Raw genomic sequence first — 57,671 nt, 5'->3', positions numbered from 1 at the left:
AGAACACCCTCAACACCATGGTCGATCAGCTCTCCAACTTCGCGGAGCAGGTCACCAGGGTCGCGCGCGAGGTGGGCACCGAGGGCATCCTCGGCGGCCAGGCGGAGGTCCAGGGCGTCTCGGGCACCTGGAAGGACCTCACCCAGTCCGTCAACTTCATGGCGAACAACCTCACGTCCCAGGTGCGCAACATCGCCGAGGTGACCACCGCGGTCGCCAAGGGGGACCTCTCGAAGAAGATCACCGTCGATGCCAAGGGCGAGATCCTCGAACTGGTCACGACCGTGAACACCATGGTGGACCAGCTCTCGGACTTCGCGGACGAGGTGACCCGGGTCGCCCGCGAGGTGGGGACGGAAGGCGTACTGGGCGGTCAGGCGCGGGTGCGCGGTGTCACCGGCATCTGGAAGGACCTCAGCGACAACGTCAATCTGATGGCCAACAACCTGACCAGCCAGGTCCGCAACATCGCCCGGGTCTCGGCGGCGGTCGCGGGCGGCGATCTGACCAAGAAGGTGACCGTCGAGGCGCGCGGCGAGGTCGCGGAGCTGGCGGACACGGTCAACACCATGGTGACGACGCTCTCCTCGTTCGCGGACGAGGTGACCCGGGTGGCCCGCGAGGTCGGCACCGACGGCCGGCTCGGCGGCCAGGCCCATGTGCCGGGTGTCTCCGGTACGTGGAAGGACCTCACCGAGTCCGTGAACTCGATGGCGTCCAATCTGACCGGTCAGGTGCGGCAGATCGCCACGGTCACCACCGCCATCGCCCAGGGCGATCTCACCCGGAAGATCGATATCGACGCCCGGGGCGAGATCCTGGAGCTGAAGACGACCATCAACACGATGGTCGACCAGCTGTCGTCGTTCGCCGGGGAGGTCACCCGGGTCGCCCGTGAAGTGGGCACGGACGGACAGCTCGGCGGTCAGGCGCGGGTGCGCGACGTCGACGGCACCTGGCGCGACCTCACCGAGTCGGTGAATGAGATGGCCGGGAATCTGACCCGCCAGGTGCGCGCGATCGCCGCCGTCGCCACGGCGGTGACCAGGGGCGATCTCAATCTGAAGATCGATGTGGACGCGGCCGGAGAGATCCAGGTCCTCCAGGACAACATCAACACCATGATCGCCAACCTCCGTGACACCACCCTCGCCAATGAGGAGCAGGACTGGCTGAAGGGCAATCTGGCCCGGATCTCCGGTCTGATGCAGGGGCGGCGCGACCTGGACGACGTCGCCTCGCTGATCATGAGCGAGCTGACGCCCGTCGTCTCGGCCCAGCACGGGGCGTTCTTCCTGGCGATGCAGACGGGCGGCCAGGATGTCGTCGGCAGCTCGGGGGACTCCTCGTACGAGCTGGTCATGCGGGCCAGCTACGGCTACTCCGCCGGTCTGATGCCGACCTCGTTCCGGCCCGGTGAGACCCTGATCGGGACGGCGGCCGAGGAGAAGCGGACCATCCAGGTCAATGTGCCGCCGGGGTATCTGAAGATCTCGTCCGGGCTGGGGGAGGCGTCCCCGGCGTATGTGATCGTGCTGCCGGTGCTCTTCGAGGGGAAGGTGCTCGGAGTGATCGAGCTGGCGTCGTTCCAGCCGTTCACCCAGATCCAGCGGGACTTCCTCAACCAGATCGCCGAGATGATCGCGACGAGCGTCAACACCATCAGCGTCAACACCAAGACCGAGGTGCTGCTCAAGCAGTCGCAGGAGCTGACCGAGCAGCTGCGGGAGCGCTCCGCCGAGCTGGAGAACCGGCAGAAGGCACTCCAGTCGTCCAATGCCGAACTGGAGGAGAAGGCGGAGCTGCTGGCTCAGCAGAATCGTGACATCGAGGTCAAGAACACCGAGATCGAGGAGGCCCGGCAGGTTCTGGAGGAGCGGGCCGAGCAGCTGGCCGTGTCGATGCGGTACAAGAGCGAGTTCCTGGCGAACATGTCGCACGAGCTGCGCACCCCGCTGAACTCGCTGCTGATCCTCGCCAAGCTGCTCGCCGACAACGCGGAGGGCAATCTCTCCCCGAAGCAGGTGGAGTTCGCGGAGACCATCCACGGAGCGGGTTCGGATCTGCTCCAGCTCATCAACGACATCCTCGATCTGTCGAAGGTCGAGGCGGGCAAGATGGATGTCAGTCCGACGCGGATCGCGCTGGTCCAGCTCGTCGACTACGTGGAGGCGACGTTCCGGCCGCTGACGGCGGAGAAGGGGCTCGACTTCTCCGTGCGGGTCTCGCCGGAGCTGCCCGCGACGCTGCACACCGATGAGCAGCGGCTGTTGCAGGTGCTGCGCAATCTGCTGTCGAACGCGGTGAAGTTCACCGACTCCGGCGCGGTGGAGCTGGTCATCCGCCCGGCCAACGCGGATGTGCCCCAGTCGATCCGGGAGCAGTTGCTGGAGGTCGGTTCGCTGCGGGACGCGGACGCCGATCTGATCGCCTTCTCGGTGACGGACACCGGGATCGGGATCGCCGCGGGCAAGATGCGGGTGATCTTCGAGGCGTTCAAGCAGGCGGACGGCACCACCAGCCGCAAGTACGGCGGCACCGGGCTCGGGCTCTCCATCAGCCGGGAGATCGCCCGGCTGCTCGGCGGCGAGATCCACGCGGCGAGCGAGCCGGGCCGGGGCTCCACCTTCACGCTCTATCTGCCGCTGCACCCGAGCGAGCTGCCGCCCAACGGGCATGGCACGGGCCCCGATCCGCAGAGCGCGGAGACCGGTGTCGCGCAGCCGGAGCACCAGGTGCTGATGGAGCCGCACTCGGGGTCGGCCACCCTCTTCCGCCGGCGGCGGAAGGCGATCGGCGCCACGGAGGAGCGGACCGCGCTGCCCGCCGCCGGTGCTCCGGCTCCCTCCGCCGGTGGCCAGGGCCGGCCCGGTGCGGCCGCCCACCAGCCCGCGCCGGAGCCACCGGAGCCGCGGCGCACCTTCCACTTCGACAACGAGAAGGTGCTGATCGTCGACGACGACATCCGCAATGTCTTCGCGCTCACCAGTGTGCTGGAGCAGAACGGGCTGACGGTGCTGTACGCGGAGAACGGCCGGGAGGGCATCGAAGTGCTGGAGCAGCACGACGATCTGACGGTGGTTCTGATGGACATCATGATGCCGGAGATGGACGGGTACGCGACCACGACCGCCATCCGGCGGATGCCGCAGTTCGCCGGGCTGCCGATCATCGCACTCACCGCGAAGGCGATGAAGGGCGACCGGGAGAAGGCGATCGAGTCGGGGGCGTCGGACTATGTCACCAAGCCCGTCGACCCCGATCATCTGCTCTCCGTGATGGAGCAGTGGATGCGCCGGCGGTGAGCGGAGGGCCCCCGGACCGCCCCGCCCGGCGGGGTGCCCGGGGGGCCCGTACCGGCTCCGTGCTGACCGACCGTGGCCGACGGCGGCGCGGAACGGTGCCGTACACGGGAACCTTCCGCTCTTTCTTTACGTTTCCGCTACGTGCGCGGTGACATCCTGGTGACAGGGTGTGGCGACGGGCAGGGTGGGGCTACCATGACCGGCACAACATTGGGCGACGCAAGCAAGTCGCCCCCTGGGGCCGCGCAGGGCGCGTTCTCCGGCTCCTGGAGCCGGGGAGACCCCAGGCCGGGGCGAGGAGGACGGGGCATGGTGCAGAAGGCCAAGATCCTCCTGGTCGATGACCGGCCGGAGAATCTGCTGGCGCTGGAGGCCATTCTCTCCGCGCTCGATCAGACACTGGTGCGGGCATCGTCAGGGGAGGAAGCGCTCAAGGCGCTGCTGACGGACGACTTCGCGGTCATCCTGCTGGATGTGCAGATGCCCGGCATGGACGGATTCGAGACCGCGGCGCACATCAAGCGCCGGGAGCGGACCCGCGACATCCCGATTATTTTTCTCACCGCGATCAACCACGGCCCGCACCACACCTTCCGTGGTTACGCGGCGGGCGCGGTGGACTACATCTCCAAGCCGTTCGATCCATGGGTGCTGCGGGCGAAGGTCTCGGTCTTCGTCGAGCTGTACATGAAGAACTGCCAACTGCGTGAGCAGGCGGCGCTGCTGCGGCTCCAGCTCGACAGCGGTGGCGGTGTCCAGCCGAGTGCGGTCGGGGTGGGGAGCGCCGGCCGGGAGTCGGTGGGGCTGCTCGCCGAGCTGTCGGCGCGGCTCGCGGCGGTCGAGGAGCAGGCGGAAGCGCTGTCCAAACAGTTGGACGACGAAGCGTCGGACGGCGCCGCCGTCGCCACCGCGGCCCATCTCGAACGGAAGCTCACCGGTCTCCGCCGGGCGCTGGACGCCCTGGAGCCGGGCACCGGCTCACTCCCCGCCCCGCCCTCGCAGAACTGACCCGCGCGGCGGGGCCGGAGCGCGGAGCCGGGGGCGTCGGGCCCGTGGGTCGTGGGCGCTCTCTCCCGGCTGAGAGGGCGTCACCCCGTCGGCAGCGAGTCGGCGACACGAACGGGTGAAGGTGTGGGCACACGTGTCCACCGCCCCCGGCACCGGTAACCTCACCACCATGGCCTCACGTACGTCCGGCAAGGGTTCTCAGGACACGGCGGGCACCGCCAAACCGCGCGCCGGCCGTACCAGCGGCGCCGCCGCCGCTGCGAGCGCCGCGAAGAAATCCGCGCGGAGCCCCGTCAAGGGTCCCGCCCCCAGGAAGAGCGCGCCCGCGAAGAAGGCCGCGGCCAAGCGGCCGCCCGCGAAGAAGACGGCCGCCCGGAAACCGCCGCCGAAGCCGGCGCCCTCGCCCACCGGGGGCCTCTACCGGCTCGTGCGCGCCTGCTGGCTCGGGGTCGCCCATGCCGTGGGCGCCGTGTTCCGCGGCATAGGGCGGGGCGCGAAAGGGCTCGACCCGGCCCACCGCAAGGACGGTCTGGCGCTGCTTCTCCTCGGTATCGCGCTGATCGTCGCCGCCGGTACCTGGTCCAATCTGCGCGGACCGGTCGGCGATCTGGTCGAGCTGCTGGTGACCACGGCGTTCGGCAGGCTCGATCTGCTGGTGCCGATACTGCTGGGTGTCATCGCCGTCCGGCTGATCCTCCACCCCGAGAAGCCCGACGCCAACGGCCGGATCGTGATCGGTCTCTCCGCGCTGGTCATCGGGGTGCTCGGGCAGGTGCACATCGCCTGCGGCGCGCCCGAGCGCGCGGAGACCGAGGCGATCCAGGACGCGGGCGGGCTGATCGGCTGGGGCGCCGGCACGCCACTGATCTTCCTGGTGGGCACGATCCTCGCCGTTCCGCTGCTGGTGCTGGTCACCGTCTTCGGGCTGCTGGTGGTCACCGCCACGCCCGTCGCCGCCATCCCGCAGCGGCTGCGCCTCCTCGGCTCCCGGCTGGGGCTGGTGGCGCCCGTGGAGCACGGCGTTCCCGGGGACCCGGATGACGACCGGCGGTACGAGGAGCAGTGGCGCGAGGCGGTCCCCGGGCGGAGGCGGCGCGGTCCGGCGCAGCCCGGCGGGGACCCGGAGGACCAGGACCCGGCCGGCTCCGACGAGCCCCCGCGCCGCCGCCGGCCCCGCAAGGGCTCCGGCGACCGCTCGCCGGACGCCGTGGACGTGGCGGCGGCAGCCGCCGCCGCGCTCGACGGGGCGGTGTACAACGGGCTGCCGCCCTCGCCGCTGGTCGCCGATCTGACCCGGGACGTGACGGCGGACCGGGACCGCGCCCCGTCGCCGGTGCCGCCCGCGCGCGGGCCGGCGGCCCGCCGCCCCGGCGAGGGCTCCGGACCGGACCGAACCGCCGGGGGCTCCGTACCCGATCTGACCAAGCCGGCGCCGGAGCGTTCGCCCGAGCTGCCGGCCCGGGCCGAGCAGCTCCAGCTCTCCGGGGACATCACCTACGCGCTGCCCTCGCTGGATCTGCTGGAGCGCGGCGGGCCCGGCAAGACCCGCAGCGCCGCCAATGACGCGATCGTCGCCTCGCTCACCAATGTCTTCATGGAGTTCAAGGTCGACGCCGCCGTCACCGGTTTCACCCGGGGCCCGACCGTCACCCGGTACGAGGTGGAGCTGGGCCCGGCGGTGAAGGTCGAGCGGATCACCGCGCTGACCAAGAACATCGCGTACGCCGTCGCCAGTCCCGACGTACGGATCATCTCGCCGATCCCGGGGAAGTCGGCCGTCGGCATCGAGATCCCCAACACCGACCGCGAGATGGTCAACCTCGGCGATGTGCTCCGGCTCGCGGACGCCGCCGAGGACGACCACCCGATGCTGGTCGCGCTGGGCAAGGACGTCGAGGGCGGCTATGTGATGGCCAACCTCGCCAAGATGCCGCACATCCTGGTCGCCGGAGCCACCGGCTCCGGAAAGTCGTCCTGTATCAACTGTTTGATCACTTCGGTGATGATAAGGGCGACCCCGGAGGATGTCCGGATGGTGCTGGTCGACCCCAAGCGGGTCGAGCTGACCGCGTACGAGGGCATCCCGCACCTGATCACCCCGATCATCACCAACCCCAAGCGGGCCGCCGAGGCGCTCCAGTGGGTCGTCCGCGAGATGGATCTGCGCTACGACGACCTCGCCGCCTACGGCTACCGGCACATCGACGACTTCAACCAGGCCGTCCGCGCCGGCAAGGTCAAACCGCCCGAGGGCAGCGGGCGCGAGCTCCAGCCCTATCCGTATCTGCTGGTCATCGTGGACGAGCTGGCGGATCTGATGATGGTGGCCCCGCGCGACGTCGAGGACGCCATCGTCCGGATCACCCAGCTGGCGCGCGCCGCCGGCATCCATCTGGTACTGGCGACCCAGCGGCCGTCCGTCGATGTCGTCACCGGTCTGATCAAGGCGAATGTGCCGTCCAGGCTCGCGTTCGCCACCTCCTCGCTCGCCGACAGCCGGGTCATCCTCGACCAGCCGGGCGCGGAGAAGCTGATCGGCAAGGGCGATGGGCTCTTCCTGCCGATGGGCGCCAACAAGCCCACCCGGATGCAGGGCGCCTTCGTCACCGAGGACGAGGTCGCGGTGGTCGTCCAGCACTGCAAGGATCAGATGGCGCCCGTCTTCCGGGACGACGTGGTGGTCGGCTCCCGGCAGAAGAAGGAGATCGACGAGGAGATCGGCGACGATCTCGACCTCCTCTGCCAGGCCGCCGAACTCGTCGTGTCGACGCAGTTCGGGTCCACCTCCATGCTCCAGCGGAAGCTGCGGGTGGGCTTCGCCAAGGCCGGACGGCTGATGGACCTCATGGAGTCGCGGAACGTCGTCGGCCCGAGCGAGGGGTCCAAGGCACGTGACGTTCTGGTGAAACCTGAGGAGCTGGAGGGAGTGCTCGCCGTGATCCGGGGGGAGCCTCACCCGTAAGGGTTCGGCTCGGCGGGGGATTGGCGGGCAACCGTTTCCCCCGGTCGTACGTCAAGTTGGAGAGAAGGGGCGGAGAACCGTCCCGGAGCCACCGGGGGCACCGGCCCCTTCCGATGGCGTACAAACACCGGTCGCCCGGTTGCCCCACCCTTTCGTACCAGCCATACACTGAACCTCCAGCAGGTGGTTACACGCTCGAAAGGCGCCCTCGTGTCCATCGGCAACTCCCCCGAAGACGACCGGCCTTCCTTCGAGGACGACCGGCCCTCCATCGGACGTGTCCTTCACGAGGCCCGTATCGCCGCAGGTCTGACCCTTGACGAGGTCAGTGCCGCCACCAGGGTGCGGGTCCCGATCATCCAGGCCATCGAGCAGGACGACTTCGGCCGCAGCGGCGGCGATGTGTACGCGCGCGGGCACATCCGCATGATCGCCCAGGCGGTCCGGCTCGCTCCCGGCCCGCTCGTCGCGCAGTACGACTCCGAGCACGGCGGGCGGCCCGCGCCGACCCCCGCCGCGCCGCTCTTCGAGGCCGAGCGGATCAGGCCCGAGCCGCGGCGCCCCAACTGGACCGCGGCCATGGTCGCCGCCATCGTCGCCGTGGTCGGCTTCGTCGGTTTCACCCTCTTCGGCGGTGGCGGCGACGAGCCGGGCCGCGGCGGCCAGGTCGCCGAGGGACCGGCGCCCGGGAAGTCCTCAGCGGCGCCGAGCACCAAGCCCGCCGACCCCAAGCCCGACCCCTCCGACAGCGCCATCGCCGCCGTGCCCAAGGACAAGGTCACGGTCAAGCTCACCGTCGTCGACGACAAGAGCTGGATCTCCGCCAGGTCCCACAACGGCAAGCTGATCTTCGACGGAACGCTCGCCCGCGGCGACTCCAAGACCTTCCAGGACGACGAGCGGATCGATCTCATTCTCGGCAACGCCGGCGCGATCGAGCTGTATGTCAACGGCAAGAAGATCGAGGACGAGTTCAGGCCGGGCCAGGTCGAGCGCCTGTCGTACACCGAGGGCGACCCCCAGGTCGGCTGAGCACGCGCCCGCGGCGCCCCCTCCCGTACCGGCCGGTACGCTCCGTCCGGCCGCTCGGGGCGCCCTCGCGGCAGGGGCGTGGGCCAGGACAAAGTAGTCTTGAGCCCATGCCCGAACGCCGTACCGTCGCCCTTGTCACTCTTGGCTGCGCCCGTAACGAGGTGGACTCGGAGGAGCTCGCAGGCCGCTTGGCAGCGGACGGCTGGGAGCTTGTCGAGGAAGCCTCCGACGCGGATGTCGCCGTCGTCAACACCTGCGGCTTCGTGGAGGCCGCCAAGAAGGACTCCGTCGACGCCCTTCTCGAAGCCAACGATCTCAAGGACCACGGCAGAACCCAGGCCGTGGTCGCCGTCGGCTGTATGGCCGAGCGGTACGGCAAGGAGCTGGCCGAGGCGCTCCCCGAAGCCGATGGAGTCCTCGGCTTCGACGACTACGCCGATATCTCCGACCGCCTCCAGACCATCCTCAGCGGCGGTGTCCACGCCTCGCACACCCCCCGCGACCGGCGCAAACTGCTGCCGCTGAGCCCCGCCGACCGCCAGGGCGCCAGCGGGGTGGCCCTGCCGGGCCACGGAGCCCCCGCGGCCCCGCCCGAGACCCCCGCCGTGCCCGACCTGCCGGAGGGTGTCGCTCCGGTCTCCGGGCCGCGCGCCCCGCTGCGCCGACGGCTCGGCACCTCCCCGGTGGCCTCGGTCAAGCTCGCCTCCGGCTGCGACCGGCGCTGCTCCTTCTGCGCCATCCCCTCCTTCCGGGGCTCCTTCATCTCGCGGCGGCCCAGCGATGTGCTCGGCGAGACCCGCTGGCTGGCCGAGCAGGGCGTCAAGGAGGTCATGCTCGTCTCCGAGAACAACACCTCCTACGGCAAGGACCTCGGCGACATCCGCCTCCTGGAGACCCTGCTGCCCGAACTGGCGGCGGTCGACGGCATCGAGCGGGTGCGTGTCAGCTACCTCCAGCCCGCCGAGATGCGCCCCGGCCTGATCGACGTCCTGACCTCGACCCCGGGCATCGCGCCCTACTTCGATCTCTCCTTCCAGCACTCCGCGCCCGCCGTGCTGCGCTCCATGCGCCGCTTCGGCGACACGGACCGGTTCCTCGAACTGCTGGAGACCATCCGCTCCAAGGCCCCGCAGGCCGGTGTGCGCTCCAACTTCATCGTCGGCTTCCCCGGCGAGAGCGAGAGCGACTTCGCCGAGCTGGAGCGCTTCCTGACGCACGCCCGGCTCGACGCCATCGGGGTCTTCGGCTACTCCGACGAGGACGGCACGGAAGCCGCCACGTACGAGCACAAGCTCGACGACGAGGTCATCGGCGAGCGGCTCGCGCATCTCTCGCGGCTCGCGGAGGAACTCACCGCGCAGCGCGCCGAGGAGCGGCTCGGCGAGAGCCTGGAGGTTCTCGTCGAATCGGTGGACGGCGAGGACGGCGCCGTGGGGCGCGCCGCGCACCAGGCACCCGAGACGGACGGCCAGATCGTGTTCACCACGGGCGAGGGTCTGGTCCCGGGCCGTATGGTCATGGCGAAGGCGGTCGGCACCGAGGGTGTCGACCTGGTGGCCGAGTACCTCGGGGACCTCCCGGCGTCCGGTCACGGCGCCCCGGACGACGACGCCCGGGACGGGCACCGGACCCCGGGCGACGCGGCCCTGGCCGGAGGGCGGATTCCGGGCGAGGAGGCGGGCAGATGACCGGAGTGCCGGCATCCGCGGGGGGCGGCACCGGCAGGCCCGCGCCCGGCGGCAAGCTGGGCGCTGCGGCCGTCAATCAGGCCAGCCTGTGGAACATCGCCAACATCCTCACCATGCTGCGGCTGGTGCTGGTGCCCGGGTTCGTCCTGCTGATGCTCCAGGACGGCGGATACGACCCGGCGTGGCGGGCCTGGGCCTGGGCGGCGTTCGCCGTCGCCATGATCACCGACATCTTCGACGGACATCTGGCCCGCACCTACAACCTGGTCACCGACTTCGGCAAGATCGCCGACCCGATCGCCGACAAGGCGATCATGGCCGCCGGCCTGATCTGTCTCTCCTCGCTCGGCGATCTGCCCTGGTGGGTGACCGGGCTGATCCTCTTCCGCGAGCTGGGGATCACGCTCATGCGCTTCTGGGTGATCCGTCATGGTGTGATTCCGGCCAGCCGGGGCGGCAAGCTGAAGACCCTCGCGCAGGGCACGGCGGTCGGGATGTACGTCCTGGCGCTGACCGGGCCGCTCGCCACCCTCCGCTTCTGGGTGATGGCCCTCGCCGTCGTGCTGACGGTCCTCACCGGCCTCGACTATGTGCGCCAGGCGATCCTGCTGCGGCGCAGAGGGCTCGCCAAGGAGCGCGGCACGGCCGGGGGCGCGCTGTGACGACGGCGGCCCGCGTTCTCGCGGTGCTCGCGGAGCGTGGCGAGAGCCTCGCCGTGGCGGAGTCGCTCACGGGCGGTCTGGTGGCCGCCGAGCTGACCGGGGTGCCCGGTGCGTCCCGCTCCTTCCGCGGGTCCGTCACCGCCTACGCGACCGACGTCAAGCGCGAGGTGCTGGGCGTCGACGGGACCCTCCTGGCGGAGCGCGGGCCCGTCGATGCGGCGGTCGCGCTCCAGATGGCGGCCGGTGTGCGCACCGTGCTGCGGGCCGGCTGGGGTATCGCCACCACCGGCGTCGCGGGCCCCGGACCCCAGGACGGACAGCCCGCCGGGACCGTTCTGGTGGCCGTCGCGGGACCGGACGGAATACGGAAAGTCGCCCCGCTGCGGTTGAACGGCACCCGGGCGGAAATTCGTAGAGAGAGTGTACGGAGCGTGCTCGGGCTGCTGCTGGACGAACTCCAGGGGACGGCGGGGGCACAGGATACGGAACAGAACGGGGGGAATTGATGTTTGCAGCCCTGAGTGAACACGACATCGCTCCCCGCACGGCCGCTGCACGAGGCGGTACGGTGGGGCGTGAAGGATGCGGCTACGCGGTCCGAGGAGGGAGCCACCGATGATTCTGCTCCGTCGCCTGCTGGGTGACGTGCTGCGTCGGCAGCGCCAGCGCCAGGGCCGTACTCTGCGCGAAGTCTCCTCGTCCGCCCGAGTTTCGCTCGGCTATCTCTCCGAGGTGGAGCGGGGGCAGAAGGAGGCTTCCTCCGAGCTGCTCTCCGCGATCTGCGACGCGCTTGACGTACGGATGTCCGAGCTCATGCGCGAGGTGAGCGACGAACTGTCGCTGGCCGAACTGGCCGCCTCGGCGGCGGCCAGCGAGCCGGTGCCCGCGCCGGTGCGCTCGATGCTGAATTCCGTCTCTGTGACGTCGGTGGCGGGTGTACCGACGGAGCGGGTGACGATCAAGGCGCCGGCGGAGGCCGTCGACGTCGTCGCTGCCTGACGCCCACGGCCCCGCGCCGTGGCACGAGAGGCGCCGGAGCGGTACGGACCACGGTCCCGCGGCCCCGTCGCCCCCATGGTTTGGTGTCGGCCCTGGCCCCGGCTGCCGCCCCCTGGACGGGGTGGTGGACCGGGGCTTCTGCTTGTGGTGGGTGAGGCGGCGGCGGGGTGGCCGCGGGGCGACGGGCGCTCGGGGCGGCGGCTGGGGCGGCTGGGGCGGGTGGGGACAGTCGGGGCGGCCGGGGCGGCGTGGGGCGGCTGGGCGGCGTGGGCGGTTGAGGCGGGATTTTTCGGTATCGGTGGGGACTTTTGCGCACCGCGTGCGCGGGTAGGCGCTGAGCGAAGCCGGTCCGGGCGGGGTGGGACCACACCCCCCCCTCCCGAGTGTCCGGTTCGAGGGCCTATGTCATGGTGGAAAACACCGACTACCGAGTGGAGGACATGCATGTCTGTCGTCAAGAGCCCGTTGTCCGATGCCGACCTCAAGACTGTCGGTGAGGCGCTGCGCGGGGCCCTGGTGGATCTGGTGGACCTCTCGCTCGTCGCCAAGCAGGTCCACTGGAATGTCGTCGGCCCGCGCTTCCGGTCCGTGCACCTCCAGCTCGACGAGGTGGTGGACACCGCCCGGCTGCACTCCGACACCGTCGCCGAGCGCTGTTCCGCGATCGGGGTCTCCCCGGACGGCCGATCCGCGACCGTGGCGTCGCAGAGCGCGATCGGTACGGTCCCGGAGGGCTGGATCAAGGACGGTGACGCGGTCCAGGTGCTCGTGCGCGCGCTGGACGCCGTGATCGTACGGATGCGTGAGCGCGTCTCGGCCACCGGCGATCCGGACCCGGTGAGCCAGGACATCCTGATCGGCCTCACCGCCGACCTGGAGAAGCACGCGTGGATGTTCCAGGCGGAGAGTGCCTAGGGAGTTTCTTTCGGATCGGGCCGGATCGGTGAGCGGGGTCCGGTGCCGTGGATCGCGAGGCGGAGGAGGGAGCCCACGCGGAGCGTCGGCGACCGACGGCAGCGCGGCGAGGCGCGGTGCCGGGGCTCGCGAGCCCGGCAGCATCCGAAAGAGACGACCTGGGTCTCCGGGCGCGGCGCGGGTGCCGGCTCGTCCCGTCGGGGCGGCTCCGGCGGTGGCCCGCGCCACCGCCGGGCCCCGGCCCGCGCCCGGGCGCGCGAGGGCGACGGCGGGCGCGGTGGGTGCGCCGGTGCTGCACCCGGTGCGCCCTCCCCGGAGTGATCGCCCCGGTCTAGCGTGGTCCGGAGGGAGGCATCCATGGCGCGTCGCGAGGTCACCCTCGGGCTCATCGCCCTGGCTCTGGCGGCGGTCGCCGCCGGTGGGCTCTGGTGGTGGGCCGTGCTGCGGCTGGTTCTCGTTCCCGAGCGGTCCGGGCTGGTCGAGGGCGCGGTGGCGGCCGGCGGCTGGGGACTCAGCCTGCTGCCGGTGCATGTGACGGCCCACCGGGCCCGCGGAGGTGTCCGCCGGGCCGTGGCGGAGGCCCGGGGCGCGGTGGAGGCCTCCGTCACCAGGGCATCGTCGCGCCGCCGTTCGGACGGATGATCTGGCCCGTGGTGAAGGCGGACGCGTCCGACACCAGATGCAGTACCGCGTGGGCGACCTCCCCGGCCTCGCCGACCCGGCCCAGCGGGGAGATCCGGGCCATCGCCGCCTCGGTCCGCCGCCGGCGGGCCGCGTCGTGGCGGTCGGTCATGGGGGTGCGAATCCAGCCGGGGGCGACCGCGTTCACCCGGATGGAGTGCGGGCCCAGCTCCGTCGCCAGTGTCCGGGTCAACTGGATCACCGCGGCCTTCGCCGCGCTGTAGCAGACCAGACCGGCCTGTGCGGCGTCCACCGCCCCCGAGGCCATGGTGACGATCGCGCCGGGGGTGCCGGTGGAGACCATCGCGCGGGCCGCTTCCCGGCAGGCGTGGAAGACCCCTTTGAAGTTCACCGCGAGAACGCGGTCCAGATCCTCCTCCCTGGTCTCCAGGACCGTGCTGGTGTGCATGACCCCGGCGACGGCGGCGAGGATGTCGAGCCGCCGCTCCCGGGCCACCACGCGGTCGACCGCGTCCTTCACGGCGGTGCGGTCGGTGACATCGAGCGGATGGGTGTACGCCGCGCCTCCGGCGCGGATGATCAGCGCGCGGGTCTCCCCGAGGCCCTCGCGGTCCAGGTCGGCGCAGTGGACCCGGGCCCCCGCCTCGGCGAGCAGCAGTGCGCAGGCCCGGCCGATCCCGCTCGCCGCACCGGTGACGAACGCGCTCCTGCCGCTGAGGTCGTACGCCGTGAGGGGCATGCCGGGACGGTACGGTTGGATCTAACGGTGCGTCAAGAAGTGGGCCCGGACTGGCAGCCGGGGCACCAGTACGTGACGCGCTCGTCGTCGTTCCCGCCCCGGGCCCGGGCCGGATGGGCGCCCGGGGTCCCGTCGCTCCCCGGGGACCTGCGGACGGGTGTGCCGCAGCGCGGGCAGGGCTGCCCCGCCCGCCCGTAGACATGGAGCCGGGAGCGGGCCGCCGCCCGCGAACCGGGGGCCGTGGTCCGGCGCTCGAAGGTGTGCTTATTGGCCTCCAGCAGCCGGTGGGCCGTGGCCATGAGCCGCTCGGGCACCCCCTCGGGCAGCTCGCCGACCGGGAGCCAGGGCGTCACCCCGGCGAGGAACGCCAGCTCGGACTTGTACACATTGCCGATTCCGGCGAGATTGCGCTGGTCGAGCAGGGCCTCGCCGAGAGGGCGGGACGGATCGGCGAGCAGATGGGCCCGGGCCAGGTCCGCGTCCCAGTCCGGACCCAGCAGATCCGGGCCCAGATGGCCGACCACCCGCTGTTCGTCCTCGGTGCGCAGCAGTTCCAGCACGGGGAGGCGGTAGCCCACGGCCGTCCGCGAGGCGTTTCCGAGGACCGCCCTGATCTGGTGCGCGGGGCCGCCCTGCCAGCGCTCACCCGCCGCGAAGATCCGCCATGACCCGTCCATCCGCAGATGCGAGTGGAGGGTGAAGCCGCCCTCGACCCGGGTCAGCAAGTGCTTTCCGCGCGCCACGGTCTCCACCACGGTCCGCCCGGTGAGATCGGAGGTGGCGAACGCGGGCACCCGCAGATCGAACCGGGTGAGCGGCTCCCCGGCGAGTGCGGTGTGCAGTCGCCGCGCGGTCTGCCAGACGGTGTCTCCTTCGGGCACGGAACCCATGATGCGCGAGACACGGGGCGGGCGCCCGCCCGCGGTGGTGGTGTCCGGGTGGGGAGGGCGCACCGGCGGTGGTGCTCCGGCGGTGCGCCGGCGGGGCGGGGCCGGGCCGGGCCGGCGCCGCTCGGGCCGGGGGCCGGCCGGGGCGGGGCCGCCGGGGCAGCGCTTGCTTGGGCCGGAGGCCGGAGGCCGGACGCCGGGAGCCGGGGAGGGGGCGGGGCTCAGGCTCAGGGGCGTATGCGCAGCCCCCTGGGGGTGGCGTGGAAGCCCGCTGTCTCCAGGGCCCGGGCCAGCGGCGAGGTCAGCGCCGGGGTGCCATTGGCCCGCTCCACGGTGACCGTCCCGACGGTGCCCGCGCGGGCCGCGCCCGCCAGGGCCTCGGCTGCGGCGTGGAGAGCCGGGTCATCGGGGTCCTGTGCCCAGGCGAGGAGGGTCTTGCCGCCGCGCTCCATGTACAGCGTCAGCGCGCCGTCGACCAGCACGACCAGGGAGCCCGCCTTCCGGCCCGGTTTGTGGGACGCGCCGTCCGGGGGCTCGGGCCAGGGGAGGGCCGCGCCATAGGCGTTGGCGGGGTCGGCCGCGGCCAGCACCACCGCGTGCGGAGCCGTGTGCTCCCCGGCGCGCTCGCGCGCGGTGGCGGCGGCGCGCAGCCGGTCCACCGCGCCGTCCATCGCGAACTGGGCCGCGCCGAGCCCCTCCACCACATAGCCCCGGCGGGCCTGCCCGCTGTCCTCGAAGGCCGACAGGATGCGGTAGACCGCGGAGAAACCGCCCTCCACCCCCTCCGCGGCCACCGCTCCCCGGGTCACCACTCCGTGCCGGTCCAGCAGGCTCCGCGCGAGGGCGTGGGCGCGGTGCGTGGGATCGGGCTCGGCGGCCGGCAGCAGGGACCACCGGCCGCTGACCGTCGGCGGGCCGTTGCGGGACGCGGCGCGGGCCACCGCGGCCGGAACGCCGTATCTGCCCCGGGGGACGGTCCGCCGGGCCCGGTGGGCGGTGGACCCGGCGGTCCGGCCCGAACCCAGCAGGGAGCGCAGCGGGGCGAGGGTGTCATTGGTGAGCCGGCCCGACCAGGCCAGCTCCCAGACGGCGTCGGCGAGTTGCGGATCGGTGGCGTCCGGGTGCGTGGTGGCCCGCACCTGGTCCGCGATCTGGCGGAAGAACAGTCCGTACCCGGGGGCCAGCGCGGTGAGCACCGACTCGTGGAGGGCCGTCGGCTCCAGCGGGTGCGGTGGAGCGAGCAGCAGCGGCGCCGAGTCGGCGAGATGGAGCGAGACCCAGCCGTCCTTGCCGGGCAGCGAGCCCGCGCCGGCCCACACCACCTCGCCGGTCGTGGTCAGTTCGTCCAGCAGGGCGGGCGAGTAGCCCTGGACCCGGGAGGGCAGGATCAGCTTCTCCAGCGCGGAGGCGGGGACGGCGGCCCCCTGGAGCTGCTCGACCGCCCGGGCCAGCCCGTCGATTCCGCGCAGGCTGTTGTCGCCGAGATGCTGCCACCGGGGGAGGAAGGCGGCCAGCGCGGCGGGCGGCACGGGCTCCAGCTCATGGCGCAGAGCCGCCAGCGAGCGTCTCCGCAGCCTCCGCAGCACGGTCGCGTCGCACCACTCCTGGCCGATGCCCGAGGGATGGAACTCGCCCTGCACGACCCGCCCGCCGGCGGCCAGCCGCTGGAGGGCGCCGTCCGTGACGGCGGCCCCGAGGCCGAAGCGGGCCGCGGCCGCGGTGGAGGTGAAGGGGCCGTGGGTGCGGGCGAAGCGGGCGAGCAGATCCCCCAGGGGGTCCTTGACCGGCTCGGTGAAAGCCTCCGGGACCCCGACCGGGAGGGCGGTGCCGAGCGCGTCCCGCAGCCGGCCCGCGTCCTCGACGGCCGCCCAGTGGTCCACCGCCGCGATCCGCACCCGGATGGCCCGCCGGGCTTCCGCCAGGTGCTCGGCCCACCGAGGATCGGCGCCGCGCTCCGCCAGCTCGGCGGCGGTCAGCGGGCCGAGGACCCGCAGCAGATCGGCGACGCCCTCCGCGTCCTTCACCTTTCTGTCGTCGGTGAGCCACTGGAGCTCGCGCTCCAGTTCGGTGAGCACCTCCGCGTCCAGCAGTTCGCGCAGCTCGGCCTGGCCGAGCAGCTCCGCCAGGAGCCGGGAGTCCAGTGAGAGGGCGGCGGCCCGGCGCTCGGCGAGCGGCGAGTCCCCCTCGTACAGGAACTGGGCGACATAGCCGAAGAGCAGCGAGCGCGCGAACGGGGAGGGCTCGGCCGTGGTCACCTCCACCATGCGCACCCGGCGGGACTCGATGTCGCCCATGAGTTCGGTGAGGCCGGGGACGTCGAAGACGTCCTGGAGGCACTCGCGCACCGCCTCCAGGACGATCGGGAAGGACCCGAACTCGCTCGCGACCTGGAGCAGCTGCGCCGCCCGCTGGCGCTGCTGCCACAGCGGGGTGCGCCTGCCCGGGGAGCGGCGGGGCAGCAGCAGCGCCCGGGCCGCGCACTCGCGGAACCGGGAGGCGAAGAGCGCCGAGCCGCCCACCTGATCGGTGACGATCCGCTCGATCTCGCCCCGGTCGAAGACGGCGTCCCCGGCGCCCACCGGGGCCTGCTCGCTGTCGAACGCGGTATCCGCGTGGCCGGCCCGGGCGGGGTCCTGGTCCAGCAGGTCCAAGCCCATCAGGTCGGCGTCGGGCAGCCGCAGCACGATTCCGTCGTCGGCGTGCATGACCTGCGCGTCCATGCCGTAGCGCTCGGCGAGCCGGGCACCGAGCGCCAGCGCCCACGGCGCGTGCACCTGGGCGCCGAACGGGGAGTGGATCACCACCCGCCAGTCGCCCAGCTCGTCCCGGAACCGCTCCACCAGAATCGTCCGGTCATCGGGGACATGACCGCAGGACTCGCGCTGCTCGGCGAGGTACGCCAGTACATTGCCGGCGGCCCACGCGTCCAGCCCGGCGGCCAGCAGACGCAGCCGGGCGTCCTCCTCGGACAGCGAGCCGACCTCGCGCAGGAACGCGCCCACCGCCCGCCCCAGCTCCAGTGGCCGCCCCAGCTGGTCGCCCTTCCAGAAGGGCAGCCGGCCCGGCACTCCGGGCGCGGGGGAGACCAGGACCCGGTCGCGGGTGATGTCCTCGATCCGCCAGGAGGTGGTGCCCAGGGTGAAGACATCGCCCACCCGGGACTCGTACACCATCTCCTCGTCCAGCTCCCCGACCCTGCCGCCGCCCTTCTTCGGGTCCGCGCCGGCGAGGAAGACCCCGAAGAGGCCCCGGTCCGGGATGGTGCCGCCGGAGGTGACGGCGAGCCGCTGGGCTCCCGGCCTGCCGGTGACGGTGCCGGCGATCCGGTCCCACACCACGCGCGGGCGCAGTTCGGCGAAGGCGTCGGAGGGATAGCGCCCGGCGAGCATGTCCAGCACGGCGGTGAACGCCGAATCGGGCAGCGCGGCGAACGGGGCCGCCCGGCGGGTCAGCGCCAGCAGGTCGTCGGCCTGCCAGGTGTCCAGGGCGACCATCGCCACCAGTTGCTGCGCCAGTACGTCCAGGGGGTTGGAGGGAATCCGCAGCGCCTCGATGGACCCCGTGCGCATCCGCTCGGTGACCACGGCCGCCTGCACCAGATCGCCCCGGTATTTGGGGAAGACGACACCCGTGGAGACCGCCCCGACCTGGTGCCCTGCCCGGCCCACCCGCTGGAGGCCGGAGGCGACGGAAGGAGGCGACTCGACCTGGACCACCAGATCGACCGCGCCCATGTCGATACCCAGCTCCAGGCTGGAGGTGGCCACCACGGCGGGCAGCCGGCCGGCTTTGAGGTCCTCCTCCACCAGGGCGCGCTGCTCCTTGGAGACCGAGCCGTGGTGCGCGCGGGCGAGCAGCGGCGGCGCGCCCTGCGCCGCCCCGGACTGGGCCATGATCTCGGCCGGGGTCCCCGCGCCGGGCGCGCCCGGGCCGGAACCGGAGGGGTCGAAGGGGGTGCCGGTGGCCCGTTCGTAGGCGATCTCGTTGAGGCGGTTGCACAGCCGCTCCGCCAGCCGGCGGGAGTTGGCGAAGACGATGGTCGAGCGGTGGGACTGGACGAGATCGGCGATCCGCTCCTCCACATGCGGCCAGATCGACGGCCGGTCGCCGTCCCCGGAGGAGCCCGGCGGCCCTCCCGGACCCGGCGGGCCCAGGGCGCCGGGGGAGCCTGACGACGCCGGGGACCCCGACGACGCCGGGGAGCCGCCCAGCTCGCCCAGGTCCTCGACCGGGACGACCACCGACAGATCGAACTCCTTCCCCGACGGCGGCTGGACGATCTCCACCCTCCGCTGCGGGGAGAGATAGCGGGCGACCTCGTCCACCGGGCGCACCGTCGCCGAGAGGCCGATCCGGCGGGCCGGGCGCGGCAGCAGCTCGTCCAGCCGCTCCAGGGAGAGGGCCAGATGCGCGCCCCGCTTGGTCCCGGCGACCGCGTGCACCTCGTCGAGGATCACCGTCTCGATGCCCGCCAGGGCGTCCCGTGCGGAGGAGGTGAGCATCAGGAACAGCGACTCGGGCGTGGTGATCAGAATGTCCGGCGGCCGGGTGGCCAGGGACCGGCGCTCGGCGGGCGGGGTGTCGCCGGAGCGGATGCCGACCCGGACCTCGGGCTCCGGCAGCCCCAGCCGGACCGCTTCCTGCCGGATGCCGGTCAGCGGGGAGCGGAGATTGCGCTCCACATCGACGGCCAGGGCCTTCAGCGGGGAGACGTACAGGACCCGGCAGCGCATCTTGGCGTCCGCCGGCGGGGGAGCGGTCGCGAGGCGGTCCAGCGCGGCGAGAAAGGCGGCCAGGGTCTTCCCGGACCCCGTCGGAGCCACCACCAGGACATCCGACCCCTCCCCGATCGCCCGCCAGGCCCCCTCCTGCGCCGCCGTGGGCGCGTGGAAGGCTCCGGTGAACCAGCCGCGGGTCGCGGCGGAGAAGGAGTCGAGCGCAGTCCGGGTCATGTCCCCCATCGTGCACCGCCCCACTGACATCCGGCCCGACACCGCCCGAGCACACAGCGAAAGAGCAGGTCAGCGCCGGTAAGCGGGTCGGCAGGCGGGGCGAGGCGGCAGAATGGTCCGCATGGCGGCGGAGCGGGAGTGGGCCCGGCACTGGCAGTACGAGGAACTGCCGGGGCTCGATCTGCTCCGCGCCCGCTACGTCAGCCACACCTTCCGTCTCCACAGCCACGAGGGCTTCACGTTCGGCGCGATCAGCGGGGGCGCGGAGGCGCTGGTCCTGCCCGAGGGACCCGTCATGGCCCGCCCCGGCAGCGTCGTCATGATCAACCCCGAGGTTCCGCACTCGGCGCACGCCGGAATCCCCGAAGGCTGGACCTACGCCACCCTCTACCCCTCGGTCGAGCTGGTCGCGGGGATAGCGGAGGAGGTCACCACCGTGCGGGGCACCCCCGGTCTGGACCGGACGATCGTCCACGACCCGCGGACCGCCGAGCTGATACGCGCCGTGCACCTGGCCGCCGAGGCCGGGAACGCGCTCGCCGCCGACAGCATGCTCCGGGTCGCCGTCGCCCGGCTCCTCTCCCGGCACGGCAGCCGGCTGCCCTCCCGTGCCGCGGCGCACTCCGGCGCCCGCACGGCCGCCCGGGCCCGGGCCCTGCTGGAGGAGCGCATGGCCGAGCCGCCCTCCCTGGACCGGCTGGCCAAGGAGCTGGGAACCAGCCCTTTCGCCCTGCTGCGCGCCTTCAAGGCGGCCTACGGCATGCCCCCGCACACCTGGCTCACCAACGCCCGGGTGCGCCGGGCCCGCGCCCTCCTGGACGACGGAAGCACCGTCGCCGACGCGGCCGTCTCCGTGGGCTTCGCCGATCAGCCGCATCTGAACCGGCACTTCACCCGGATCGTGGGAGTACCGCCCGGCGCGTACCGCAAGGAACGCGCCGCCGCGCACGGCACCGCGCCGCGCGCCCCCCGCGCGCAGGACGGCTCACGAGGCGCAAGAACGTACAAGACCGGGGCCGGCGACCCCGCGTACGGTCCGGCGGGTGGCAGAACAGAGAATCCATCCAGAGAGCCGGAACCCGGCACTCCCTGACATACCCGGCGCGTTCCCTCGCGGCGGGCCGGCCGCGCGGACACTGAGCGCACGGGACGGAGCACCGGCGGTGGCCGCGCCGGAGGCCGCCGGACTCCCGGAAGGCGCGCCGCGCGCGCCGGGCCGGTTGCCGGCCCCCGCCGTGCCGGTGAAGCCTGTGCCGGGGGAGTCTGTGCCGGGGGAGTCTGTGCCGGAGAAGCCGGACTCGTCCGTCATCCGTGACGCGCTGGGCGTCGGCGTGGCGGTCGGTCTCTCCGGCTTCGCCTTCGGCGTCACCTCGGCGGGCGCCGGGCTCAGCGTGCTGCAGACCTGTGCCCTGAGCCTGCTGGTCTTCACCGGTGCCTCGCAGTTCGCCCTGGTCGGAGCGGTCGCGGCGGGAGGCAACCCGCTCACCGCGGTCGCCGGAGCCTTCTTCCTCGGCGTCCGCAACGCGTTCTACGGGCTGCGGCTCTCCCAGGTGCTCGCGCTGCCCCGGTTCGTCCGCCCGTTCGCCGCCCACTGGGTGATCGACGAGACCACGGCCGTCGCCCTCGCCCAGCACACCCGGCGCAGTGCCCGTCTCGGCTTCACCGTGACCGGTCTCACGCTGTACGTGCTCTGGAATCTGACCACCCTCGGCGGCGCGCTCGGCGCCGAGGCCATCGGGGACACCGACGCCTGGGGACTCGACGCCGCGGGGCCCGCCGTCTTCCTGGCGCTCCTCGCCCCCATGCTGCGCACGCCGGCCGAGCGGATGGTCGCCGGGCTCGCGGTCGTCATCGGCCTCGGGCTGCTGCCCCTGCTGCCCGCGGGAGTGCCGGTGCTGCTCGCCGCGCTCGCCGCACCCGCCGTGCTGTGGCTCAAGGGCCGCCGGGCGGGTGACGGGAAACGCCGGGCGGGTGACGGGAAACGCCGGGCGGGTGATGGCGAACGCCGGGCGGGCGACGGCGGCCACCACGGGCAGCCCGACGGCCGGGGAGAGCCGGAGCCGGGCGGTCACGGAGAGCCCGTCGCCCCGGGAGGGCCCCAGGGCCACGGAGAGTCCGGGGAACGCTTGAAGGGGGAGAACCGTTGACTCTGTGGATCGTCATCGCGGCCACCGCCCTCGGCTGCTATCTCGTCAAGCTCGCCGGCCTGCTCGTACCGGCCGACGCCCTGGAACGGCCCCTCGTCCAGCGGCTGGCGGCCCTCGTGCCGGTCGCCCTGCTGGCCGCCCTCACCGCCCAGCAGACCTTCAGCGTGCACACGGACCTCGTGGTCGACGCCCGGGCTGCCGGGCTCGGCGCGGCGGCGCTCGCGCTGGTCCTGCGCGCCCCCTTCCTCGTGGTGGTCGGCACGGCGGTCGCGGTCACGGCGGGGGTGCGGGCCCTGAGCGGCTGACCGGGGCCCGGGCGCGGGACCGCGTCCGACTGCCCGCGTCCGACTGACCGGGCCGGGGCCCGAGGCACGAGCGGCGGCCCGGTCGCGCGCGCCCCGCCGGCCCCGGGCCCGGTCGACCAGCCCGTCGGTCCGTCGGCCCGTCGGGTCCGTCAGCCGATCAGCCGCCCGTGCGCCCGCAGGGTCCGCAGCGCCTCGATCGTCACCATCGGCCGCGCCTCCAGCGCCGTCCCCGGCGCCCACTGGCGCCACCGCACCGGCCACCCGCCGTCCTCCCGCTGCTCGCGCTCCAACTGGTCCAGCGAGCGCTCCATCTCCTCGTCCGTGAACCAGCGCCGGGCCAGCGACCCGGGGGTCCGCGCGTAGTCGTACGGATAGTGGTGCTCGCCCGGCGCGTAGCCATCGGCCACCGGACAGTCGGCGACCCGCTCCGGGTCGAGCACCACCAGCCGCTGCTCGCGGACCAGCCGCCCCAGCCGGTCCGCCGCCACCTCGGCGCGCGCCCGGTCGGGCACTCCGTCCAGGAAGGTGATCGCGGCCTCGATCTCGTACGGATGCGACCGGTCGAGTCCGCCGATCGCCGCCCAGCAGAAATCCGTGGCCCGGAAGAGCCAGGCGTGCCAGACCTGATTGCGGTGGAGCAGCCCGACCACGGGGCCGGTGGCCAGCAGCTCGCCCGGCGGATCGTCCACGAGGGGGATGAACGGGGCGGCCGGATAGCCGCGCTGCGAGGGATGGATCGCCGGGAGCGCCCCCTCCCGGGTCGAGATGCCGGTGAAGTAGCGGCACATCCGCTCCACCCGCTGCCCGCCGCAGCGCCCGATGGAGTCCAGCACGCGCAGCGCGTGCCCCGAGTGCAGGGGCTGGCTCACGGGTCCGCGCAGATCGGGTTCGAGGGCGTGGCCGTAGCCGCCGTCCCCGTTGAGATACGCCGACAGGGCGGCCTCGACGGCGTCCGGGTCGCCGCCCAGGAAGTGGTACGCGAAACGCCGCTGCTCCAGCACCCGTGCGGTCAGCCAGATGAACCGCTCGGCGCGGGCCAGCGGTGGGGGCGAGGTCGCGGGGCCTCGTTCTTCTCCGGTTCCAGCCATGGCACCGACCGTAGGGTGGAAAGTGCTCCTGGCATACGGAACGGGCGGTACCGCAACCCTGGGGCGGGATACTGGCGTCATGCGGTTGACGATTTTCTGGGAACGGATGGCGGAGCACTTCGGACCGTCCTACGCCGACTCCTTCGCACGTGATCATGTGATGGCCGAGCTGGGCGGACGGACGGTGCACGAGGCCCTGGACGCGGGGTGGGACGCGAAGGACGTGTGGCGGGCGGTCTGCGCCGCCGTCGGCGTACCGGCGGACCGCAGGTGACCGCGCCCGCGCGCTCCGCCCCGGCGGAGCGGGCGGGCGCATGAGCACCGCGCGCGGTAGGCGAGACTGAACCCCGTGGCCCCGAAGACCGACAGAAGTGACCAGGACAGCAGCGCCGGCGACGGCGGGACCGACAGCACCGGCCGGGACAGATCCGCCCGGCGCGGCCGCGACAGGACCGGCCGCGACAGGACCGGCCGCGACGGCCGGGGCGGCACCGGTACGCGGGCCGACGCGGGCGTCCCCCGGCAGGCCGGCGCGGACGACGGTCCCCGCGAGGAGGGGTGCGGCATCCCCGCGGACGAGACCGTCCCCCCGTCCGGCCCGCCGCCCGAGCACCCCGCGGAGGCCACGGGTCCGTCCCGTATGCCCCGCTGGCTGCCCCGCGCGATGGTGCTCGCGCTGGCCCTCTACGCCTGCTTCCAGCTCGGCAACTGGGCCTTCCACCAGCTCATCGGGCTGCTGATCAACATTCTGATCGCCTTCTTCCTGGCGCTGGCGATCGAGCCCGCCGTCGGCAGGATGGCGGCCCGGGGCATGCGCCGGGGCCTCGCCACCTTCCTGGTCTTCCTCGGGGTGGTCGTCTCGGGCGTCGGCTTCGTCGTGCTCCTCGGCTCGATGCTCGCGGACCAGATCGCCACCATGGTCGAGGACTTTCCCCAGTACCTCGACTCGGTCATCAGCTGGATCAACACCAACTTCGACACCGAGCTGTCCCGGGTGGAGGTCCAGGACAGCCTGCTGCGCTCGGACTGGCTGCGGCAGTACGTCGAGAACAACGCGAGCGGTGTTCTGGATGTCTCGGCCACCGTCCTCGGCGGGCTGTTCAAGCTGCTGACGATCCTCCTGTTCTCGTTCTACTTCGCCGCCGACGGGCCCCGGCTGCGCCGCGCGCTCTGCTCCGTACTGCCTCCGGCCAAGCAGACCGAGGTGCTGCGCGCCTGGGAGATCGCCGTCGACAAGACGGGCGGTTATCTCTACTCGCGCGGGCTCATGGCCCTGATCTCCGGCGCCGCGCACTACGTCCTGCTGGAGTTCCTCGGCGTGCCCTACGCCCCCGCCCTCGCCGTCTGGGTCGGCCTGGTCTCCCAGTTCATCCCCACCATCGGCACCTATCTGGCGGGCGCGCTGCCCATGCTGATCGCCTTCACCGAGAACCCCTGGTACACCCTGTGGGTGCTCGGCTTCGTGGTGGTGTACCAGCAGTTCGAGAACTACGTCCTCCAGCCGAAGCTCACCGCCAGGACCGTGGACATCCACCCGGCCGTCGCCTTCGGCTCCGTCATCGCCGGTACGGCCCTGATGGGGGCGGTCGGCGCGCTGATCGCGATCCCGGCGGTCGCCACGCTCCAGGCCTTCCTGGGGGCCTATGTGAAGCGGTACACCGTCACCGACGACCCCCGGGTGCAGGGCCACCGGCAGCGGAACGGCCGGCAGCTGCTGGGGAGGGCGCGCGCGGTCCTGGCCAGGGGCCGCAACGCCCGGCCCCCGGCCGACCGGGTCTGAGCCCGTCCGCCGTCCGCCCCTCCTCCGGTCCCGGGGGAGGGGCTCCGTGGTTCCGGGCCGGCTCCCGGCGACGCGCCGAGGGGGGCGCTTGACACTGAAATCGAACATCCATTCTCATGGAGTGCGGGACCCCTGGCCGCCGGGAGTTTTCCACAGGCCGGAGAGGACGCCGGGGCCCATTGTCAGTGGCAGGGGTTAGCGTCTTTGACGTGAAGAGATCGACACAAGCAAATCGGGTGGAACCCATGGCAGGAACCGACCGCGAGAAGGCGCTCGACGCCGCGCTCGCACAGATTGAACGGCAATTCGGCAAGGGCGCGGTGATGCGCCTCGGCGAGCGGCCGAACGAGCCCATCGAGGTCATCCCCACCGGGTCGACCGCGCTCGATGTCGCCCTCGGCGTCGGCGGGCTGCCGCGCGGCCGTGTGGTGGAGGTCTACGGGCCGGAGTCCTCCGGCAAGACGACCCTCACCCTGCACGCCGTCGCCAATGCCCAGAAGGCGGGCGGCTCGGTCGCCTTCATCGACGCCGAGCACGCTCTCGACCCCGAGTACGCGAAGAAGCTGGGCGTCGACATCGACTCCCTGATCCTCTCCCAGCCGGACAACGGCGAGCAGGCGCTGGAGATCGTCGACATGCTCGTCCGCTCCGGCGCGCTCGACCTGATCGTGATCGACTCCGTGGCGGCGCTCGTGCCGCGCGCGGAGATCGAGGGCGAGATGGGCGACTCGCACGTGGGCCTCCAGGCCCGGCTGATGAGCCAGGCGCTCCGGAAGATCACCAGTGCGCTCAACCAGTCGAAGACGACCGCGATCTTCATCAACCAGCTCCGCGAGAAGATCGGTGTGATGTTCGGCTCGCCGGAGACCACGACCGGTGGCCGGGCACTGAAGTTCTACGCCTCGGTCCGGCTGGACATCCGGCGCATCGAGACCCTCAAGGACGGCACGGACGCGGTCGGCAACCGCACCCGCGTCAAGGTCGTCAAGAACAAGGTGGCGCCGCCCTTCAAGCAGGCCGAGTTCGACATCCTCTACGGGCAGGGGATCAGCCGCGAGGGCGGTCTGATCGACATGGGCGTGGAGCACGGCTTCGTCCGCAAGGCCGGTGCCTGGTACACGTACGAGGGCGACCAGCTCGGTCAGGGCAAGGAGAACGCCCGCAACTTCCTGAAGGACAACCCCGATCTCGCGGATGAGATCGAGAAGAAGATCAAGGACAAGCTGGGTGTCGGGGTCAGGCCGGAGGCCCCTGGAGCCGAGCCGGGTCCGGACGCGGCGGGTGCCGCGGCCGATGAGACAGCCAAGTCGGTGCCCGCGCCCGCCACCAAGGCCAAGTCGGCCAAGGCGGCGGTGGCCAAGAGCTAGGGCCCGCCGTGCCTTTTTCACCGAAGGGGCGACCCGAAGGACAGGGCGGCGGCTCCGGCCCGTCGAGGGCCGGGACGGAGCCGCCGCCCCAGGACCCCGCCGAGCGGGCGCGGGCGATCTGCCTGCGCCTGCTCACCGGGACCCCGCGCACCCGGAAGCAGCTCGCGGACGCACTGCACAAGCGGGAGATCCCCGTGGAAGTGGCCGAGGAGGTGCTCTCCCGATTCGAGGATGTCGGCCTGATCAATGACGCGGCCTTCGCGGACGCCTGGGTGGAGTCCCGGCACCACGGCCGGGGCCTCGCCCGCCGGGCACTCGCCCGCGAGCTGCGCACCAAAGGCGTCGACCCGACGCTGATCGATGACGCGATGGGGCAGCTCGACTCCGACCAGGAGGAGCGGACCGCGCGCGAACTGGTCGCCCGCCGGCTCCGCTCGACCCGCGGTCTCGACCGCGACCGGCGCGTGCGCCGCCTGGCCGGAATGCTCGCCCGCAAGGGGTACGGAGAGGGAGTGGCGCTCCGGGTGGTCAGACGGGCGCTGGAGGAGGAGGGCGAGGAGATGGAGGACCTGGGGGAGGGGTTCTGAGGAGAGCGGGCAGCGCTGTTCAGGGCCTCCCCCGGCCCGGGGCCTACCGCTCCACCGGCAGGCCCGCCGCCTTCCACGCCTGGAAGCCCCCGATCAGATCGGTCGCGCGGTGGAGCCCCAGCCTGCGCAGCGACTCGGCCGCGAGAGAGGAGGCGTACCCCTCGTTGCAGATCACCACGACCCGAAGATCATGGCTGACCGCCTCCGGCGCGCGGTGGCTGCCCTGGGGATCGAGCCGCCACTCCAGCTCATTGCGCTCCACGACCAGCGCTCCGGGGATCAGACCGTCCCGGTCGCGCAGGGCCGCGTAGCGGATGTCCACCAGCAGGGCGCCCGCGGCAGCCTCCTCGGCTGCCTTCCCGGCCCCGACGCGGTCGAGATCCGCGCGGACCTCCTCCAGCAGTTCGTCTATCCCGGTCGGGCTCTCGTGGCCGGGGTCGTCATGGATGCTCACTGCCAGTCCTCCGGGCGCTCGACATGCTCCAGCCGCAGTACCGCGCCGGTCCGGCTGAACCGGCGGATCAGCGGCAGCGGCGGATAGTACGCGTGGACCGATACGGCGTGCTCGGTGGCGGACTCGTTCAGCACCTCGTGCACATGGTGGGTGCCGAACGCCCGGCCCCGGCCGGCCGCCAGCCGCCGTTCACGGTCCACTCCGTCGTGGAGTTCCAGGGTCTTCCAGCCGCTGGCGGGGAGACGCACGGCGAGCGAGTGCTCCTTCAGCTCGCCGGACGCCGTGGCGAACGCGCCCAGCGACTCGGCGTGGTCGTGCCAGCCGGTGCCCGAGCCGGGCGGCCAGCCGATCAGCCATGCCTCGCTGCCGCGCGGACCGTCCAGGCGCACCCAGGTGCGGCCCTCGGGGTCGAGGGGGAGCGAGGCGATCAGTTCACTGTCGGCGGCGACCCGGCGGGTGAAGTCGAGCAGTTCGGCGGAGGTGGGCCCCACCACTCCGGTCCGCCCGAAGGACGGGGGCGCGGGAGCGGCCGGGGAAGCGGAGGGGGAGGAGACAGGGGGAGGCACGGGCTGGGTCATGGAGTCGTCCTGGAAGTTCGCTGGAGCGCGCGCGGGGCACAGCGGCCCACAGCGCGGTGAAGGGAGGCGAATTCAGCAGGACGTCCGACACACGCAGCCCGCATAGCGAAGCAGGTCCATATGGACCCTCCGCCACAGGCGCACATTGGTGTCGGTCATAGTCGGGAGTACACCACGCTGATCTTCAGTGGTCAATTGACGTCCGCGGTGCGGTCACTGGGTTCAGGGGACCGCTCCCCGCCCCGGGCGGCGTCCGCCGCCGCGTACAGCTCGGCGGGCCGTACGCCGGAGAACGCGGCGACCAGATGGCCGTCCGGCCTGACCAGCAGGACGGCATGGGCCGACGCGCCCGGGTACTCCTCCGTCACCAGCAGCTCCGCCCGTACCGGAAGCGCGGTCACCGCCGCGGCCAGCCGTGGCATCACTCCCGCGCTCTGCCAGTGGCGCCGGTCCCAGACCCCGGTGCCGGGCGCGACCAGCACCACCAGCGAGCGGCCCCGGCCCAGCCGGTCCCGCAGCCGGGTGACCGTCCCGTCCGGCGCGGTCACCCGGACGTCCGCGGCCGGAGCCCCGTCGGCCGTGCCGACCAGGATCTGCGAGGGGGCGGGTTCGGGTGCGAGGGGGGAGTGCGCGTAGCCGGGCGGCGCGCCGAGCGGCCCCTGCCCGAGATGGCCGTCGGTCAGCAGGGTGTCGTGCCCGCGCGCGGCGCCCGGGAGCCGGCCGCGCAGCGCACCGCCGCCGCGCAGGGCCGGCAGCGCCTGGTCGGCGGCGCGCAGCCGCGCCGCGATCGAGGCACGGCGCTCCGACTGATAGCTGTCCAGCAGCGCTTCGGAGGCACCGTGGTGCCAGGCGAGCGCCAGCTTCCACGCCAGGTTCTCGGCGTCCCGCAGCCCTTCGTCGAGCCCCTGGGTGCCGAGCGCGCCGAGCAGATGCGCCGCGTCCCCCGCGAGAAAGGCCCGCTCCACCCGCCAGCGCCGGGCCAGCCGGTGGTGGACCGTGTGGACACCGGTGTCGAGGAGGTCGTACGGGGGTGTCTCGCCGCACCAGCCGGCCAGCGTGTCCCGGACCCGGGCGACCAGGGTGTCCGGGGTGACCAGTTCGCCGCTGGGCGGCAGCAGCCAGTCCAGCCGCCAGACATCGTCGGGCAGCGGACGGGCCGTGATCTCGTCGCCGCCCGACCGCCAGGGCGGCTGCCGGTGCAGCATCGCCTCGTCGGGCCAGGGAAGCCGGGTGCGCAGGGTGGCGACCGCGTGCCGCTCCACCGCCGTACGGCCGGGGAAACGGATGTCGAGGAGCTTGCGGACCGTCGAGCGCGCGCCGTCGCAGCCCACCACATGGCTGCCGCGCCACCAGGTCGCCTCCGCTCCCCGGGTGTGCACGGCCACGCCGTCCGCGTCCTGCTCCAGCGCGTCCACATGGCTGCCGGTGACCAGGGTGGCCAGTGGTTCGGCTCCGACGGCGTCCCGCAGCCCGCGGGCCAGAGCGTGCTGGGGGATGTGCACCGGGGAGGGGATGACATCGGCGTCCGCGGTGCCCCCCGGGGCGGTTGCCAGGACCAGCTGCCGGAGCTGCTGCTTGCGCCGCATCGACCGCCAGCCCGTCCAGCGGCTCCCCTCGTCACGGATCGTCGCGCAGCCCAGCCGTTCGGCCAGGGCGGCGGTGTCGTCCCGCAGGACCACCGTCCGGGCGGGGCGCGGCTCCTCGCCGCCGGTGCTCTCGTCGAGCACCACGGAGGGGACCCCCTGCTGGGCGAGGGCGAGCGCGAGAGCCAGTCCGACCGGACCCCCGCCGACGACGATCACCGGGTCCACGGCGTGACTCCTGAGGCTCGGCGGGGCTCGTGGGGCACCGGAGTCGCTGAGGTCGTGCCAAGAGGGGTGCTGCGGGCCCGGTGCGTGATCACAGAACGTATGCAACCGACTGGGGGTGCCTGCGTCAAGTGACCGAGGAGTGGCATGGCGTGCGCCGATCCGCCGGATGCCGCGCCTCGTCGCCGGGCGTGGACAGGGGCGGTGGCGTCAGTGCGCCACCGCCCCTGTCCGTCCGCCGAGCCGGTACCGGGTCAGACCCCGCCGCCGAGCCCCGCGTCGATCTTCTTGATGTCCACGACGGTGGCGGCGCTCTTCTTCGTCCGCCGGGCCCGGCCCTCCAGCCAGCTCGCGAAGCTGGTGAGCGCGAAGTTGAGCAGGATGTAGATCAGCGAGATCACCGCGAACGCGGCGATGGTGTTGGCCCCGTAGTTGGCGGTGATCGCCCGGTACTGGGAGAGCAGTTCCGGGAGGGCGAGCATCGCCCCGCCCAGGGCGGTGTCCTTCACGATGACCACCAGCTGGCTGACCAGCGCGGGCAGCATCGCCGTCACCGCCTGCGGCAGCAGGACGAAGGCCATGATCTGGCCCTTGCGCATACCGATCGCCTTCGCGGCGTCGCTCTGCCCGTTGGGGAGCGAGAGGATGCCGGCCCGCACGATCTCGGCGATCACCGAGGCGTTGTACAGGACCAGGCCGGTGACCACCGCGTACAGCGGCCGGATGTCCGACGAGATCGCGGTCATCGGCACGTACAGCGCGTGGGCGAAGAGCATCAGCAGCAGGACCGGGATGGCGCGGAAGAACTCGACCACGGTTCCGACGGGTACCCGTATCCACGCGTGGTCGGAGAGCCGGCCGATGCCGAGCGCGGCGCCGAGCGGCAGCGCGATCGCCACGGAGAGGGCCGCCGCCTTGGCGGTCTCCCAGAGCCCCGGCAGCAGGAAGGTGGTCCACACCTTGGAGTCCGTGACGAACGGGCTCCACTTCTTGGCATCCAGCTGGTCCTTGTCGGCCATGGTGCCGAGCACCCACCACGCGACCGCGCCGAGCACCGCGACGAACACGGCCGTGTAGAGCAGATTGCGCTGCTTGGCCCTGGGGCCGGGGGCGTCGTACAGAACGGACGTCATCGCTTCACCGCCATGCGCTTGGCCACCCAGCCGAGCAGCAGACCCATCGGCAGCGTCAGCACGATGAAGCCGAAGGCGAAGACCGAGAAGACGGCGTAGACCGCGTCGGCCTCGTTCTCGATCATTTCCTTCATCAGCAGCGATGCCTCCGCCACCCCGATCGCCGAGGCGACTGTGGTGTTCTTGGTCAGGGCGATCAGCACATTCGCCAGCGGGGCGACGACCGCGCGGAACGCCTGGGGGAGGACTATCAGGGTCAGCACCTGGAAGAAGCTGAGCCCCAGGGCCCGGGCCGCCTCGGCCTGGCCGACGGGCACGGTGTTGATACCGGAGCGGAGCGCCTCACAGACGAAGGTGCCGGTGTAGGCGGTGAGGCCGAGGACGGCCATCCGGAAGCCGATGTCGTCGAAGGTCTCGGCGCCGAACTTGACGCCCAGCGTGTGGGCGAGCCCCAGCGAACACGCGACGATGAACACCGTCAGCGGGGTGTTGCGGACCACATTGACGTAGCCGCCGGCGAAGGCCCGCATCACCGGGACGGGACCGACCCGCATACCGGCCAGCAGGGTTCCCCAGAGCAGGGAACCGATGGCCGAGTAGACGGCCAGCTTGGCCGTCATCCAGAACGCGTCGAGCAGGTCGTACTGCCCGGAATCGAGAAAGTCGAACACGTTGACCCGCGATCTCTCCTGGTTGGATCGTGGCACGTGCCACCGGCCGTGGCCGGTGGCACGTCACCGCTGGCCTCAGCTGGTCTCGCTGATCGGCGGGGCGGGCTCGTACTTGTAGCCCGCGGGGCCGAAGTGGGCCTTGGCGTACTTCTCCCAGGAGCCGTCCTTCTGCATCTTCTCAAGGGCCTTGTTGATCTTGCCCTGGAGTTCCGTGTCGCCCTTCTTGAGGCCGATGCCGTAGGGCTCGTCGGTCAGCTTCAGACCGATCAGCTTGAACTTGCCCTGGTGCTCCTTCTGCGCGGCGTAGCCGGCGAGGACGGAGTCATCGGTGGTCAGGGCGTCGATGGACTTGTTCTCCAGGCCCGTCAGGCACTCCGAGTAGCCGCCGACCTGCTGGAGGTCCGCGTCGGGCGCCAGCTTCTCCTTGACGTTCTGCGCCGGGGTGGAGCCGGTGACCGAACACAGCTTCTTGCTGTTGAGGTCCTTCGCCTCCTTGATCGAGTCGTCGTCGGTGCGCACCATCAGGTCCTGGTGGGCCATGAAGTACGGTCCGGCGAAGGAGACCTCGGCCTTGCGCTTCTCGTTGATCGTGTAGCTGCCGGAGATGAACTTGACATCGCCGTTGCGGATCATGGTCTCGCGCTGGCCGCTGGGGGCCTGCTTCCAGACGATCTTCTCGGGCCCGTACCCCAGCTCCTTGGCGATGTAGCGGGCGACATCGACGTCGAAGCCGGTGTACTTGCCGTCCGTGGTCTTCAGGCCGATGCCGGGCTGGTCGAACTTGATGCCGATGGTGATCTTGTCCCCATCGCCGCCCGAGCCGCTGTCACCGCCGCAGGCGGTGAGCGTCAGGGAGAGGGTCAGACCCGTGGCCACGGCCACCGATGCCTTGCGGAGCTTCATGGTGAACATCCCTTGCGTCGTGGTTCGTCGGTCGGCGTCAGTGGTGCAGGATCTTCGACAGGAAGTCCTTGGCCCGGTCACTGCGCGGATTGCTGAAGAACTCCTCGGGCTCGGCCTCTTCGACGATCCTGCCGTCGGCCATGAAGACCACCCGGTTGGCGGCGGAGCGGGCGAAGCCCATCTCATGCGTGACGACGACCATGGTCATTCCGTCCCGCGCCAGTTGCTGCATGACTTCGAGCACCTCGTTGATCATCTCCGGGTCGAGCGCCGATGTGGGCTCGTCGAAGAGGATCACCTTGGGGTCCATCGCCAACGCCCGTGCGATCGCGACGCGTTGCTGCTGCCCGCCGGAGAGCTGCGCCGGGTACTTGTCGCTCTGGGAGCCGACGCCGACCCGGTCGAGGAGCCGGCGTGCCTTCTCCTCGGCGGCCCGCTTCTCCGTGCGGCGGACCTTGACCTGGCCCAGCATCACGTTCTCCAGCACGGTTTTGTGCGCGAAGAGGTTGAAGGACTGGAAGACCATGCCGACATCGGCGCGGAGCCTGGCGAGCTCCCGGCCCTCCTGGGGCAGTGGCTTCCCGTCGATCGAGATCGCGCCGGAGTCGATTGTCTCCAGCCGGTTGATGGTGCGGCACAGGGTGGATTTCCCGGACCCGGAGGGTCCGATGACAACCACGACCTCGCCCCGGGCGATCGTGAGATCGATGTCCTGGAGCACATGCAGCGCGCCGAAGTGCTTGTTCACGCCGTTCAGCACGACCAGGTCGCCCGATACCGGGACAACGTCCCCTGGGGACTTGGTCTTTGCTACTCCGCTCATCGGCTTATCGCTCCGTCCTCCTCGGTTGGGAGGACATTAGTGACGCGGTGCGATCAGCGTCATTACATCTGAGCGGAAATTGAGCATAACGATATGGCTTCGGGTGGACACTATGGGTGAAGGAGGTGACGCGCGGCGTACCGGGTGGATAACGGAAACCGGCTGTCAGGGGAATGTCCCTTGACTCCCCGGCGGGGAATCGGCCTTGATTCCGTGGTGGGTGGTGACGTCGGCCACACCGCACACCGGCACCCGGAAGGGCGGGACGCACCGCACACTGGACCGTGGGCCGGACGCGTCCGCACCGGCGCCCACCGATGAACCGACCGATCACGCCGACCGATGACACCGACCGATGACACCGACCGATCACGCCACCGAGGGGGGCCATGAGGCTGCTGCTTGTCGAGGACGACAACCATGTCGCCGCCGCGCTCTCCGCGGTGCTCGCCCGGCACGGTTTCGACGTGGTCCACGCCCGCAACGGCGAGGAGGCGCTGCACGCCGTGCTGCCCGCCTCCCACCCGGGCAAGCCGGCCTTCGGCGTGATCCTGCTGGACCTGGGCCTGCCCGATCAGGACGGCTACCAGGTCTGCGGCAAGCTCCGGAAGCTCACCTCCACCCCGGTGATCATGGTGACCGCGCGCTCCGATGTGCGCTCCCGGATTCACGGGCTCAACCTCGGTGCCGACGACTATGTCGTCAAGCCGTACGACACCGGGGAGCTGCTGGCCCGCATCCACGCCGTCAGCCGGCGCACCGTGAGCGGGGACGAACCCGCCGCGCCGGTGGCCGAGGACGGACTGCGGCTCGGCCCGGTCACCATCGAGCTGCCCACCCGCAGGGTCAGCGTCGACGGTACGGAGGTGCAGCTGACCCGCAAGGAGTTCGATCTGCTGGCGCTGCTCGCCCAGCGGCCGGGGGTCGTCTTCCGCCGGGAGCAGATCATCAGCGAGGTCTGGCGCACCAACTGGGAGGGGACCGGACGCACCCTTGAGGTGCATGTGGCCTCCCTGCGCTCCAAGCTCCATCTGCCGGCCCTGATCGAGACCGTCCGAGGCGTCGGCTACCGCCTCGTCGTGCCGGCGGTCTGACCTGTCCCGTGCGCACCCGACTCCTTCCCCTGCTGATCGTCCTCATGGCGGGCGTGCTGCTCGCGCTCGGCTTCCCGCTCGCCGTGAGCACCGCCGCCGCCCAGCAGCAGCGGGTCGTCGTGGACCGCATCGACGACACCGTGCGGTTCGCCGCCCTCGCGCAGTTCGTCACCGAGACGGACCGCAGGGGAGAGCGCCGCTCGACCCTCCAGGGGCAGCTCAACCGCTACAACACCACCTACGGCATCAACGCGGGTGTCTTCGACCGCGACGGCGGCACCATGGCCGGCGCCCCGGAGAACTGGCGCGTCCCGAAGACCGGCGAGGGCTTCAAGGCGTTCAACGAGGCACTGTCGGGACGGCGCAGCCAGGACCCGCCCCAGGTGTGGCCCTGGCAGACCGACGGCCGTCTGGTCGTCGCCTCGCCGGTGGTACGGGACGGGGACGTGGTCGCCGTCGTCTTCACCGATTCCCCCACCGGCCAACTGCGGGCACGCATCCTCCGCGGCTGGCTGCTGATCGCCGCGGGCGAGGCGGCGGCGATGCTGCTCGCCGTGGGCGCCGCCTTCCGCCTCACGGGCTGGGTGCTGCGGCCCGTGCGCATCCTGGACGCCGCCACCCACGACATCGCCACCGGACAGCTCAACTCCCGGGTCGCGGCGGCCGGCGGACCACCGGAGCTGCGCCGGCTGGCCCGCTCCTTCAACGAGATGGCCGACCATGTCGAGGAGGTGCTGGAACAGCAGCGCGCCTTTGTCGCCGACGCCTCCCACCAGCTCCGCAACCCCCTGGCCGCGCTCCTGCTCCGCATCGAACTGCTCGCACTCGAACTGCCCGAGGGCAATGAGGAGATCGCCTCGGTCCGCACCGAGGGCAAACGCCTGGCCCAGGTCCTGGACGATCTCCTCGACCTGGCGCTCGCGGAGCACACCTCGGCGGCCCTCCGGCTCACGGACATCGGCGCACTCGCCGCCGAGCGGGTCGCCTCCTGGCGTCCGGTCGCCGACGACAAGGGCGTCCGCCTCACGGAGCACCGTGCGGCGGTCACGGCCTGGGCCGATCCCATCGCGCTCTCCAGCGCCCTGGACGCGGTGATCGACAACGCCCTGAAGTTCACCCCGCGCGGAGCGGAGGTCGCCCTCTCGGTGGCCTCGCGGGGCACCGAATGCACGATCACCGTCGTGGACGGCGGCCCCGGCCTCACCGATGAGGAGCTCTCCCGTATCGGCGACCGCTTCTGGCGCAGCGGGCGCCACCAGAACATCAAGGGCTCCGGCCTGGGTCTCTCCATCTCCCGCGCCCTCCTCTCGGCCGGTGGCGGCCGGATCTCCTACGCCCATCACGAGCCGCGCGGCCTCCGGGTGACCGTCACCCTGCCCCGTACGGCTCCCTGAGAAAGGCAGACCCGGGGAGGCCGGAGCCCCGGGGAGGGCAGGCCCCGGGGAGCGGCCCCCCGTGAGCGCGGGCCCGCTCCTAGGGCTTCACCGAGGCGTAGTAGCGGCGTGCTCCCTCGTGCAGTGCCAGCGGGTCCGTGTAGACCGCGGTGCGCAGATCCACCAGCTGGGCGGGGTGGACCGTCTTGCCGATGCGGTCCCGGCTCTCGATCACCGTGCGGGTGAAGCCCTCGACCATCGCCGTGTCCATCCGGTCGGTGGTCACCAGCAGGTTCGGCACCGCCATCGTGGTCACCGGCAGCCCGCTCTGCGCCTCGACATAGGCGTCCGGCGGCATCACCGCCAGGCGGTAGTGGCTCGTCGCCGAGCCGCTGGTGGCATGCACCTTGTCGATCAGGTCCGCCTCCAGCGGCACCAGCTGTATCGGCAGCCGCTCGGAGAGCTTCTGTATCGCGCCGGTCGGCAGCCCGCCCGACCAGAAGAAGGCGTCCAGCTCGCCCCCTGCCAGCAGGTCCGGCACCTTGTCTATCCCGGCGGGCACCGCTTCCATGTCCTTGGCGGGGTCGATGCCGGCGGCCGTGAGCAGCCGGTTGGCGACCAGCTGCACCCCCGACCCCTCCGGCCCGATCCCCACCGACGAACCCCTCAGGTCCCCGATCTCCTTCACCGGCGAGCCCTTGCGCACCACCAGCTGCACATAGTCGTCGTACAGCCGGGCGCAGCCGCGGAGCCGGTCCGCGCCCGGGCTGCCGTCCTGCCGGTACTTGGCGACGGCGTCGGCGGTGGCGACGGTGAAGTCCGCCTCGCCGGCCGCGACCCTCGCCAGGTTCTGCTGCGATCCCTCACTCGTCCTGAGGTCTATGTCCACCGCCGGCATGTCCCGGGCGAGGGCCTCCTTGAGCAGCACGCCGTACCGCTGGTAGACGCCGTTCTGGAGGCCGGTGCTGAAGGTGACGGAGCCGCTGGGGCCGGGGTCGCCCATGGGCAGCAGCCACCAGAGCAGCAGCCCGAGCAGCGTCAGCCCGGCCGCCGACACCTGAAGGGCGCGACGGCGGCTGGATCGGGACATGGCCTGGAACATGTTTGCGATCCTGCCAGGTCGTCTCCCGCCGTGGCCAGGATCTGTCCAGGGGACGCCAGAAGCGGGGGAGCGCCGTTCCGGGGCAGAGCTGTCCCCGGCACCGCCTACCCTTGTCACATGACCAGCAGTGACCGGAGCCAGGCAGTGGACGTTCAGCGCAGTTACGAGATCCGCACCTACGGGTGCCAGATGAACGTCCATGATTCCGAACGCCTGTCCGGACTGCTGGAGGGCGCGGGCTATGTCCGCGCCCCCAAGGACGCCGACGGTGACGCCGATGTCGTCGTCTTCAACACCTGCGCCGTCCGGGAGAACGCGGACAACAAGCTCTACGGCAACCTGGGCCGGCTCGCCCCCATGAAGACCAGGCGCCCCGGCATGCAGATCGCCGTCGGCGGCTGTCTCGCCCAGAAGGACCGCGACACCATCGTCACCCGGGCCCCCTGGGTCGATGTCGTCTTCGGCACCCACAACATCGGCAAGCTGCCCGTCCTGCTGGAGCGCGCCCGCGTCCAGGAGGAGGCCCAGGTCGAGATCGCCGAGTCCCTGGAGGCCTTCCCCTCCACGCTGCCGACCCGCCGCGAGTCCGCCTACGCCGCCTGGGTCTCCATCTCGGTCGGCTGCAACAACACCTGCACCTTCTGCATCGTGCCCGCGCTGCGCGGCAAGGAGAAGGACCGCCGTCCCGGCGACATCCTGGCGGAGATCGAGGCCCTGGTCGCCGAGGGTGTCTCCGAGATCACCCTCCTCGGCCAGAACGTCAACGCCTACGGCTCCGACATCGGCGACCGCGAGGCCTTCAGCAAGCTGCTGCGCGCCTGCGGAGCCGTCGAGGGGCTCGAACGCGTCCGCTTCACCTCGCCGCACCCCCGCGACTTCACCGACGACGTGATCGCGGCGATGGCGGAGACCCCCAATGTGATGCCGCAGCTCCACATGCCCCTCCAGTCCGGCTCGGACACCGTGCTCAGGGCGATGCGCCGCTCGTACCGCCAGGAGCGTTTCCTCGGCATCATCGAGAAGGTGCGCGCCGCGATCCCGCACGCCGCCATCTCCACCGACATCATCGTGGGCTTCCCCGGCGAGACCGAGGAGGACTTCGAGCAGACCCTGCACACGGTCCGCGAGGCGCGCTTCGCCAACGCCTTCACCTTCCAGTACTCCAAGCGGCCCGGCACCCCCGCCGCGACCATGGACGGCCAGATCCCCAAGGAGGTCGTCCAGGCCCGCTACGAGCGCCTGGTGGCCCTCCAGGAGGAGATCTCCTGGGACGAGAACAAGAAGCAGGTCGGCCGGACCCTGGAGGTCATGGTCGCCGAGGGGGAGGGCCGCAAGGACGGCGCCACCCACCGCCTCTCGGGCCGCGCCCCCGACAACCGGCTGGTCCACTTCACCAAGCCGGACCAGGAGGTGCGCCCCGGTGACGTGGTGACCGTCGAGATCACCTACGCGGCGCCGCACCATCTGCTCGCCGAGGGACAGGTCTCCGCCGTGCGCCGCACCCGCGCCGGGGACGCCTGGCAGAAGCGCCAGGACGCCCCGGCCGCCCAGCCCGCCGGTGTGATGCTGGGCCTGCCGCGGATCGGCGTCCCCGAGCCGCTGCCGGCGGCCGCCGCCCCGGCCTGCGGCCTGGGCTGACGCGTCCGGCCCGACGGCTGGCGGGCCTCCTCCGCGCCGCTCGGCGGCCACTGGCACCGCTCCCAGGGGCGCGGGCCCGCTCCCGTCCCGTCGGACGCGCCCCCCGGCGCGATACCCCCTCCGCGCCGCGCCCCGAACCCCCGGCCGGCGCGGGGTCCACGGGGCCGGCGGCTCCGGCCGGGCCGGGCCCCCCGATACGGACTAGGCTGCCGATCATGCTTGTCGCCGCCGCCGTCTGCCCCTGTCCTCCGCTGCTCGTGCCCGAGGTCGCCGCGGGCGCCGCGCCCGAACTGGACGCGGCACGGGCCGCGTGCGCCGACGCCGTGGGCGTGCTCGCCGCCGCCCGCCCCGATCTGCTGTTCGTGGTCGGCCCCGCCGCCGACCCGGACCGGGGCACCCATCACGCGGGGGCGACGGGCTCCTTCCGGGGCTTCGGCGTGGACGTCGCGGTACGTCTCGGAACCGGCCGGCCCCAGGAGCGCGAGCTGCCGCCCTCCCTGGCCGTCGCCGCCTGGCTGCTGGGCCGGGCGCACTGGGCGCCCCCCGTCGAGGGGCTGGCGGTCGCCGAGGACATGGAACCGGCGCGGGCACTCGCGGCCGGGCGCCTGGCCGGGGCCCGGGCCGACCGGGTCGCCCTGCTGGCGATGGGGGACGGCAGCGCCTGCCGCACCCTGAAGGCCCCCGGCTACCTCGACGAGCGGGCCGAGGCCTTCGACGCGCTGGCGACCAGGGCGCTGGGGGACGCCGACACCGGGGCCCTGGCGGCGCTGGACGCCCCGCTGGCGTACGAACTCAAGGCGGCGGGCCGCTCCACCTGGCAGGTGCTCGCCGGTGCCGCCGAGGGCGCGGGACTCGCCGGGCGGCTCCTCTACGAGGACGCGCCCTACGGGGTCGGCTACTCCGTCGCCGCCTGGTCCTGAAGGCCCGCGCCGGACCGGCCCGCGCGACCGGCCCGCGCGACGGCGGACGGCCGCGGAGCATGCGCTCCGCGGCCGTCCGCCGTGACCGTGCCGAACCGCCTCAGGAAGCCGGAGGCGGCGGCGGAGTGGTACCGCCGTCGTTCTTGTGCGCGATGCGGTCCAGTGCCTCCTTGGCCTTGCCGGTGCCGGACTCGATCTTGTCGCTGTACTTGCCCTTGGTCCGGGCGTCGACCGCGTGAGCGGCCTTGTCGAGGCCCTGCTCGATCTTGCCCCCGTGCTGCTGCGCCAGGTCGGTGACCTTGTCCTTGGCCGGGGCGAGCTTGGCCTTCAGGTTGTCCAAGAAGCCCATGGGGCACCTTTCCTCGTGGGACTACTGACGGGCGCCCTCGCCGGCCTCGCGGTCCGCCGCCTCCCCGGCCGACTGCTGCCGGGGAATCTCCACGCCCTCGGTCGCCGCGGCTTCCGCCCCCTCGGCCCGCTCGGCCTCGGGTGCCTCGGCCGCCGGGGACTTCGCCCGCGCGTCCTCGGACGCCTCGGTCCTGCTTGCGCTCCCGGCCCCGGGCTCCACCGCCACACTGTCGGCGGTCTTCTCCTGTGCCGGGACGTCCTTGGCACCCGTGGCTTCCTTGGACCTACGAAGGAACCGTGCAAAAACGCCCATATTTACTCCATAGCTTACTCGTGGGAGGGATGTTCCGCGCCGCCCGGAGCGCTTTGCCGCGGTATCGCCGGGGGCACCGGTCGGGAAACCGGCGTTCGGAACCTCGCAACAGGCAACGACCCCCCAGCCGTGCCGTCACTTCGCTCGTTCGGGGAGATCCCCCGGGGTTTGCGAGACTGGGGCGGTGAGAAGTGCAGCTCCCGCCCCGCGGGTCATCGCCGTCGTCGGCCCCACGGCGGCCGGAAAGTCCGATCTCGGCGTCTTCCTCGCCCGGCAACTGGGTGGTGAGGTCGTCAACGCCGACTCCATGCAGCTCTACCGGGGGATGGACATCGGCACCGCCAAGCTGACGCCGGGCGAGCGCGGCGGGATTCCCCACCACCTGCTCGACATCTGGAACGTCACCGAGGCGGCGAGTGTCGCCGAGTACCAGCGGCTCGCCCGGGCGGAGATCGACCGGCTGCTCGCCGAGGGCCGGACACCGGTCCTCGTGGGCGGCTCCGGGCTCTATGTGCGCGGTGCCATCGACGCCCTGGAGTTCCCCGGCACCGACCCCGCGATCCGCGCCCGGCTGGAGGAGGAGCTCACCGAACGGGGCCCCGGAGTCCTGCACGCCCGGCTCGCCGCCGCCGATCCCGAGGCCGGCCGGGCGATCCTCCCGGGCAACGGGCGCCGCATCGTCCGCGCCCTCGAGGTGATCGAGATCACCGGGAAGCCCTTCACGGCCAATCTCCCCGGCCACGACAGCGTCTACGACACCGTCCAGATCGGCGTCGATGTCGGCCGTCCCGAGCTGGACGAGCGCATCGCGCTCCGGGTGGACCGGATGTGGGAGGCCGGTTTCGTCGAGGAGGTCCGCGCTCTGGAGGCGCGGGGGTTGCGCGAGGGGCTCACGGCGTCACGCGCCCTCGGCTACCAGCAGATCCTCAGGGCGCTGGCGGGCGAGTGCACCGACCAGGAGGCTCGCGAGGAGACCGTGCGCGCCACCAAACGCTTCGCGCGCCGCCAGGATTCATGGTTCAGAAAAGACCCGCGGGTGCATTGGCTCAGTGGAGCCGTCGCCGACCGCGGGGAACTTCCCGGACAGGCGCTGGCGTTGATCGAACGAGCGGTTACAGCCTGATCACGTGATGGCATCGGGACGCCCTGCCCGTCATACAGGGGCCCCCGGCCGTGCCATCATCGAGCATCGATCGACTGTGAAGTCCGAGTTGGGAGGGCGCGTGGCGATGGAGGCCGGCCCTCACGACACAGACCAGCAGCATCGCGGCACGGCGCGCGGCGCCCCCGGTCTGAGTCCCGACGGACCCGACGACGAGGGGCTCATCGCCGACGAGGTCGAGGTGGAGCTGCGCCCGCCGCGCAGACTGCGCATCTGGCAGCTCGCCCCCATCGTGATGCTCGGCGCGCTCGGCTCCCTGATGTTCGGCTTCCCCCTCGCCTTCGGCACGGGCGGCGGTGCGGTGGTCGCGATGCTCGGACTGCTGATCAGCTGCTGTGCGGCGGGCTGGGGTGTGATGGCCGCCCGCCGGGTGGGCCACACCTGGCCGGGGCTGCCGGCCCGCGGCTCCGGCGAGCGGCCGGACTGGCGGGTCATGGCGCTGTACGTCGGAGTGGCCGCGCTGCTGGTGGCGCTCGCCGTCTGGCGCGTCGCCCGCCTCCGCTGAGCCGCCCGTCGCCGTCACCCGGGCGGCCTCCTCGCCCCCTGAGCGCGCCGGCCGCACCCGAATCGTCCGGGGCCCCGGCGCATCCGGACCACCAGGGGTCCGGGCAGGCGCACCCGCACCGCCACGACATTCCCCGCGCACCCGGGCCACCCGGCCACCACCCGGGCCCCCGCGCACCCGGGCCACCCGGCCACCACCCGGGCCCCGGGCTGCCCCTGGCCCTGGCCCCCGGGCCATCACCCGGGCCCCCCATTCCCTTTTGAGCCCCCCGGTCACCACCCGGCCCCCGCCCCGAGCCCCCGGCGTACGCGAAACGCCCGCGGTTCCGTGCGTACGGCTCAACCCCGCCCCCATAGAGCTTCGCTCGAATGGGTGATCCGTTTCACGCTCGGCGAGAGGCGGACTGCTCCACGTGGTGGGCTCGGTAGCATCAAGCACCGGCCCGGAGGGCACCCCTGCTCTTCCCACCGCCGGTCGAATGCCGCCCGGAGGTGCCCCCCATGAGTGCAGAGGCCGTCAACCCTGGCGCCCACAGCCGCAGGCGCGGCCGTCCCCGAATCGACCTCCGAAGGCTGGGCCGCGCGGCCCTCCTCGGACCCGCGGGCCGGGACCGTCTGCCCGACGCGATCGGACATGTGGCGGAAGCCCACCGGGCGCACCATCCCGACGCCGATCTCGCCATCCTGCACCAGGCGTACGTCCTCGCGGAGTCGTCCCACCGGGGACAGTTCCGCAAGAGCGGCGAGCCGTACATCACCCATCCTCTCGCCGTCACCCTGATCCTCGCCGAACTGGGCGCCGAGACCACCACCCTGACGGCCTCCCTGCTCCACGACACCGTCGAGGACACCGAGGTGACCCTCGACCAGGTGACGGCCGAGTTCGGCGCCGAGGTCGCCTATCTGGTGGACGGGGTCACCAAACTGGAGAAGGTCGACTACGGGGCCGCCGCCGAACCCGAGACCTTCCGCAAGATGCTCGTCGCCACCGGCAACGACGTCCGGGTGATGTCGATCAAGCTCGCCGACCGGCTGCACAACATGCGCACCCTGGGGGTGATGCGGCCCGAGAAGCAGGTCCGTATCGCCAAGGTCACCCACGAGGTCCTCATCCCGCTCGCCGAGCGGCTCGGCGTCCAGGCGCTCAAGACCGAACTGGAGGACCTCGTCTTCGCGATCCTCCACCCCGAGGAGTACGACCGCACCCGTGAGCTGATCGCGGCGAACGCCTCCGCCGGCGCCGCGCTCGACATCATGGCCGAGGGCTTCCGGGCCGTGCTCCGCGACGCGGGCATCACCGCCGAAGTCCTGATCAGGCCGCGCCACTTCGTCTCCGTCCACCGGGTCCGCGCCAAACGCGGCGAGATGCGCGGCACCGACTTCGGGCGGCTGCTCGTCCTCGTCGCCGAGGACGCCGACTGCTACGCCGTCCTCGGCGAGCTGCACACCTGCTTCACGCCGGTGATCTCCGAGTTCAAGGACTTCATCGCCGCCCCCAAGTTCAACCTCTACCAGTCGCTGCACACCGCCGTCGCGGGCCCCGGGGGAGCCGTCGCCGAAGTCCTCATCCGCACCCAGCAGATGCACAAGGTGGCCGAGGCCGGGGTGATCGCCCTCGGCAACCCGTACGTACCCGTGGAAGGCGCCGAGCCGGCGGACGGCGAGCGCGCCGACCCCACCCGTCCCGGCTGGCTCTCCCGGCTCCTGGAGTGGCAGCAGTCCACACCGGACTCCGATGCCTTCTGGACATCGCTGCGGGCCGATCTCGCACAGGACCGGGAGATCACCGTCTTCCGCGCCGACGGCGGCACCCTGGGCCTGCCGGCGGGCGCGAGCTGCGTCGACGCGGCGTACGCCCAGTACGGCGAACGGGCCCACGCCTGCATCGGAGCCCATGTCAACGGGCGCCTGGCGACGCTGAGCACGGTGCTGAGCGACGGCGACACCGTCCAGCTCCTGCTCGCGCGCGACGCCGACGACGCACCCGACGCGCCCCACGCACCCGCCGCACCCGGAGCGGAGACCGCGCCCGGCGCGCACAGGACGCCGGGGGCGCGGGACGCCCAGCGGCCCCCCGGCCCCCAGGACGCGGTCTCCGGTCCCGCGCCCGGCTGGCTCGACCACGCCCGCACCCCCGCCGCGCGCATCGCCATCACCGCCTGGCTGCAGGCCCACCCCGAGGAGACCCGGCCCGCCGCGACCGCGCCCCGCAGACCCGCGCCCGCGCCGCCCGACGCCGGCCTCCCCACCGCCGCCTGCGCCGTCGCCGGCCTGCCCGACGCGACCGTACGGCTCGCCGGATGCTGTACGCCGGTGCCGCCGGACGCGGTCACCGGCTTCGCCGTACGCGGCGGTGTGGTCACCGTCCACCGCGAGCAGTGCCCGGCCGTCTCCCGGATGAAAGCCCGGGAGCGGGCCCCCGTGGTGGTGCGCTGGGACGACGCGGCGGGCTGCCGGGTCACCCTCGTCGCCGAGTCCTTCGGCCGTCCCCGGCTGCTCGCCGACCTCACCGAGGTCATCGCGATCAAGGGCGCGGCCATTGTCTCGGCGACCGTGGAGCCCCCCAGCGAGCAGCGCGTACGCCACACCTACACCCTGCAACTCCCCGACGCGGCCGGGCTGCCCGCCCTGATGCGCGCCATGCGCGATGTGCCGGGGGTGTACGACGTGAGCCGCACCCAGCATCCGGCCGCCACCGGCTGATCTCGTTCGGGTGGTGCGACGCGCGCCGCCGCCACCGGCGCGGCGGGCACTGGTAGCGGTAGGGCATGCTGCCCGATTCCCCGCCCACCGGCACCCGGCGATCCCCGGCCGGGGCCACCCGGCGCCGGCTGCGCGCCGCGCTGCTGGCCGCCGCGTCCGCCACTCTGATCGCCGCCGCCCTGCCGCCGCCCGCCCCCGAGCCGCTCGGCATCGGGGACCCGCTCTTCCCGTACCTCGGCAACCCCGGATACGACGTGGTCGCCTACGACATCGCGTTCACCTACGGGGGCAGCAACACCACCCCGTTGCAGGCCGTCACCGCGATCGAGGCCCGCGCCACCGAACGGCTGGAGCGCATCAATCTCGACTTCAGCCACGGCACGGTCGGCGCCGTGCGGGTGAACGGCCTCCCCGCCGGGTTCGAGACCGTGGAGGAGGACCTCGTCGTCGAGCCCTTCCTGCCACTGGAGGCCGGCTCCCGGGTCAGGATCACCGTCGAGCACACCAGCGACCCGCGCGGCACCGGAGGCGGCTGGATCACCACCGGCGACGGACTCGCCATGGCGAACCAGGCCGACGCGGCCCACCGCGTCTTCCCCTCCAACGACCACCCGGCGGACAAGGCGTACTTCACCTTCCGGGTCACCGCCCCCAGCGAGCTGACGGCCGTCGCGAACGGCGTACGGATCGGCACCCGGCAGCAGGACTCCACCACCACCTGGACCTACCGCACCCGCCACCCCATGGCCACCGAACTCGCCCAGGTCTCCATCGGCACCTCCGCCGTCCCCACCCGCGAGGGCCCCGGCGGACTGCCCGTGCGCGATGTCGTCCCGGCGAAGGACGCCGCCCGGCTGGAGCCGTGGCTCAGGAAGACCCCGGACCAGCTCCGGTGGATGGAGGGCAAGGTCGGCCCCTATCCCTTCGAGAACTACGGGGTGCTGATCGCCGACGCCGCGACCGGCTACGAACTGGAGACGCAGACCCTCTCCCTCTTCGAGCGCCGCATCTTCACCAACAGCGCGTTCCCCGAGTGGTACGTCGACTCGATCATGGTCCATGAGCTGGCCCATCAGTGGTTCGGCAACAGCGTCTCCCCGCGCACCTGGTCCGATCTGTGGCTGAACGAGGGGCACGCCACCTGGTACGAGGCCCTGTACGCGGAGGAGAAGTCCGGGCACCTCATGGAGACCCGGCTGCGCGAGGCGTACCGCCGCTCCGACCAGTGGCGCGTCGACGGCGGCCCGCCGGCCGCGCCGAAGCCGCCGCGGCCCGGACAGAAGATCAGCCTCTTCCGGCCGGTGGTGTACGACGGCAGCGCACTGGTCCTGTACGCCCTCCGGCAGACGATCGGGACCGAGGCGTTCGAGCGCCTGGAGCGGGCCTGGGTCGCCGATCACCGGGACGGGACGGCGACCACCGCGGACTTCACCGCGCTCGCCGCCAGGATCGCCGAGCGCGACCTCACGGACTTCTTCGACGCGTGGCTGTACGGGACGCGCACACCGCCGATGCCCGGGCACCCGGAGTGGAGGAGCGCGGCACCGGTCGAGCCCGAGCCGCAGAAGACCCCGGCGGCCGGGGAGCCCGCGGAGGAATCCCCGGCGGAGGAATCCCCGGCCGAGGCCGGAGCCGGGAAGGAGCCAGCCGCCGTCGGCGCGTCCCCCGCGGAGGCTGCCGCGGGGGACGCGCCGGCTCCCGGAGCGGACTCCGCCACGGAGACAGCGGCCCGCCGCCCGCCCAGGGTCCCGGCCGGCTGACACCCGGCGCGCCCGGGAAACCGGGGTGACGGCCCCACGGGCTCCGTGGGACCATCGAACGTGTCGGCGACGCCACCGGGGCCGGTTTTTCCCAGCCGTGTCGGCGCGGGAATCATCCGGGCTCGTCACGCGTTGTGACTGACGCGGGCCGCACCGGATTCCTCCGGCACGGCCAGGACTGTCCCATCGACGTAAGGACCCAATGACCTCCTCTTCTTCCCCTTCCCAGGACGAGCAGAGCTTCGACGAGCAGCGCACGCAGAGCTCCGCGGACAGCCGCGCCGAGAGCCTCCGGGCCGATGCCCTGATGGAAGAGGACGTCGCCTGGAGCCACGAGATCGACGGAGACCGGGACGGCCAGCAGCTCGACCGGGCCGAGCGGGCCGCGCTGCGGCGGGTCGCCGGCCTCTCCACCGAGCTCGAGGACGTCACCGAAGTCGAGTACCGGCAGCTGCGCCTGGAGCGTGTGGTGCTGGTCGGCGTATGGACCTCGGGGACCGCGCAGGACGCGGAGAACAGCCTCGCCGAGCTCGCCGCACTGGCCGAGACCGCGGGCGCCATGGTGCTCGACGGCGTGATCCAGCGCCGCGACAAGCCCGACCCGGCCACCTACATCGGTTCCGGCAAGGCCCAGGAGCTGCGGGACATCGTCCTCGAATCCGGCGCGGACACCGTCGTCTGCGACGGTGAGCTGAGCCCCGGCCAGCTGATCCACCTGGAGGATGTCGTCAAGGTCAAGGTGGTCGACCGGACCGCCCTGATCCTCGACATCTTCGCCCAGCACGCCAAGTCCCGGGAGGGCAAGGCGCAGGTCGCCCTGGCCCAGATGCAGTACATGCTGCCCCGGCTGCGCGGCTGGGGCCAGTCGCTCTCCCGTCAGATGGGTGGCGGCGGCGGTGGCGGCATGGCCACCCGCGGTCCCGGTGAGACCAAGATCGAGACGGACCGCCGGCGCATCCGCGAGAAGATGGCGAAGATGCGCCGGGAGATCGCGGAGATGAAGACCGGCCGGGAGATCAAGCGGCAGGAGCGGCGGCGCCACAAGGTGCCCTCGGTCGCCATCGCGGGCTACACCAACGCCGGGAAGTCCTCTCTGCTCAACCGCCTCACCGGCGCCGGAGTCCTGGTGGAGAACGCGCTGTTCGCCACCCTGGACCCCACGGTCCGCAGGGCCGAGACCCCGGGCGGCCGCCTCTACACCCTGGCCGACACCGTCGGATTCGTCCGGCACCTTCCGCACCACCTGGTGGAGGCCTTCCGCTCCACCATGGAGGAGGTCGGGGACGCCGATCTGATCCTGCACGTGGTGGACGGATCGCACCCGGCGCCCGAGGAGCAACTGGCCGCCGTGCGCGAGGTCATCCGTGATGTCGGCGCGGTCGACGTGCCCGAGGTCGTGGTGATCAACAAGGCGGACGCGGCCGATCCGCTGGTCCTCCAGCGGCTGCTGCGCATCGAGCGGCACGCCATCGCCGTGTCGGCGCGGACCGGCGAGGGCGTCGCCGAACTGCTCGCCCTCATCGACGCGGAACTGCCCAGGCCCGAGGTCGAGATCGAAGCCCTCGTGCCGTACACCCAGGGCGGTCTGGTCTCCCGGGTGCACGCCGACGGCGAGGTGCTCTCCGAGGAGCACACCTCCGAGGGCACGCTTCTCAAGGCTCGGGTCCATGAGGAACTGGCGGCGGTGCTCGCGCCGTACGTCCCGGTCCCGAACTGACCCGGTGGCCGGAGCCGCTGACCCGGCGTCCGGCCCCGCACAGTGAGAACAGCGGCGGTGGCCGCTCCCCGTGAGGGGAGCGGCCACCGCCGCTGTCGTGCGCGGGCGCGGCGGCTCTCCGGGCCGAAGTGGTCCGGAGAGCTACTGCCCCGCGTGCTTGCCGCTGACCGCCTCGTAGACCGCTTCCGCCTCGGCGCCGAGCCGGGGTCCGGCCAGCCAGCCCGCCGCCACCGGGCCGATCGAGGTGTTGGAGACCAGCGCGCGGCGGCCGTCGCTGCCCTCGGCCACCCAGCCGCCTCCCGAGGAACCACCGGTCATGGTGCAGCCGATGCGGTACATCGTGGGCTCGTCCGCCTTCACCGACAGCCGCCCCGGCCGGTCCGGGCACTGGAACATCCGCTCGCCGTCGAAGGGCGCCGCCGCCGGGTAGCCGGTCGCCGTGATCTCCTGGATGTCCGCCACGGACGGAGCGTCGAACTCCACCGGAAGCGCCGAGCCGACCGTCTCCTCCAGCGAGGTGCCGCTGCCCTTCTCCGGGGTCACATGGATCACCGCGAAGTCGAAGGGCGCGCCCTTGCCACCGGACTTGGCACCGCGGTCGATCCACTGCTCGGAGGTCTTCACCCAGTCCGCCCACCAGACACCGTGCGGAGCCACCTCGTCCTTCGAGACGCTCTCCAGTTCGGCGCTCGGCCTCGCGCTGTCGTTGTACGACGGCACGAAGGCGATGTTCCGGTACCAGCCGCCCTGCTTGCCGGCATGGACACAGTGCCCGGCCGTCCACACCATGTTGGACCTGCCGGGGTTCGCCGGGTCCTGCACCACCGTCGCCGAACAGACCATCGATCCCTCGGGCCCGTCGAAGAAGACCTTGCCGGCCTCCGGGGCGCTCGTGCGGTACGGGGCGCTGACGGACCGCGCCTCGACGGGCGCCGGCACCGGGTCGGTGACGCCCTCGTCCCCGGAGATGTTCCGGTCGACCGGCTGGGCCGGGGGAGTCTCCGCCTCGCGCATCCGGTCCGGGTCCCACAGATCCTCGATGATCGGATTGACATAGTCCTGGGCCTCGCGGAGCCACTTGTCCTTGTCCCAGTCCCGCCACTCGCCATTGCGCCACTTGTCCAGGTCGATCCCGTGTTCCCTGAGCCGGTTCTTGAGCTCCTCCAGGTCCTCCGGGATGTTGATCCTGTCCTTGATGCCCGCGTCGCCCCCGTCGGCGGAGGCGTTCGGCTTGTCGCCCGTGCCGCCGTCGGTCGAACCGCAGCCGGTGGCGGTCAGCGCGAGTACGGCGGCGAAGGATGCCGCCACAAGGGCCGGGCGCATGGGTCGCATGTCGTGTTCCCCCTGGAACTTCGGATTTTCTCTGCTCGTGACCGCGAGGATGACGGAGCCGGGCCGTACCCGGAACCGCCGCGAACCCTACAAGGCGGCGCCGCCGCCCGAACGCGGCCCCCTGCCGGCCGTCGCCGAAGGGGACGGAACCCGCCGGGCCCCGGTTCCGCCGGGGCAAGGATCTTCGGGCAGCCCGTGATCCGAGGCTCATGGCGTCGTTGGTACACACGGGGACCAGGAGGGAGCACGGGAGGTGAGCCGCCCGCGGTTCGGCCCCGCCGGGCGGCCGGGACCGCACTCCCCGCCCGATACGAGCCGCGCCGAAGGCGGCGCGACCTGACCGCTGGAGGACCGACAGCCGTGGCCGTGACCCCATCCGCTTCCGCGTCGTCGGCCCTGCACGAGGGCATCCTGCGCCGGCAGTCACTGCGCGAGTCATCGGCCCGCACCTACGCCCGCTCCCTGCCCATCGTCCCGGTCAGAGCCCGCGGACTGACCATCGAGGGCGCGGACGGCCGTCGCTATCTCGACTGTCTCTCCGGCGCGGGCACCCTGGCCCTCGGCCACAACCACCCGGTGGTCCTCGAAGCCATCAGGAAGGTCATCGACTCCGGGGCGCCCCTGCACGTCCTCGATCTCGCCACCCCGGTCAAGGACGCCTTCACGACCGAGCTGTACGCCACGCTGCCCCCCGCCCTCGCCGACGACGCGCGCATCCAGTTCTGCGGCCCCGCCGGCACCGACGCCGTCGAGGCGGCGCTCACCCTGGTCCGCACGGCGACCGGCCGGAGCGGCCTGCTCGCGTTCACCGGGGCGTACCACGGCATGACGGCCGGAGCCCTCGACGCCTCCGGTGGAGCCACCGAGACCCGGGTCACCAGGCTGCCCTTCCCGCAGAGCTACCGCTGCCCCTTCGGGGTCGGCGGAGAGCGCGGCGAGGAACTGGGCGCCCGGTGGATCGAGAGCCTGCTCGACGACCCCGGGAGCGGAGTGCCCGACCCGGCGGCGATGCTCCTCGAACCCGTGCAGGGGGAGGGTGGGGTGCTTCCCGCTCCCGATCCCTGGATGCGCAGCATGCGGAGGATCACAGCGGACCGCTCCATCCCTCTGATCGCTGACGAGATCCAGACCGGCGTCGGGCGCACCGGCGCCTTCTGGGCCGTGGAGCACAGCGGGATCGTGCCCGATGTCATGGTCCTCTCCAAGGCCATCGGCGGTTCCCTCCCTCTCGCGGTGATCGTCTACCGTTCCGGACTCGACATCTGGCAGCCCGGAGCCCATGCCGGCACCTTCCGCGGCAACCAGCTCGCCATGGCCGCCGGGGCGGCCACCCTCGCCCATGTGCGGGAGAACCGGCTCGCCGACCGTGCCGGGACTCTCGGGGCCCGGATGCTGAGCAGCCTCCGGGACCTGGCCTCCGCCCACCCCTGCGTGGGGGATGTCCGGGGCCGGGGCCTGATGATCGGCGTCGAACTCGTCTCACCGGACCCGGACCGGGGCACGGACCCGGACCCGGCCCCTGGCACGGGCACCATCGCCGGCCGGGCGGCACCTCCCGCACCCGCGCTCGCCGCCGCCGTCCAGCGGGAGTGCCTGAGCCGAGGGCTCATCATCGAACTCGGGGGCCGCCACCGTGCCGTCGTACGTCTCCTGCCGCCGCTCACCCTCACCGACGAACAGGCCACGGCCGTCCTCGACCGCTTCGCCGACGCACTGGCGGCCGCGGAGCGCACCACCCGCCCGGGAGACCCCCGCAGCCGGTCCCACTGAACCGGCCCCAGCCAAGGAACCCCTCTCCGTGAACGCCAGCCCCGCACCCGAAGAGCCCGAAACCGTGGCACAGGACCCCCCGCCCGCCCCGGCGGTCCCCCGCCGGCGCGGCGGAATCGAGGATCACCACGCACCGGGCCCGGAGGCCCGGCACCCGGCCGCCGACCACCTCGACGACCCGGACCCCCACCGCGCCGCGGACCGGGCCACCGCCGAGAACCTGCTGCGCTGCTGGGTGCGGGAGAACGGCGTCCCGCGCCCGGACGGACCCGTGCTGCGCATCCCCCTCCACTCCGACGGCAGTGTGCTCCTCGCCCCCGTCCGCTACTGGTCGCCCACCGGATGGCACCGCTTCGCCCGGCCCGCCCTGGAGGAGAGCGCCGAGCCCCGCCGGGCGACCCCCGTCGACGCCGTCGCCCTCGCGGCCCTCCTCGCCCGGGAAGCGGGCCGAGCCGAGGCCCCCGACCTGGTGAACCGTGTCGCCGACTCCGTCAGCCGGACCGCCCTCTTCCTCACCGAGCGCCGGGCCCACCCCGCCCCCGCGTCCGGCGCTGACTCCTTCCTCGCCGCCGAACAGTCCCTGGTCCTCGGGCACCCGCTGCACCCCACACCCAAGAGCCGTGAAGGGCTCTCCGAGACCGAGACCCGGCTCTACTCACCCGAACTGCACGGCTCCTTCCCTCTGCACTGGATGGCCGTCGACCGGTCCGTCCTCGCCACCGACTCCGCCTGGACCGAACAGAACCGGCCACTGCCCGCCGAACGGCTCACCGCCCGTCTCTGCCCCGGCCTCCCCCTCCCCGACCACACCGTCGCCCTGCCCCTGCACCCCTGGCAGGCGGACGAACTCCGCCGCCGCCCCGCCGTCATCGACCTCCTCGGCGCCGGTCTCCTCCACGACCTCGGACCCCACGGCGAAGCCTGGCTCCCCACCTCCTCGGTCCGCACGGTGTACCGTCCCGGTGCCCCGGTCATGCTCAAGTTCTCCCTCGGACTCCACATCACCAACTCCCGCCGGGAGAACCTCCGCAAGGAACTCCACCGGGGTGTCGAGGTGCACCGGCTGCTGCGCTCCGGGCTCGCGCAGGAGTGGCACGCCGCCCATCCCCGCTTCGACATCGTCCGCGACCCCGCCTGGATCGCCGTCGACACCAGCCCCGCCGACACCATCCGCGGCCGGCCGGTCCCCGGACTCGATGTCGTCCTGCGCCACAACCCCTTCACCTCGGCCGACGACACCGTCTGTGTCGCGGGACTCGCCGCGCTCCGTCCCTGGCCCCGTGTGCCAGGGATGCGCTCACGGCTCGCCGCTCTGCTGACCCGGCTCACCGCCCGCACCGGCCGCCCGGCCGGTGCCGTGGCCACCGAGTGGTTCCGGCGCTACCTCGACCAGGTGATCCTCCCGGTGCTCTGGCTCGACGCCACCGCCGGGATCGCCCTCGAAGCGCACCAGCAGAACACCATGGTCGTCCTCGACTCGGAGGGCTGGCCCGCCGGAGGCCGGTACCGCGACAACCAGGGCTACTACTTCCGTGAGTCGCGCCGTGCGGAACTCGAACGCCGCCTCCCCGGTATCGGCTCCCACAGCGACACCTTCGTCCCCGACTCCGTCACCGATGAACGCTTCATCTACTACCTCGCCGTCAACAATGTCCTCGGGCTGATCGGTGCCCTCGGCTCACAGCACCTCGCGGATGAGGAGGCCCTCCTCGCGGCCTTCCGGCACTTCCTCGCCTCGGCCGCCGCTCTCGGCTCTTCCCTGCCCGCCCACCTCCTGGAGACGCCCACTCTCCGTGCCAAGGCCAATCTGCTCACCCGGGTCCACGGCCTCGACGAACTCGTCGGCCGCGTCGAGACCCAGTCCGTCTATGTCACGATCCCCAACCCCCTCCACTCCTGACCCCTTTTCCCGGCCGGCCGCCCCGCCACGTACCCCGGAGCCCGCCGCCCCCGGACGTGCCACCCCGACCCGACTGCGAGAGGAGCGCCCCTGTGCCTCCCACCGACGCGAGCTCCGGCGCCGCCGGACCAGGCCCCCGGCTCGCCGGGGCCGCCGGGGACCCGGCGGCCGAAGGAATCGATGACACCCTGGAGCTACGGCTCCCGGAGGAACTCCTCGCACTCTTCCGCACGGCGGAACACGACGACCGCACTCCCGGCCCCGATGCCGCCCCTCTGCTGGACAACCCCGGCACCTGGGGGCCGATCACCACATCCGAAGGGGTCTTCCAGCTCGTACCCGCTCGCGTCGACCGGGATCTGGCGCTGATCAGCCACTGGATGAACGACCCGGCCGTGGCCCCTTTCTGGGAGCTGTCGGGCCCCGAGGCGGTTGCCGAGGCACATCTGAGCGGTCTCCTCGGCGGCGACGGCCGCAGTGTTCCCTGTCTCGGCGTGCTCGATTCCGTCCCCATGAGCTACTTCGAGATCTACCGCGCCGATCTCGATCCCCTGGCGCGCCACTACCCCGCCCGCCCCCATGACACCGGCGTCCACGTCCTGATCGGCACGGTCGCCGACCGGGGCCGCGGAATCGGCTCCACCCTGCTCAGAGCCGTCGCCGATCTCGTGCTCGACCACCGGCCGCGGTGCTCCCGCGTGATCGCGGAGCCCGATCTGCGCAACACCCCCTCCGTCTCCGCCTTTCTCAGCGGAGGCTTCCGCTTCTCCTCGGAGACCGAGCTTCCCGGCAAGCGGGCCGCTCTGATGGTCCGCGACCGGGCCCTGCGGAACCTGCTGTGACCCGAGCCGCACTCTCTTCACGTACGGCGCCCGGGATTCGTTCCGGCGTGAGGGCCGCTCGGCCAGGGTTCCCCCGATCGGGTGAAGACGCCGGGGACGGGGCAGGCCGCGCCACCGCTCCGAGCTGATTCTGGCGGGATCGGATCGCAATGTCAGTGGCGAGCCGTAGGGTGGTCGGCCTATGACGAAGCCATCCCTCCCCGAACTCCTCCATGCCGCCGTCACCGCTGTCGGCGGCACGGAAAGGCCTGGTCAGATCGCCATGGCCGAAGCTGTCGCCTCGGCTGTCGACGACGGCTCGCACCTGCTGGTCCAGGCCGGCACCGGCACCGGAAAGTCCCTCGGCTATCTGGTGCCGTCGGTGGCGCACGGCGAGAGGGTCGTCATCGCCACGGCGACACTCGCGCTCCAGCGCCAGCTGGTCGAGCGCGATCTGCCCCGCACGGTCGACGCGCTGCACCCGCTGCTGCGCCGCCGCCCGGAGTTCGCGATGCTCAAGGGACGGTCCAACTACCTCTGTCTCCACCGGCTGCACGAAGGGGTGCCGCAGGAAGAGGAGGAGGGGCTCTTCGACCCCTTCGAGTCCGCCACACCGACCAGCAAGCTCGGCAAGGACCTGCTGCGCATGCGGGACTGGGCGGACGAGACGGAGACCGGCGACCGCGACGCGCTGACGCCGGGCGTCTCCGACCGTGCCTGGTCCCAGGTTTCCGTCTCCTCCCGGGAGTGCCTGGGGGCGTCGAAGTGCGCCTACGGCGCGGAGTGCTTCGCCGAGAGTGCCAGAGAGCGGGCCAAGCTCTCCGATGTGGTCGTCACCAACCACGCCCTGCTCGCCATCGACGCCATCGAGGGCGCCCCGGTCCTTCCGCCGCACGAGGTCCTGGTCATCGACGAGGCCCATGAGCTGGTCTCCCGGGTCACCGGAGCGGCCACGGGCGAGCTCACACCGGGCCAGGTCAACCGCGCTGTGCGCCGCGCCGCCCGGCTGGTCAACGAGAAGGCGGCGGACTCCCTCCAGACGGCATCGGAGACCTTCGAGCGGCTGATGGAGCTGGCCCTCCCGGGTCGGCTGGAGGAGATCCCCGAGGATCTCGGCTACGCCCTGATGGCGCTGCGTGACGCGACGCGCACGGTGATCTCGGCCCTCGGTTCCACCCGTGACAAGTCGGTCCAGGACGAGGACGCCGTCCGGAAGCAGGCCCTGGCCTCGGTGGAGAGCATCCACGACGTGGCCGAGCGCATCACCCAGGGCTCGGAGTACGACGTGGTCTGGTACGAGCGCCACGACCGGTTCGGAGCCTCGCTGCGGGTCGCGCCGATGAATGTCTCGGGGCTGCTGCGCGAGAAGCTGTTCACCGAGCGCTCGGTGGTGCTGACCTCGGCGACCCTCAAGCTCGGCGGCGATTTCAATGGTGTGGGGGCTTCGCTGGGGCTGTCCCCCGAAGGGACCGCGGGGGACGATGTCCCGCAGTGGAAGGGCCTCGACGTGGGCTCGCCCTTCGACTATCCGAAGCAGGGCATTCTCTATGTCGCCCGCCATCTGGCGACGCCGGGCCGCGAGGGCTCCCGGGGCGACATGATGGATGAGCTGGCGGAACTGGTGGAGGCGGCCGGCGGGCGCACGCTCGGGCTGTTCTCGTCGATGCGGGCCGCCCAGGCCGCGGCCGAGGAGCTGCGGGGCCGGCTCGGCCATCGCATTCTCCTCCAGGGCGAGGAGACGCTCGGGGAGCTGATCAAATCCTTCGCCGCGGACCCCGAGACCTGTCTTTTCGGCACGCTCTCGCTGTGGCAGGGGGTGGATGTGCCGGGGCCCAGCTGCCAGCTGGTGGTGATGGACCGCATTCCGTTCCCCCGGCCGGACGATCCTCTGATGAGCGCTCGGCAGAAGGCGGTGGAGGAGAACGGCGGCAATGGCTTCATGGCGGTGGCCGCGACCCATGCCGCCCTGCTGATGGCCCAGGGCGCGGGCCGGCTGGTCCGCGCCACCGGAGACCGGGGAGTGGTCGCGGTTCTCGATCCCCGGCTGGCGAACGCGCGGTACGGCAGCTTTCTGCGGGCGTCGCTGCCGGACTTCTGGTACACCACGGACCGGAACCAGGTGCGGCGCTCGCTGGCGGCCATCGACGGCGCCGCGAAGGCCGCGGGCGCCTAGGGAGTTTCTTTCGGATCGGGCCGGATCGGTGCTCGGGGTCCGGTGCCGTGGATCGCGAGGCGGAGGAGGGAGCCCACGCGGAGCGTCGGCGACTGACGACAACGCGGCGGGGCGCGGTGCCGGGGCTCGCGAGCCCGGCACGATCCGAAAGAGACGACCTAGACGGGGCGGGGCTCTGGAGGACATGGCAGGGCCCCGGAACCGGCGCAGTGGGTCCCGGGGCCCGGTCAGGGGCGGCGGATGCTTCACACCCGCCGCAATACCGCCACCACCTTGCCGAGGATGGTCGCCTCGTCACCGGGGATCGGCTGGTAGGCGGCATTGTGCGGGAGGAGCCACACATGACCGTTCTCCCGCTTGAAGCGCTTGACCGTGGCTTCGCCGTCCAGCATGGCGGCGACGATGTCGCCGTTCTCCGCGACGGGCTGACGGCGCACGGTCACCCAGTCGCCATCGCAGATGGCGGCCTCGATCATGGAGTCGCCGACGACCTTCAGGACGAACAGTTCGCCGTCACCGACGAGCTGGCGGGGGAGGGGGAAGACATCCTCCACCGATTCCTCGGCGAGGATCGGACCACCGGCGGCGATTCGGCCGACGAGCGGTACATAGGAGGCGGCGGGCTTTCCGCTGGTGTCGGTGGGCTGGGCGCTGGGCTGGTCGGAGCCCCGCACCTCATAGGCGCGGGGGCGGTGGGGGTCACGGCGCAGGAAGCCCTTGCGCTCCAGGGCCATCAGCTGGTGGGCGACGGACGAGGTGCTGGAGAGGCCGACGGCCTGGCCGATCTCCCGCATCGACGGGGGGTAGCCCCTGCGCTGCACGGAGTCGCGGATCACCTCGATGACACGCCGCTGCCGATCGGTGAGTCCGGAGCTGTCCGCCCTGATTCCTGGAGGTCGGCCGGGAAGTGAGCGCGCGGCCCTGGAGGGGTCGGCCCCTTCAGGGCTCGTGGCTGCGTCGGTCATGGCATGCATCGGCTCGAATCGGTTCTGGGAGCGGTCCTGGGCAGTGATGGCGGCACTGTCAGCGGTGGTGGTCACGTCGGCCCCTCTCGAATGGTCTCCCTAGCTGGACAACGGTAGTTGGTTTCGAAAGGTTGCGCCAAACACACGTTCGAGTGAAAAATTGCGGATTGACTTACGCGTACTGGTGATTCGGTGTATGCGTGAGTGCTTCCGGCGATCGCCCATGTGACCGGTCAATCACCCGGAACTCCGCCGGCCAATCACCCGGAACGTACCGACCGGTAATGCGCGCGGGGTGACCGCGCGGCGATTCCGTCGATAACGGTAGCCCTCCGCCCCGATTCGGAACGGCCGGGGGTGCGCCAGTCTCGCATCGCGGGGACCGGAATCCTGGAAGCCGGACCCGGAATGCCGGATGCCGCGCCCTTCCCGTACGCTCGTGGCCGACCCCGGACGCCCCCGCGCGCCGTCCGGCCGCGCCCTCGCGCCGCCGCCCCGCGCCGGCCCGGCCCCGTGGTGTCACCACCCGTGAGCCCTCTGCGATCGTCGCTCGTCATGCGACACGCGCCAGGGGGGTGAAACGCGGCCCAACCCCAGATGTAGTGGTTGGATTGTGCGTGTCGCCCAGAAGTTGTGGTCCC

General features: G+C 72.2%; 46 protein-coding genes and 1 pseudogene (1 of these 47 only partly in view). 30 read left to right on the top strand and 17 right to left on the bottom strand.

Annotation, left to right across the window (positions count from 1 at the left end):
* The 10 genes from ACWCRA_RS26345 to ACWCRA_RS26300 form a co-directional block, all read left to right on the top strand.
* A protein-coding gene (locus tag ACWCRA_RS26345; protein ID WP_351543618.1) for a HAMP domain-containing protein crosses the window boundary here: on the top strand, nt 1–3,305 show its 3' portion. 2,149 nt of this gene lie to the left of the window's left edge; the window shows 3,305 of its 5,454 coding nt (coding positions 2,150–5,454); its start codon lies beyond the left edge, outside the window; it ends in the stop codon at nt 3,303–3,305.
* 309 nt (nt 3,306–3,614) lie between these two features.
* A complete protein-coding gene (locus ACWCRA_RS26340; protein ID WP_451068753.1) occupies nt 3,615–4,313 on the top strand; it encodes a response regulator in 699 nt (232 codons plus the stop codon).
* A 169-nt stretch (nt 4,314–4,482) separates the two neighbouring features.
* A complete protein-coding gene (locus tag ACWCRA_RS26335; RefSeq protein ID WP_451068752.1) occupies nt 4,483–7,275 on the top strand; it encodes a DNA translocase FtsK in 2,793 nt (930 codons plus the stop codon).
* Nucleotides 7,276–7,485: 210 nt separating this feature from the next.
* A complete protein-coding gene (locus tag ACWCRA_RS26330; protein WP_351543609.1) occupies nt 7,486–8,307 on the top strand; it encodes a helix-turn-helix domain-containing protein in 822 nt (273 codons plus the stop codon).
* Nucleotides 8,308–8,414: 107 nt separating this feature from the next.
* A complete protein-coding gene (gene rimO, locus ACWCRA_RS26325) occupies nt 8,415–9,995 on the top strand; it encodes a 30S ribosomal protein S12 methylthiotransferase RimO (protein ID WP_351543606.1) in 1,581 nt (526 codons plus the stop codon).
* The gene (pgsA, locus tag ACWCRA_RS26320; RefSeq protein ID WP_351543603.1) at nt 9,992–10,657 is read left to right on the top strand and encodes a CDP-diacylglycerol--glycerol-3-phosphate 3-phosphatidyltransferase; all 666 of its coding nucleotides are present in this window, start codon (nt 9,992–9,994) and stop codon (nt 10,655–10,657) included. Before rimO ends, pgsA begins: the two co-directional genes overlap by 4 nt.
* Complete coding sequence (locus tag ACWCRA_RS26315; protein WP_351543600.1) at nt 10,654–11,163, top strand: CinA family protein; 510 nt, start codon at nt 10,654–10,656, stop codon at nt 11,161–11,163. Before pgsA ends, ACWCRA_RS26315 begins: the two co-directional genes overlap by 4 nt.
* 109 nt (nt 11,164–11,272) lie before the next feature.
* Nucleotides 11,273–11,656, top strand: coding sequence for a helix-turn-helix domain-containing protein (locus tag ACWCRA_RS26310; RefSeq protein ID WP_351543597.1), 384 nt, complete (start codon nt 11,273–11,275; stop codon nt 11,654–11,656).
* 444 nt (nt 11,657–12,100) lie between these two features.
* Nucleotides 12,101–12,571, top strand: a complete 471-nt coding sequence (locus ACWCRA_RS26305) for a Dps family protein (RefSeq protein ID WP_351543594.1) — start codon at nt 12,101–12,103, stop codon at nt 12,569–12,571.
* A gap of 357 nt (nt 12,572–12,928) precedes the next feature.
* Nucleotides 12,929–13,213, top strand: coding sequence for a hypothetical protein (locus ACWCRA_RS26300; protein ID WP_351543591.1), 285 nt, complete (start codon nt 12,929–12,931; stop codon nt 13,211–13,213).
* Here ACWCRA_RS26300 and ACWCRA_RS26295 read toward each other — a convergent pair.
* The 3 genes from ACWCRA_RS26295 to ACWCRA_RS26285 form a co-directional block, all read right to left on the bottom strand.
* Entirely contained in the window at nt 13,176–13,952 is a 777-nt protein-coding gene (locus ACWCRA_RS26295) for an SDR family NAD(P)-dependent oxidoreductase (protein ID WP_451068751.1), read from the bottom strand. The two genes, ACWCRA_RS26300 and ACWCRA_RS26295, sit on opposite strands and share 38 nt — an antisense overlap.
* A 32-nt stretch (nt 13,953–13,984) precedes the next feature.
* Complete coding sequence (locus ACWCRA_RS26290; protein WP_351543585.1) at nt 13,985–14,833, bottom strand: Fpg/Nei family DNA glycosylase; 849 nt, start codon at nt 14,831–14,833, stop codon at nt 13,985–13,987.
* A 233-nt stretch (nt 14,834–15,066) separates the two neighbouring features.
* On the bottom strand, nt 15,067–19,791 hold the full coding sequence (locus tag ACWCRA_RS26285; RefSeq protein WP_451068750.1) for an ATP-dependent helicase: 4,725 nt from the start codon (nt 19,789–19,791) through the stop codon (nt 15,067–15,069).
* Between the two features lie 121 nt (nt 19,792–19,912).
* On the opposite strand from ACWCRA_RS26285, the gene ACWCRA_RS26280 reads away from it, so the two are divergent.
* From ACWCRA_RS26280 to ACWCRA_RS26270, 3 genes are all read left to right on the top strand, one after another.
* Nucleotides 19,913–20,884, top strand: a complete 972-nt coding sequence (locus ACWCRA_RS26280) for a helix-turn-helix transcriptional regulator (protein WP_351543579.1) — start codon at nt 19,913–19,915, stop codon at nt 20,882–20,884.
* Nucleotides 20,885–21,032: 148 nt separating this feature from the next.
* Nucleotides 21,033–21,938, top strand: coding sequence for an AzlC family ABC transporter permease (locus tag ACWCRA_RS26275; protein ID WP_451068759.1), 906 nt, complete (start codon nt 21,033–21,035; stop codon nt 21,936–21,938).
* Nucleotides 21,935–22,243 carry an AzlD domain-containing protein gene (locus ACWCRA_RS26270; RefSeq protein ID WP_351543576.1) on the top strand — a complete coding sequence of 103 codons (309 nt, stop codon included), beginning with the start codon at nt 21,935–21,937 and terminating at the stop codon, nt 22,241–22,243. The genes ACWCRA_RS26275 and ACWCRA_RS26270 overlap by 4 nt, the downstream gene beginning before the upstream one ends.
* A 149-nt stretch (nt 22,244–22,392) precedes the next feature.
* Here ACWCRA_RS26270 and ACWCRA_RS26265 read toward each other — a convergent pair whose 3' ends face one another.
* On the bottom strand, nt 22,393–23,331 hold the full coding sequence (locus tag ACWCRA_RS26265; RefSeq protein ID WP_351543575.1) for a hypothetical protein: 939 nt from the start codon (nt 23,329–23,331) through the stop codon (nt 22,393–22,395).
* 79 nt (nt 23,332–23,410) lie between these two features.
* Here ACWCRA_RS26265 and ACWCRA_RS26260 point away from each other — a divergent pair, with 79 nt between their 5' ends.
* The 4 genes and pseudogenes from ACWCRA_RS26260 to recX form a co-directional block, all read left to right on the top strand.
* Nucleotides 23,411–23,605 (top strand): DUF3046 domain-containing protein, encoded by a 195-nt coding sequence (locus ACWCRA_RS26260; protein WP_351543572.1) that lies wholly within the window; start codon nt 23,411–23,413, stop codon nt 23,603–23,605.
* A 366-nt stretch (nt 23,606–23,971) separates the two neighbouring features.
* Nucleotides 23,972–25,111 carry an AI-2E family transporter gene (locus ACWCRA_RS26255; protein WP_351543653.1) on the top strand — a complete coding sequence of 380 codons (1,140 nt, stop codon included), beginning with the start codon at nt 23,972–23,974 and terminating at the stop codon, nt 25,109–25,111.
* Nucleotides 25,112–25,356: 245 nt separating this feature from the next.
* Entirely contained in the window at nt 25,357–26,478 is a 1,122-nt protein-coding gene (gene recA / locus ACWCRA_RS26250; RefSeq protein ID WP_351543569.1) for a recombinase RecA, read from the top strand.
* Nucleotides 26,457–27,065: pseudogene (gene recX / locus ACWCRA_RS26245) on the top strand (recombination regulator RecX); the annotation flags it as partial. The gene recA and the pseudogene recX, both read left to right, overlap by 22 nt.
* A gap of 43 nt (nt 27,066–27,108) precedes the next feature.
* Here the strand turns inward: recX and ACWCRA_RS26240 are convergent.
* The 8 genes from ACWCRA_RS26240 to ACWCRA_RS26205 all read right to left on the bottom strand — a co-directional run bounded on the left by ACWCRA_RS26240 (nt 27,109) and on the right by ACWCRA_RS26205 (nt 33,435).
* Entirely contained in the window at nt 27,109–27,519 is a 411-nt protein-coding gene (locus tag ACWCRA_RS26240) for a rhodanese-like domain-containing protein (RefSeq protein WP_451068749.1), read from the bottom strand.
* Entirely contained in the window at nt 27,516–28,097 is a 582-nt protein-coding gene (locus tag ACWCRA_RS26235) for a cupin domain-containing protein (RefSeq protein WP_351543563.1), read from the bottom strand. Before ACWCRA_RS26235 ends, ACWCRA_RS26240 begins: the two co-directional genes overlap by 4 nt.
* Nucleotides 28,098–28,169: 72 nt before the next feature.
* The gene (locus ACWCRA_RS26230) at nt 28,170–28,256 is read right to left on the bottom strand and encodes a putative leader peptide (protein WP_351543650.1); all 87 of its coding nucleotides are present in this window, start codon (nt 28,254–28,256) and stop codon (nt 28,170–28,172) included.
* Between the two features lie 32 nt (nt 28,257–28,288).
* Nucleotides 28,289–29,908, bottom strand: a complete 1,620-nt coding sequence (locus ACWCRA_RS26225) for an FAD-dependent monooxygenase (RefSeq protein ID WP_351543560.1) — start codon at nt 29,906–29,908, stop codon at nt 28,289–28,291.
* A gap of 251 nt (nt 29,909–30,159) precedes the next feature.
* Nucleotides 30,160–31,038 carry an amino acid ABC transporter permease gene (locus tag ACWCRA_RS26220; protein WP_351543557.1) on the bottom strand — a complete coding sequence of 293 codons (879 nt, stop codon included), beginning with the start codon at nt 31,036–31,038 and terminating at the stop codon, nt 30,160–30,162.
* On the bottom strand, nt 31,035–31,709 hold the full coding sequence (locus ACWCRA_RS26215; RefSeq protein WP_351543554.1) for an amino acid ABC transporter permease: 675 nt from the start codon (nt 31,707–31,709) through the stop codon (nt 31,035–31,037). Before ACWCRA_RS26215 ends, ACWCRA_RS26220 begins: the two co-directional genes overlap by 4 nt.
* Before the next feature lie 75 nt (nt 31,710–31,784).
* A complete protein-coding gene (locus tag ACWCRA_RS26210; protein WP_351543552.1) occupies nt 31,785–32,612 on the bottom strand; it encodes a glutamate ABC transporter substrate-binding protein in 828 nt (275 codons plus the stop codon).
* A 37-nt stretch (nt 32,613–32,649) separates the two neighbouring features.
* Nucleotides 32,650–33,435 carry an amino acid ABC transporter ATP-binding protein gene (locus tag ACWCRA_RS26205; RefSeq protein WP_351543549.1) on the bottom strand — a complete coding sequence of 262 codons (786 nt, stop codon included), beginning with the start codon at nt 33,433–33,435 and terminating at the stop codon, nt 32,650–32,652.
* 389 nt (nt 33,436–33,824) lie between these two features.
* Here ACWCRA_RS26205 and ACWCRA_RS26200 point away from each other — a divergent pair, with 389 nt between their 5' ends.
* Together ACWCRA_RS26200 and ACWCRA_RS26195 are read left to right on the top strand one after the other, a co-directional pair.
* Entirely contained in the window at nt 33,825–34,529 is a 705-nt protein-coding gene (locus ACWCRA_RS26200; protein ID WP_351543547.1) for a response regulator transcription factor, read from the top strand.
* Nucleotides 34,530–34,537: 8 nt separating this feature from the next.
* Entirely contained in the window at nt 34,538–35,923 is a 1,386-nt protein-coding gene (locus ACWCRA_RS26195; RefSeq protein WP_451068748.1) for an ATP-binding protein, read from the top strand.
* Nucleotides 35,924–36,002: 79 nt separating this feature from the next.
* Here the strand turns inward: ACWCRA_RS26195 and ACWCRA_RS26190 are convergent, their stop codons facing one another.
* On the bottom strand, nt 36,003–37,004 hold the full coding sequence (locus tag ACWCRA_RS26190) for a TAXI family TRAP transporter solute-binding subunit (RefSeq protein ID WP_451068747.1): 1,002 nt from the start codon (nt 37,002–37,004) through the stop codon (nt 36,003–36,005).
* A 117-nt stretch (nt 37,005–37,121) separates the two neighbouring features.
* On the opposite strand from ACWCRA_RS26190, the gene miaB reads away from it, so the two are divergent.
* On the top strand, nt 37,122–38,642 hold the full coding sequence (miaB, locus tag ACWCRA_RS26185; protein ID WP_451068746.1) for a tRNA (N6-isopentenyl adenosine(37)-C2)-methylthiotransferase MiaB: 1,521 nt from the start codon (nt 37,122–37,124) through the stop codon (nt 38,640–38,642).
* Nucleotides 38,643–38,857: 215 nt separating this feature from the next.
* Complete coding sequence (locus tag ACWCRA_RS26180) at nt 38,858–39,562, top strand: class III extradiol ring-cleavage dioxygenase family protein (protein WP_351543536.1); 705 nt, start codon at nt 38,858–38,860, stop codon at nt 39,560–39,562.
* Nucleotides 39,563–39,662: 100 nt separating this feature from the next.
* Here the strand turns inward: ACWCRA_RS26180 and ACWCRA_RS26175 are convergent, their stop codons facing one another.
* Nucleotides 39,663–39,911: an antitoxin gene (locus ACWCRA_RS26175; protein ID WP_351543533.1), complete on the bottom strand. Its 249-nt coding sequence runs from the start codon at nt 39,909–39,911 to the stop codon at nt 39,663–39,665.
* Nucleotides 39,912–39,932: 21 nt separating this feature from the next.
* On the bottom strand, nt 39,933–40,130 hold the full coding sequence (locus tag ACWCRA_RS26170; RefSeq protein ID WP_451068745.1) for a gliding motility protein: 198 nt from the start codon (nt 40,128–40,130) through the stop codon (nt 39,933–39,935).
* Between the two features lie 277 nt (nt 40,131–40,407).
* Here ACWCRA_RS26170 and miaA point away from each other — a divergent pair, with 277 nt between their 5' ends.
* From miaA to hflX, 5 genes are all read left to right on the top strand, one after another.
* Nucleotides 40,408–41,346 (top strand): tRNA (adenosine(37)-N6)-dimethylallyltransferase MiaA, encoded by a 939-nt coding sequence (gene miaA / locus ACWCRA_RS26165; protein WP_351543527.1) that lies wholly within the window; start codon nt 40,408–40,410, stop codon nt 41,344–41,346.
* 106 nt (nt 41,347–41,452) lie between these two features.
* Nucleotides 41,453–41,890: a hypothetical protein gene (locus ACWCRA_RS26160; RefSeq protein ID WP_451068758.1), complete on the top strand. Its 438-nt coding sequence runs from the start codon at nt 41,453–41,455 to the stop codon at nt 41,888–41,890.
* Between the two features lie 500 nt (nt 41,891–42,390).
* A complete protein-coding gene (locus tag ACWCRA_RS26155; protein ID WP_451068744.1) occupies nt 42,391–44,592 on the top strand; it encodes a RelA/SpoT family protein in 2,202 nt (733 codons plus the stop codon).
* 65 nt (nt 44,593–44,657) lie between these two features.
* A complete protein-coding gene (locus ACWCRA_RS26150; RefSeq protein WP_451068743.1) occupies nt 44,658–46,352 on the top strand; it encodes a M1 family metallopeptidase in 1,695 nt (564 codons plus the stop codon).
* Nucleotides 46,353–46,554: 202 nt separating this feature from the next.
* Nucleotides 46,555–48,069 carry a GTPase HflX gene (hflX, locus tag ACWCRA_RS26145; protein WP_351543518.1) on the top strand — a complete coding sequence of 505 codons (1,515 nt, stop codon included), beginning with the start codon at nt 46,555–46,557 and terminating at the stop codon, nt 48,067–48,069.
* A gap of 141 nt (nt 48,070–48,210) precedes the next feature.
* On the opposite strand, the gene ACWCRA_RS26140 is transcribed toward hflX, so the two are convergent.
* Complete coding sequence (locus ACWCRA_RS26140; protein ID WP_351543516.1) at nt 48,211–49,401, bottom strand: trypsin-like serine peptidase; 1,191 nt, start codon at nt 49,399–49,401, stop codon at nt 48,211–48,213.
* Between the two features lie 360 nt (nt 49,402–49,761).
* Here ACWCRA_RS26140 and ACWCRA_RS26135 point away from each other — a divergent pair, with 360 nt between their 5' ends.
* The 4 genes from ACWCRA_RS26135 (at nt 49,762) to ACWCRA_RS26120 (ending at nt 56,065) form a co-directional block, all read left to right on the top strand.
* Nucleotides 49,762–51,171 carry a diaminobutyrate--2-oxoglutarate transaminase family protein gene (locus tag ACWCRA_RS26135; protein ID WP_451068742.1) on the top strand — a complete coding sequence of 470 codons (1,410 nt, stop codon included), beginning with the start codon at nt 49,762–49,764 and terminating at the stop codon, nt 51,169–51,171.
* A gap of 28 nt (nt 51,172–51,199) precedes the next feature.
* Complete coding sequence (locus tag ACWCRA_RS26130; protein WP_451068741.1) at nt 51,200–53,071, top strand: IucA/IucC family protein; 1,872 nt, start codon at nt 51,200–51,202, stop codon at nt 53,069–53,071.
* Nucleotides 53,072–53,163: 92 nt separating this feature from the next.
* A complete protein-coding gene (locus ACWCRA_RS26125) occupies nt 53,164–53,913 on the top strand; it encodes a GNAT family N-acetyltransferase (RefSeq protein ID WP_451068740.1) in 750 nt (249 codons plus the stop codon).
* A 181-nt stretch (nt 53,914–54,094) separates the two neighbouring features.
* Nucleotides 54,095–56,065: an ATP-dependent DNA helicase gene (locus ACWCRA_RS26120; protein ID WP_451068739.1), complete on the top strand. Its 1,971-nt coding sequence runs from the start codon at nt 54,095–54,097 to the stop codon at nt 56,063–56,065.
* A 245-nt stretch (nt 56,066–56,310) separates the two neighbouring features.
* On the opposite strand, the gene lexA is transcribed toward ACWCRA_RS26120, so the two are convergent.
* Nucleotides 56,311–57,105 carry a transcriptional repressor LexA gene (gene lexA, locus ACWCRA_RS26115; protein ID WP_351543507.1) on the bottom strand — a complete coding sequence of 265 codons (795 nt, stop codon included), beginning with the start codon at nt 57,103–57,105 and terminating at the stop codon, nt 56,311–56,313.
* Between the last annotated feature and the right edge of the window lie 566 nt (nt 57,106–57,671).

This window comes from Streptomyces sp. NPDC001889 (genome assembly GCF_053594535.1).
Note: the sequence above shows the minus strand (reverse complement) of the source record. Positions and strands in the feature narration are given on the sequence as shown.

Bases quoted from the DNA above. Each gene is read 5' to 3' on its own strand.
- ACWCRA_RS26340 (WP_451068753.1), top strand. From the start codon at position 3,615: ATGGTGCAGAAGGCCAAGATCCTCCTGGTCGATGACCGGCCGGAGAAT.
- ACWCRA_RS26335 (WP_451068752.1), top strand. From the start codon at position 4,483: ATGGCCTCACGTACGTCCGGCAAGGGTTCTCAGGACACGGCGGGCACC.
- rimO (WP_351543606.1), top strand. From the start codon at position 8,415: ATGCCCGAACGCCGTACCGTCGCCCTTGTCACTCTTGGCTGCGCCCGT.
- pgsA (WP_351543603.1), top strand. From the start codon at position 9,992: ATGACCGGAGTGCCGGCATCCGCGGGGGGCGGCACCGGCAGGCCCGCG.
- ACWCRA_RS26310 (WP_351543597.1), top strand. From the start codon at position 11,273: ATGATTCTGCTCCGTCGCCTGCTGGGTGACGTGCTGCGTCGGCAGCGC.
- ACWCRA_RS26305 (WP_351543594.1), top strand. From the start codon at position 12,101: ATGTCTGTCGTCAAGAGCCCGTTGTCCGATGCCGACCTCAAGACTGTC.
- ACWCRA_RS26300 (WP_351543591.1), top strand. From the start codon at position 12,929: ATGGCGCGTCGCGAGGTCACCCTCGGGCTCATCGCCCTGGCTCTGGCG.
- ACWCRA_RS26295 (WP_451068751.1), bottom strand. From the start codon at position 13,952: ATGCCCCTCACGGCGTACGACCTCAGCGGCAGGAGCGCGTTCGTCACC.
- ACWCRA_RS26285 (WP_451068750.1), bottom strand. From the start codon at position 19,791: ATGACCCGGACTGCGCTCGACTCCTTCTCCGCCGCGACCCGCGGCTGG.
- ACWCRA_RS26280 (WP_351543579.1), top strand. From the start codon at position 19,913: ATGGCGGCGGAGCGGGAGTGGGCCCGGCACTGGCAGTACGAGGAACTG.
- ACWCRA_RS26265 (WP_351543575.1), bottom strand. From the start codon at position 23,331: ATGGCTGGAACCGGAGAAGAACGAGGCCCCGCGACCTCGCCCCCACCG.
- ACWCRA_RS26260 (WP_351543572.1), top strand. From the start codon at position 23,411: ATGCGGTTGACGATTTTCTGGGAACGGATGGCGGAGCACTTCGGACCG.
- ACWCRA_RS26255 (WP_351543653.1), top strand. From the start codon at position 23,972: ATGCCCCGCTGGCTGCCCCGCGCGATGGTGCTCGCGCTGGCCCTCTAC.
- recA (WP_351543569.1), top strand. From the start codon at position 25,357: ATGGCAGGAACCGACCGCGAGAAGGCGCTCGACGCCGCGCTCGCACAG.
- ACWCRA_RS26235 (WP_351543563.1), bottom strand. From the start codon at position 28,097: ATGACCCAGCCCGTGCCTCCCCCTGTCTCCTCCCCCTCCGCTTCCCCG.
- ACWCRA_RS26230 (WP_351543650.1), bottom strand. From the start codon at position 28,256: ATGACCGACACCAATGTGCGCCTGTGGCGGAGGGTCCATATGGACCTG.
- ACWCRA_RS26220 (WP_351543557.1), bottom strand. From the start codon at position 31,038: ATGACGTCCGTTCTGTACGACGCCCCCGGCCCCAGGGCCAAGCAGCGC.
- ACWCRA_RS26210 (WP_351543552.1), bottom strand. From the start codon at position 32,612: ATGAAGCTCCGCAAGGCATCGGTGGCCGTGGCCACGGGTCTGACCCTC.
- ACWCRA_RS26205 (WP_351543549.1), bottom strand. From the start codon at position 33,435: ATGAGCGGAGTAGCAAAGACCAAGTCCCCAGGGGACGTTGTCCCGGTA.
- ACWCRA_RS26200 (WP_351543547.1), top strand. From the start codon at position 33,825: ATGAGGCTGCTGCTTGTCGAGGACGACAACCATGTCGCCGCCGCGCTC.
- ACWCRA_RS26190 (WP_451068747.1), bottom strand. From the start codon at position 37,004: ATGTTCCAGGCCATGTCCCGATCCAGCCGCCGTCGCGCCCTTCAGGTG.
- miaB (WP_451068746.1), top strand. From the start codon at position 37,122: ATGACCAGCAGTGACCGGAGCCAGGCAGTGGACGTTCAGCGCAGTTAC.
- ACWCRA_RS26180 (WP_351543536.1), top strand. From the start codon at position 38,858: ATGCTTGTCGCCGCCGCCGTCTGCCCCTGTCCTCCGCTGCTCGTGCCC.
- ACWCRA_RS26175 (WP_351543533.1), bottom strand. From the start codon at position 39,911: ATGGGCTTCTTGGACAACCTGAAGGCCAAGCTCGCCCCGGCCAAGGAC.
- ACWCRA_RS26160 (WP_451068758.1), top strand. From the start codon at position 41,453: ATGGAGGCCGGCCCTCACGACACAGACCAGCAGCATCGCGGCACGGCG.
- ACWCRA_RS26155 (WP_451068744.1), top strand. From the start codon at position 42,391: ATGAGTGCAGAGGCCGTCAACCCTGGCGCCCACAGCCGCAGGCGCGGC.
- ACWCRA_RS26150 (WP_451068743.1), top strand. From the start codon at position 44,658: ATGCTGCCCGATTCCCCGCCCACCGGCACCCGGCGATCCCCGGCCGGG.
- hflX (WP_351543518.1), top strand. From the start codon at position 46,555: ATGACCTCCTCTTCTTCCCCTTCCCAGGACGAGCAGAGCTTCGACGAG.
- ACWCRA_RS26140 (WP_351543516.1), bottom strand. From the start codon at position 49,401: ATGCGACCCATGCGCCCGGCCCTTGTGGCGGCATCCTTCGCCGCCGTA.
- ACWCRA_RS26120 (WP_451068739.1), top strand. From the start codon at position 54,095: ATGACGAAGCCATCCCTCCCCGAACTCCTCCATGCCGCCGTCACCGCT.